Origin of the sequence: Pantoea sp. Acro-807, from assembly GCF_011752675.1 — a bacterium.
GTDB classification, from domain to species: Bacteria; Pseudomonadota; Gammaproteobacteria; order Enterobacterales; family Enterobacteriaceae; genus Pantoea; species Pantoea eucrina.
Genome location: NZ_VWXE01000001.1, coordinates 1,253,492 through 1,308,225 on the forward strand (window position 1 = coordinate 1,253,492; position 54,734 = coordinate 1,308,225).

63 protein-coding genes (2 of these 63 running past the window's edge) are annotated in these 54,734 nt (G+C 53.9%); 34 read left to right on the forward strand and 29 right to left on the reverse strand.

Annotation, left to right across the window (positions count from 1 at the left end; all coding sequences use genetic code 11):
* From efeO to putP, 3 genes are all read right to left on the reverse strand, one after another.
* A protein-coding gene (gene efeO, locus F3J39_RS06035; RefSeq protein WP_108569598.1) for an iron uptake system protein EfeO crosses the window boundary here: on the reverse strand, positions 1-338 show its 5' portion. 778 nt of this gene lie to the left of the window's left edge; the window shows 338 of its 1,116 coding nt (coding positions 1-338); it begins with the start codon at positions 336-338; its stop codon lies off the left edge, out of view.
* A gap of 41 nt (positions 339-379) precedes the next feature.
* Entirely contained in the window at positions 380-1,213 is an 834-nt protein-coding gene (efeU, locus tag F3J39_RS06040) for an iron uptake transporter permease EfeU (RefSeq protein ID WP_039385029.1), read from the reverse strand.
* Positions 1,214-1,470: 257 nt separating this feature from the next.
* Positions 1,471-2,955, reverse strand: coding sequence for a sodium/proline symporter PutP (gene putP, locus F3J39_RS06045; RefSeq protein ID WP_094111037.1), 1,485 nt, complete (start codon positions 2,953-2,955; stop codon positions 1,471-1,473).
* 527 nt (positions 2,956-3,482) lie between these two features.
* Here putP and putA point away from each other — a divergent pair.
* Positions 3,483-7,427 (forward strand): trifunctional transcriptional regulator/proline dehydrogenase/L-glutamate gamma-semialdehyde dehydrogenase, encoded by a 3,945-nt coding sequence (gene putA / locus F3J39_RS06050; RefSeq protein ID WP_108569597.1) that lies wholly within the window; start codon positions 3,483-3,485, stop codon positions 7,425-7,427.
* A gap of 303 nt (positions 7,428-7,730) precedes the next feature.
* Here the strand turns inward: putA and F3J39_RS06055 are convergent, their stop codons facing one another.
* From F3J39_RS06055 to F3J39_RS06095, 9 genes are all read right to left on the reverse strand, one after another.
* The gene (locus F3J39_RS06055) at positions 7,731-8,810 is read right to left on the reverse strand and encodes an acyltransferase family protein (RefSeq protein ID WP_104085121.1); all 1,080 of its coding nucleotides are present in this window, start codon (positions 8,808-8,810) and stop codon (positions 7,731-7,733) included.
* 399 nt (positions 8,811-9,209) lie between these two features.
* Entirely contained in the window at positions 9,210-9,962 is a 753-nt protein-coding gene (gene tcyN, locus F3J39_RS06060) for an L-cystine ABC transporter ATP-binding protein TcyN (protein ID WP_071667940.1), read from the reverse strand.
* Positions 9,959-10,627 carry a cystine ABC transporter permease gene (gene tcyL, locus F3J39_RS06065; protein WP_071667941.1) on the reverse strand — a complete coding sequence of 223 codons (669 nt, stop codon included), beginning with the start codon at positions 10,625-10,627 and terminating at the stop codon, positions 9,959-9,961. Before tcyL ends, tcyN begins: the two co-directional genes overlap by 4 nt.
* Complete coding sequence (tcyJ, locus tag F3J39_RS06070) at positions 10,627-11,427, reverse strand: cystine ABC transporter substrate-binding protein (protein WP_104085122.1); 801 nt, start codon at positions 11,425-11,427, stop codon at positions 10,627-10,629. The genes tcyL and tcyJ overlap by 1 nt, the downstream gene beginning before the upstream one ends.
* 164 nt (positions 11,428-11,591) lie before the next feature.
* Entirely contained in the window at positions 11,592-12,578 is a 987-nt protein-coding gene (locus tag F3J39_RS06075) for a D-cysteine desulfhydrase (RefSeq protein WP_166713940.1), read from the reverse strand.
* A gap of 129 nt (positions 12,579-12,707) precedes the next feature.
* Positions 12,708-13,211: a flagella biosynthesis regulatory protein FliZ gene (gene fliZ / locus F3J39_RS06080; RefSeq protein WP_039385047.1), complete on the reverse strand. Its 504-nt coding sequence runs from the start codon at positions 13,209-13,211 to the stop codon at positions 12,708-12,710.
* A 48-nt stretch (positions 13,212-13,259) separates the two neighbouring features.
* Positions 13,260-13,982 (reverse strand): RNA polymerase sigma factor FliA, encoded by a 723-nt coding sequence (locus F3J39_RS06085; protein ID WP_039385048.1) that lies wholly within the window; start codon positions 13,980-13,982, stop codon positions 13,260-13,262.
* A gap of 140 nt (positions 13,983-14,122) precedes the next feature.
* Entirely contained in the window at positions 14,123-15,094 is a 972-nt protein-coding gene (locus F3J39_RS06090; RefSeq protein ID WP_166713941.1) for an HNH endonuclease signature motif containing protein, read from the reverse strand.
* Positions 15,095-15,247: 153 nt separating this feature from the next.
* The gene (locus F3J39_RS06095; protein ID WP_166713942.1) at positions 15,248-16,513 is read right to left on the reverse strand and encodes a FliC/FljB family flagellin; all 1,266 of its coding nucleotides are present in this window, start codon (positions 16,511-16,513) and stop codon (positions 15,248-15,250) included.
* A gap of 336 nt (positions 16,514-16,849) precedes the next feature.
* On the opposite strand from F3J39_RS06095, the gene fliD reads away from it, so the two are divergent.
* From fliD to fliT, 3 genes are read left to right on the forward strand one after another with little or no spacing between them, the layout of a single operon-like run.
* Entirely contained in the window at positions 16,850-18,271 is a 1,422-nt protein-coding gene (fliD, locus tag F3J39_RS06100) for a flagellar filament capping protein FliD (RefSeq protein ID WP_166713943.1), read from the forward strand.
* Between the two features lie 9 nt (positions 18,272-18,280).
* Positions 18,281-18,661 carry a flagellar export chaperone FliS gene (gene fliS, locus F3J39_RS06105; protein WP_104085127.1) on the forward strand — a complete coding sequence of 127 codons (381 nt, stop codon included), beginning with the start codon at positions 18,281-18,283 and terminating at the stop codon, positions 18,659-18,661.
* A 24-nt stretch (positions 18,662-18,685) separates the two neighbouring features.
* On the forward strand, positions 18,686-19,039 hold the full coding sequence (fliT, locus tag F3J39_RS06110; RefSeq protein ID WP_071667947.1) for a flagella biosynthesis regulatory protein FliT: 354 nt from the start codon (positions 18,686-18,688) through the stop codon (positions 19,037-19,039).
* A 40-nt stretch (positions 19,040-19,079) separates the two neighbouring features.
* Here the strand turns inward: fliT and yedD are convergent, their stop codons facing one another.
* Positions 19,080-19,547: a lipoprotein YedD gene (yedD, locus tag F3J39_RS06115; RefSeq protein ID WP_071667948.1), complete on the reverse strand. Its 468-nt coding sequence runs from the start codon at positions 19,545-19,547 to the stop codon at positions 19,080-19,082.
* Positions 19,548-19,694: 147 nt separating this feature from the next.
* Between yedD and F3J39_RS06120 the strand changes: the two genes are divergently transcribed.
* Both F3J39_RS06120 and F3J39_RS06125 read left to right on the forward strand, forming a co-directional pair.
* Entirely contained in the window at positions 19,695-20,018 is a 324-nt protein-coding gene (locus F3J39_RS06120) for a DUF6388 family protein (protein ID WP_039385062.1), read from the forward strand.
* A gap of 308 nt (positions 20,019-20,326) precedes the next feature.
* Entirely contained in the window at positions 20,327-20,566 is a 240-nt protein-coding gene (locus F3J39_RS06125) for a DinI-like family protein (RefSeq protein WP_039385064.1), read from the forward strand.
* Between the two features lie 19 nt (positions 20,567-20,585).
* Here F3J39_RS06125 and F3J39_RS06130 read toward each other — a convergent pair whose 3' ends face one another.
* From F3J39_RS06130 to F3J39_RS06145, 4 genes are all read right to left on the reverse strand, one after another.
* Positions 20,586-20,852, reverse strand: coding sequence for a hypothetical protein (locus F3J39_RS06130; RefSeq protein ID WP_039385065.1), 267 nt, complete (start codon positions 20,850-20,852; stop codon positions 20,586-20,588).
* Positions 20,853-20,997: 145 nt separating this feature from the next.
* Positions 20,998-21,402, reverse strand: a complete 405-nt coding sequence (locus F3J39_RS06135) for a hypothetical protein (protein ID WP_166713944.1) — start codon at positions 21,400-21,402, stop codon at positions 20,998-21,000.
* 88 nt (positions 21,403-21,490) lie between these two features.
* On the reverse strand, positions 21,491-21,781 hold the full coding sequence (locus tag F3J39_RS06140; RefSeq protein ID WP_052246503.1) for a hypothetical protein: 291 nt from the start codon (positions 21,779-21,781) through the stop codon (positions 21,491-21,493).
* The gene (locus tag F3J39_RS06145) at positions 21,762-22,151 is read right to left on the reverse strand and encodes a hypothetical protein (RefSeq protein ID WP_039385067.1); all 390 of its coding nucleotides are present in this window, start codon (positions 22,149-22,151) and stop codon (positions 21,762-21,764) included. Before F3J39_RS06145 ends, F3J39_RS06140 begins: the two co-directional genes overlap by 20 nt.
* A 140-nt stretch (positions 22,152-22,291) precedes the next feature.
* Between F3J39_RS06145 and F3J39_RS06150 the strand changes: the two genes are divergently transcribed.
* A complete protein-coding gene (locus F3J39_RS06150) occupies positions 22,292-22,948 on the forward strand; it encodes a helix-turn-helix domain-containing protein (RefSeq protein WP_166713945.1) in 657 nt (218 codons plus the stop codon).
* A gap of 17 nt (positions 22,949-22,965) precedes the next feature.
* Here F3J39_RS06150 and F3J39_RS06155 read toward each other — a convergent pair whose 3' ends face one another.
* A complete protein-coding gene (locus tag F3J39_RS06155; protein ID WP_166713946.1) occupies positions 22,966-23,211 on the reverse strand; it encodes a hypothetical protein in 246 nt (81 codons plus the stop codon).
* A 242-nt stretch (positions 23,212-23,453) separates the two neighbouring features.
* On the opposite strand from F3J39_RS06155, the gene F3J39_RS06160 reads away from it, so the two are divergent.
* A complete protein-coding gene (locus F3J39_RS06160) occupies positions 23,454-24,665 on the forward strand; it encodes a diguanylate phosphodiesterase (RefSeq protein ID WP_071667952.1) in 1,212 nt (403 codons plus the stop codon).
* Between the two features lie 31 nt (positions 24,666-24,696).
* Here F3J39_RS06160 and F3J39_RS06165 read toward each other — a convergent pair whose 3' ends face one another.
* Positions 24,697-24,885 carry a hypothetical protein gene (locus F3J39_RS06165; RefSeq protein WP_166713947.1) on the reverse strand — a complete coding sequence of 63 codons (189 nt, stop codon included), beginning with the start codon at positions 24,883-24,885 and terminating at the stop codon, positions 24,697-24,699.
* Positions 24,886-25,863: 978 nt separating this feature from the next.
* Here F3J39_RS06165 and F3J39_RS06170 point away from each other — a divergent pair.
* The 3 genes from F3J39_RS06170 to F3J39_RS06180 all read left to right on the forward strand — a co-directional run bounded on the left by F3J39_RS06170 (position 25,864) and on the right by F3J39_RS06180 (position 26,902).
* A complete protein-coding gene (locus tag F3J39_RS06170; RefSeq protein ID WP_158086436.1) occupies positions 25,864-26,040 on the forward strand; it encodes a hypothetical protein in 177 nt (58 codons plus the stop codon).
* An 84-nt stretch (positions 26,041-26,124) separates the two neighbouring features.
* Positions 26,125-26,298 (forward strand): hypothetical protein, encoded by a 174-nt coding sequence (locus tag F3J39_RS06175; RefSeq protein ID WP_158086435.1) that lies wholly within the window; start codon positions 26,125-26,127, stop codon positions 26,296-26,298.
* Between the two features lie 211 nt (positions 26,299-26,509).
* Entirely contained in the window at positions 26,510-26,902 is a 393-nt protein-coding gene (locus F3J39_RS06180; protein ID WP_094111339.1) for a NirD/YgiW/YdeI family stress tolerance protein, read from the forward strand.
* A gap of 48 nt (positions 26,903-26,950) precedes the next feature.
* Here F3J39_RS06180 and F3J39_RS06185 read toward each other — a convergent pair whose 3' ends face one another.
* On the reverse strand, positions 26,951-27,262 hold the full coding sequence (locus F3J39_RS06185) for a hypothetical protein (protein ID WP_039385086.1): 312 nt from the start codon (positions 27,260-27,262) through the stop codon (positions 26,951-26,953).
* Between the two features lie 394 nt (positions 27,263-27,656).
* Here F3J39_RS06185 and F3J39_RS06190 point away from each other — a divergent pair, with 394 nt between their 5' ends.
* Positions 27,657-27,914: a biofilm development regulator YmgB/AriR family protein gene (locus F3J39_RS06190; RefSeq protein ID WP_065649031.1), complete on the forward strand. Its 258-nt coding sequence runs from the start codon at positions 27,657-27,659 to the stop codon at positions 27,912-27,914.
* Between the two features lie 30 nt (positions 27,915-27,944).
* Here the strand turns inward: F3J39_RS06190 and umuC are convergent, their stop codons facing one another.
* Both umuC and umuD read right to left on the reverse strand, forming a co-directional pair.
* Positions 27,945-29,207, reverse strand: a complete 1,263-nt coding sequence (umuC, locus tag F3J39_RS06195; RefSeq protein ID WP_104085131.1) for a translesion error-prone DNA polymerase V subunit UmuC — start codon at positions 29,205-29,207, stop codon at positions 27,945-27,947.
* Positions 29,208-29,630, reverse strand: coding sequence for a translesion error-prone DNA polymerase V autoproteolytic subunit (gene umuD / locus F3J39_RS06200; RefSeq protein WP_071668089.1), 423 nt, complete (start codon positions 29,628-29,630; stop codon positions 29,208-29,210).
* Positions 29,631-29,913: 283 nt separating this feature from the next.
* Here umuD and F3J39_RS06205 point away from each other — a divergent pair, with 283 nt between their 5' ends.
* Both F3J39_RS06205 and F3J39_RS06210 read left to right on the forward strand, forming a co-directional pair.
* Entirely contained in the window at positions 29,914-30,240 is a 327-nt protein-coding gene (locus tag F3J39_RS06205; protein WP_166713948.1) for a four-helix bundle copper-binding protein, read from the forward strand.
* A gap of 671 nt (positions 30,241-30,911) precedes the next feature.
* The gene (locus F3J39_RS06210; RefSeq protein ID WP_166713949.1) at positions 30,912-32,048 is read left to right on the forward strand and encodes an acyltransferase; all 1,137 of its coding nucleotides are present in this window, start codon (positions 30,912-30,914) and stop codon (positions 32,046-32,048) included.
* A gap of 1,047 nt (positions 32,049-33,095) precedes the next feature.
* On the opposite strand, the gene F3J39_RS06215 is transcribed toward F3J39_RS06210, so the two are convergent.
* The gene (locus F3J39_RS06215; RefSeq protein WP_166713950.1) at positions 33,096-33,911 is read right to left on the reverse strand and encodes an acyltransferase; all 816 of its coding nucleotides are present in this window, start codon (positions 33,909-33,911) and stop codon (positions 33,096-33,098) included.
* Positions 33,912-34,332: 421 nt separating this feature from the next.
* Here F3J39_RS06215 and F3J39_RS18820 point away from each other — a divergent pair, with 421 nt between their 5' ends.
* Complete coding sequence (locus tag F3J39_RS18820; protein WP_233499596.1) at positions 34,333-34,461, forward strand: DNA polymerase III subunit theta; 129 nt, start codon at positions 34,333-34,335, stop codon at positions 34,459-34,461.
* Between the two features lie 444 nt (positions 34,462-34,905).
* The gene (locus F3J39_RS06220) at positions 34,906-35,109 is read left to right on the forward strand and encodes a hypothetical protein (RefSeq protein ID WP_108569580.1); all 204 of its coding nucleotides are present in this window, start codon (positions 34,906-34,908) and stop codon (positions 35,107-35,109) included.
* 491 nt (positions 35,110-35,600) lie between these two features.
* Here F3J39_RS06220 and fliE read toward each other — a convergent pair whose 3' ends face one another.
* Complete coding sequence (gene fliE, locus F3J39_RS06225; protein ID WP_039385118.1) at positions 35,601-35,912, reverse strand: flagellar hook-basal body complex protein FliE; 312 nt, start codon at positions 35,910-35,912, stop codon at positions 35,601-35,603.
* Positions 35,913-36,249: 337 nt separating this feature from the next.
* Between fliE and fliF the strand changes: the two genes are divergently transcribed.
* The 15 genes from fliF to F3J39_RS06300 all read left to right on the forward strand — a co-directional run bounded on the left by fliF (position 36,250) and on the right by F3J39_RS06300 (position 50,129).
* The gene (gene fliF, locus F3J39_RS06230; protein ID WP_104085140.1) at positions 36,250-37,962 is read left to right on the forward strand and encodes a flagellar basal-body MS-ring/collar protein FliF; all 1,713 of its coding nucleotides are present in this window, start codon (positions 36,250-36,252) and stop codon (positions 37,960-37,962) included.
* A complete protein-coding gene (gene fliG, locus F3J39_RS06235) occupies positions 37,959-38,951 on the forward strand; it encodes a flagellar motor switch protein FliG (RefSeq protein ID WP_104085141.1) in 993 nt (330 codons plus the stop codon). Before fliF ends, fliG begins: the two co-directional genes overlap by 4 nt.
* Positions 38,944-39,648, forward strand: coding sequence for a flagellar assembly protein FliH (fliH, locus tag F3J39_RS06240; RefSeq protein WP_039385128.1), 705 nt, complete (start codon positions 38,944-38,946; stop codon positions 39,646-39,648). The genes fliG and fliH overlap by 8 nt, the downstream gene beginning before the upstream one ends.
* Positions 39,648-41,003, forward strand: coding sequence for a flagellar protein export ATPase FliI (fliI, locus tag F3J39_RS06245; RefSeq protein ID WP_039385131.1), 1,356 nt, complete (start codon positions 39,648-39,650; stop codon positions 41,001-41,003). Before fliH ends, fliI begins: the two co-directional genes overlap by 1 nt.
* A gap of 25 nt (positions 41,004-41,028) precedes the next feature.
* Positions 41,029-41,472, forward strand: a complete 444-nt coding sequence (fliJ, locus tag F3J39_RS06250; protein WP_039385135.1) for a flagellar export protein FliJ — start codon at positions 41,029-41,031, stop codon at positions 41,470-41,472.
* The gene (locus tag F3J39_RS06255; RefSeq protein WP_145338984.1) at positions 41,469-42,743 is read left to right on the forward strand and encodes a flagellar hook-length control protein FliK; all 1,275 of its coding nucleotides are present in this window, start codon (positions 41,469-41,471) and stop codon (positions 42,741-42,743) included. The genes fliJ and F3J39_RS06255 overlap by 4 nt, the downstream gene beginning before the upstream one ends.
* A 129-nt stretch (positions 42,744-42,872) precedes the next feature.
* Positions 42,873-43,358 (forward strand): flagellar basal body-associated protein FliL, encoded by a 486-nt coding sequence (fliL, locus tag F3J39_RS06260; RefSeq protein WP_039385141.1) that lies wholly within the window; start codon positions 42,873-42,875, stop codon positions 43,356-43,358.
* A 4-nt stretch (positions 43,359-43,362) separates the two neighbouring features.
* The gene (fliM, locus tag F3J39_RS06265; protein ID WP_039385143.1) at positions 43,363-44,370 is read left to right on the forward strand and encodes a flagellar motor switch protein FliM; all 1,008 of its coding nucleotides are present in this window, start codon (positions 43,363-43,365) and stop codon (positions 44,368-44,370) included.
* Positions 44,363-44,773 (forward strand): flagellar motor switch protein FliN, encoded by a 411-nt coding sequence (fliN, locus tag F3J39_RS06270; RefSeq protein ID WP_039385146.1) that lies wholly within the window; start codon positions 44,363-44,365, stop codon positions 44,771-44,773. The genes fliM and fliN overlap by 8 nt, the downstream gene beginning before the upstream one ends.
* Before the next feature lie 2 nt (positions 44,774-44,775).
* Complete coding sequence (gene fliO, locus F3J39_RS06275; protein ID WP_039385149.1) at positions 44,776-45,168, forward strand: flagellar biosynthetic protein FliO; 393 nt, start codon at positions 44,776-44,778, stop codon at positions 45,166-45,168.
* Positions 45,169-45,170: 2 nt separating this feature from the next.
* Positions 45,171-45,905 (forward strand): flagellar type III secretion system pore protein FliP, encoded by a 735-nt coding sequence (gene fliP, locus F3J39_RS06280; RefSeq protein ID WP_039385989.1) that lies wholly within the window; start codon positions 45,171-45,173, stop codon positions 45,903-45,905.
* Positions 45,906-45,939: 34 nt separating this feature from the next.
* Positions 45,940-46,209 carry a flagellar biosynthesis protein FliQ gene (gene fliQ, locus F3J39_RS06285; protein ID WP_039385151.1) on the forward strand — a complete coding sequence of 90 codons (270 nt, stop codon included), beginning with the start codon at positions 45,940-45,942 and terminating at the stop codon, positions 46,207-46,209.
* Positions 46,209-46,997 (forward strand): flagellar biosynthetic protein FliR, encoded by a 789-nt coding sequence (fliR, locus tag F3J39_RS06290; RefSeq protein ID WP_071667960.1) that lies wholly within the window; start codon positions 46,209-46,211, stop codon positions 46,995-46,997. Before fliQ ends, fliR begins: the two co-directional genes overlap by 1 nt.
* Positions 46,998-47,625: 628 nt before the next feature.
* A complete protein-coding gene (rcsA, locus tag F3J39_RS06295; RefSeq protein ID WP_039385157.1) occupies positions 47,626-48,261 on the forward strand; it encodes a transcriptional regulator RcsA in 636 nt (211 codons plus the stop codon).
* A 161-nt stretch (positions 48,262-48,422) separates the two neighbouring features.
* Positions 48,423-50,129 (forward strand): methyl-accepting chemotaxis protein, encoded by a 1,707-nt coding sequence (locus tag F3J39_RS06300; protein WP_166713951.1) that lies wholly within the window; start codon positions 48,423-48,425, stop codon positions 50,127-50,129.
* A 49-nt stretch (positions 50,130-50,178) separates the two neighbouring features.
* Here the strand turns inward: F3J39_RS06300 and dsrB are convergent, their stop codons facing one another.
* Both dsrB and F3J39_RS06310 read right to left on the reverse strand, forming a co-directional pair.
* Complete coding sequence (gene dsrB / locus F3J39_RS06305; RefSeq protein WP_039385162.1) at positions 50,179-50,373, reverse strand: protein DsrB; 195 nt, start codon at positions 50,371-50,373, stop codon at positions 50,179-50,181.
* Between the two features lie 65 nt (positions 50,374-50,438).
* Positions 50,439-50,597 carry a YqaE/Pmp3 family membrane protein gene (locus F3J39_RS06310; RefSeq protein WP_039385165.1) on the reverse strand — a complete coding sequence of 53 codons (159 nt, stop codon included), beginning with the start codon at positions 50,595-50,597 and terminating at the stop codon, positions 50,439-50,441.
* A 317-nt stretch (positions 50,598-50,914) separates the two neighbouring features.
* Between F3J39_RS06310 and F3J39_RS06315 the strand changes: the two genes are divergently transcribed.
* The 3 genes from F3J39_RS06315 to F3J39_RS06325 all read left to right on the forward strand — a co-directional run bounded on the left by F3J39_RS06315 (position 50,915) and on the right by F3J39_RS06325 (position 53,481).
* Positions 50,915-51,091, forward strand: a complete 177-nt coding sequence (locus F3J39_RS06315; protein ID WP_158086433.1) for a hypothetical protein — start codon at positions 50,915-50,917, stop codon at positions 51,089-51,091.
* A gap of 353 nt (positions 51,092-51,444) precedes the next feature.
* Positions 51,445-52,245 carry a mannosyl-3-phosphoglycerate phosphatase-related protein gene (locus F3J39_RS06320; protein WP_166713952.1) on the forward strand — a complete coding sequence of 267 codons (801 nt, stop codon included), beginning with the start codon at positions 51,445-51,447 and terminating at the stop codon, positions 52,243-52,245.
* Between the two features lie 15 nt (positions 52,246-52,260).
* Positions 52,261-53,481, forward strand: coding sequence for a glycosyl transferase (locus F3J39_RS06325; RefSeq protein WP_039385170.1), 1,221 nt, complete (start codon positions 52,261-52,263; stop codon positions 53,479-53,481).
* Positions 53,482-53,516: 35 nt separating this feature from the next.
* Here the strand turns inward: F3J39_RS06325 and F3J39_RS06330 are convergent, their stop codons facing one another.
* From F3J39_RS06330 to F3J39_RS06335, 3 genes are all read right to left on the reverse strand, one after another.
* A complete protein-coding gene (locus tag F3J39_RS06330) occupies positions 53,517-53,696 on the reverse strand; it encodes a DUF2158 domain-containing protein (protein WP_039385173.1) in 180 nt (59 codons plus the stop codon).
* A gap of 177 nt (positions 53,697-53,873) precedes the next feature.
* Entirely contained in the window at positions 53,874-54,008 is a 135-nt protein-coding gene (locus F3J39_RS18920) for a hypothetical protein (protein ID WP_255402073.1), read from the reverse strand.
* Between the two features lie 91 nt (positions 54,009-54,099).
* Positions 54,100-54,734: the 3' portion of a DUF808 domain-containing protein gene (locus F3J39_RS06335; RefSeq protein WP_039385175.1), read on the reverse strand. 277 nt of this gene lie beyond the right edge of the window; only the last 635 of its 912 coding nucleotides appear in the window; its start codon lies off the right edge, out of view — the gene reads right to left on this strand; it ends in the stop codon at positions 54,100-54,102.

The window sequence follows — 54,734 nt, forward strand, 5'->3', positions numbered from 1 at the left end:
CCGGCCACCGTCAGTTTGCCTTTCGGATTACTCAGCAGGCCGCAGGTCATCTCATACTCACCCGCTTCCAGATTTGCCGTCAGCTTCTGCGTAAAGCCCGGCGCGATATTTTCCCGCTCCTCGACCACCATGACCCCTTTCAGGATCTCCCACTCCAGCGCTTTCTGGCTATGGTTTTTGATAATGAACTGGCTTTTACCCGCCGGCACGTTCATCGTCATGGGCTCACACTGTTTATCCGTAACGGTGACGGTGAACTGCGGGATCTCTGCAGCGGCTGCAGCCCCGGAAAGCAGCAGCGCGACGACAGAGGCGGTAGCGCGTAACGTGGTATTCATGATGGTATCCGTGTTAAAGAGTCAGGTTAAAACAATCGGGATTAGCGCAGGCTGCGTGCGGCAGCCGGAGCAGAAGGCGCCGGGAAAAAAAACAGCAGCAGCGCCGGCACCAGATAGAGCAGCCAGGCTGCAACCTCACTGACGCTGGGCGCTTCCTGATAGCCGAGCAGGCCTTCAAGCAGCGTACCGGCCAGAGAGTGCACAGAGAGCACGCTGCTTATATCAAACGCCGTTGCCTGGAAGTGGTTCCACAATCCCGCCTCATGGAAAGCGCGGATTGCGCCGGCCGCAAGCCCGGCGGCTACAAACAGAATGAACAGGCTGCTCCAGCGGAAAAAATGGGCCAGATTAAGCCGGACGCCGCCGTAGTAGATCAGCGTACCGAGCAGCGCTGCGGTCAGCAGGCCGAGCAGCGCGCCCGCAGGTGGGGCATAGCCCACATCCTGCGTAAAGGCCGCCAGCAGAAAGAACACCGACTCCAGCCCTTCGCGCGCTACGGCGAGAAACACCATAATCACCAGCGGCAGGCCGCTGCCGCCCCGCTTTGCCAGCGCCTGATCCACTGACTTCTCCAGCGTCAGGCGCATGCTGCGCGCAACTTTGCGCATCCAGAACACCATGGTGGTCAGCATCACGACCGCAATCAGCGCTACCACGCCTTCAAACAGCTCCTGCTGCTTCTGCGGAAACTCACCGGTAGTGGCATTGATGGCGATACCCAGTCCCGCGCAGAGCACAATGGCCGCTATCACCCCGCCCCACATCGCCGGGAACCACCGGGTGCGTCCGGTGCGCTTCAGATAGCTGGCGATCAGGCTGACAATCAGCGCCGCTTCCAGACCTTCACGGAGCATAATGAGAAACGGAACAAACATCGTTTGCCTCTTAAGTGTTTAGCAGGGTAAATCTGTCGTAAAAAAACGTAAAGCGCGAACGATATCGATTATCATTATCGCTGCAGAAAAAACAAGTCACTGCGGGAAATTATTTTGCTGCACAGGGGGGAGAAGTCAGGGGATGACTGTTCAGAAAGGTCGGCAGGATTGCGTTGCCTGACGCCTCAACGTAAAAAGGAGGCACATTACTGTGCCTCCTTTTTGATGGCGGTGCCGCAACGCACCGCGCGAATACCTTAATCTGCCTGGTATTCCGCTTCCGCAGCGGCAAAACGCTGCTGCGCGGCGGCGGAAGGTGCTTTGCCCGTCAGGCTGAAGACCACAATCGCGATGCTGGCAAAGATGAAGCCTGGAATGATTTCATACAGCTCAGCGTAACCGTACTGTTTCCACAGCAGCACCGTCGCGGCACCAATTACCATTCCCGCCAGCGCGCCGTTACGCGTCATGCGCTTCCAGCAGACACCAAACAGCACCACCGGACCAAACGCCGCGCCAAAGCCAGCCCATGCATAGCTCACCAGGCCCAGCACCCGGTTATCCGGATTGGATGCCAGGGCAATAGCAATCAGTGCAATCAGCAGCACCATGGCACGTCCGACCCATACCAGCTCCTGCTGGCTGGCATTTTTACGCAGGAAGCCCTTATAGAGATCTTCCGTCAGCGCACTTGAACAGACCAGCAGCTGGCAGCTCAGAGTGGACATGACCGCAGCAAGAATGGCCGAAAGCAGAATACCGGCGATCCACGGGTTAAACAGAATACGCGTCAGCTCAATAAAGATACGTTCTCCATTCTGCGTGACGCCTGCGGCCTGCGCCGGGTTATTCTGGAAGTAGGCGATACCAAAGAAGCCTACGGCAACCGCGCCCGCCAGGCAGAAGATCATCCATGCCATGCCGATGCGACGCGCAGTACGGATGGAGCGATGAGAGTCTGCCGCCATAAAGCGTGCCAGGATATGCGGCTGCCCGAAGTAGCCCAGCCCCCAGCCCAGCAGCGAGATGACCGCGACAAAATTGAGCCCCTTGAGCATATCGAGGTTCTCGATGCTCTTCTCGCGGATCACCGTCAGTGAATCATCAAAGCCGCCTACGGCGATAATGACAATCACCGGCGTCAGGATCAGCGCAAAAATCATCAGCGTCGCCTGCACCGTATCGGTCCAGCTCACGGCCAGGAAGCCGCCTACCAGCGTATAGAGAATGGTGGCCGCAGCACCCGCCCAGAGCGCAGTCTGGTAATCCATACCAAAGGTGCTTTCAAACAGGCGCGCACCGGCTACCACACCCGAGGCGCAGTAAATGGTGAAGAAAATCAGGATAACCACCGCGGAGATCACGCGCAGCAGCTTGCTTTTGTCTTCAAAGCGGCTGGTAAAGAAGTCAGGCAGCGTCAGGGCGTTATCGTGATGCTCGGTCTGTACACGCAGGCGACCCGCCACAATTTTCCAGTTCAGCCAGGCGCCAATCGTCAGGCCGATAGCGATCCAGCTTTCAGAGATGCCGGACAGAAAGATGGCACCAGGCAGGCCCATCAGCAGCCAGCCACTCATATCGGAGGCACCGGCTGAGAGCGCCGTAACAAAACTGCCCAGGCTGCGGCCGCCCAGAATATAATCATCAAAGTTTTTTGTTGACCGGTAAGCGATAAACCCTATCAACACCATCCCAAGGATATAGATAATAAAGGTCACCAGCATTGGTGTACTTATACTCATACTCTCTCCACTTATTATGTAATTGCTTAAGAGAAATTCTTTGCCCGCCCTGCCTCAGCAGCATTAGCCGGGCGTCTCCCTGGCGCGACGTATCACTTACCCTCTTTGTCACGGCAGTCGAATCAGCGCGGCAGCACCGGAACGGGGTGGCCACTGCGCGTTACCGCCGCCAGAGAAGCGAATTTCTCTTAAGGCGCGGTATCCTGCCGCAAAGGTGCGATGTGCACAATGGATTTAACACACCTGTTACCTGGGTTTCACCTCTCTTTCTCATTTCTTTGCTCAAAGGTTGCGCCCGTTCAAACTTTTGGTTGCACCAGAAACGCGGCTTTTTGCGGTTTAGTGAACCCGGTTGCAACTCTGGCGAGATTCTTGCAGCAAGAAACGTGCCGTTTCTTTACAGTTAACAAACAAACGGCTTTCAGGCATGCAACCTGGGTCACATTTAACACGGTTGCACAAAGTTGCAACATGAGTGATAGTGCAGCCCACGCTGATGTTGATTTATTTTTCAAGACGAGGAATTCATGGGAACAACTACCATGGGGGTGAAGCTGGATGAAGCCACCCGCGAGCGCATTAAGCTGGCAGCACAGAAGGTCGATCGCACATCTCACTGGCTGATTAAGCAGGCTATTTTCAATTACTTAACCCAGCTTGAAGCGGGCGAGACCCTGCCGGAAATTCCCCTGCAGGCCAGTGAAACCACGGCAGAAGAGAACCTGCCCGAAGAGAGCCTGCAGCCGTTCCTCGACTTTGCTGAACACATTCTGCCGCAGTCGGTTACCCGCTCCGCAATTACCGCCGCATGGCGCCGGCCCGAGACGGAAGCGGTGCCGATGCTGCTGGAGCAGGCGCGCCTGCCCGCTCCGCTGGCAGAGAAAACCCATCAGCTGGCCTATAGCCTTGCCGACAAGCTGCGGCACCAGAAAGGTGCAACCGGACGCGCCGGAATGGTGCAAAGCCTGCTGCAGGAGTTCTCCCTCTCCTCGCAGGAGGGCGTGGCGCTGATGTGCCTGGCAGAAGCGCTGCTGCGTATTCCGGATAAACCCACCCGCGACGCGCTGATCCGCGACAAAATCAGCAACGGCAACTGGCAGTCGCACCTGGGCCGCAGCTCATCCATGTTTGTTAACGCCGCGACCTGGGGCCTGCTGTTTACCGGACGCCTGGTCTCAACCCATAACGAAGCGAGCATGTCCCGCTCGCTGAACCGTATTATCGGTAAAAGCGGCGAGCCGCTGGTGCGCAAAGGCGTAGATATGGCCATGCGCCTGATGGGCGAGCAGTTCGTTACCGGCGAGACCATCGCTGAGGCGCTGGCCAACGCCCGCAAGCTGGAAGAGAAAGGCTTCCGCTACTCCTACGATATGCTCGGTGAAGCGGCCCTGACCGCCGCCGATGCGAAAGCCTATCTGCTCTCTTATCAGCAGGCGATCCATGCGATTGGTAAAGCCTCCAACGGCCGCGGCATTTATGAAGGCCCGGGCATCTCGATCAAACTCTCTGCGCTGCATCCGCGCTACAGCCGCGCCCAGTACGATCGCGTTATGGAAGAGCTTTATCCGATCCTGAAATCGCTGACGCTGCTGGCGCGTTCATATGACATCGGCATTAATATCGATGCCGAAGAGGCCGATCGCCTTGAGCTGTCGCTGGACCTGCTGGAAAAACTCTGCTTTGAACCTGAGCTGGAAGGCTGGAACGGGATTGGCTTCGTGATTCAGGCTTACCAGAAACGCTGCCCGATGCTGATCGACTCGCTGGTCGATCTGGCACAGCGCAGCCGTCGCCGCCTGATGATCCGTCTGGTGAAAGGCGCCTACTGGGACAGCGAAATCAAGCGCGCGCAGATGGAAGGCCTTGAAGGCTATCCGGTCTATACCCGCAAGGTATATACCGATATCTCCTATCTCGCCTGCGCCCGCAAACTGCTGGCGGTACCGAGCCAGATCTACCCGCAGTTTGCCACGCATAACGCCCACACGCTGGCCGCTATCTATAATCTGGCGGGTAATAACTACTATCCGGGCCAGTATGAGTTCCAGTGCCTGCACGGCATGGGCGAGCCGCTCTATGAACAGGTGGTGGGCAAAGTGGCCGATGGCAAACTCAGCCGTCCCTGCCGTATTTACGCGCCGGTGGGCACGCACGAAACGCTGCTGGCTTACCTGGTACGTCGCCTGCTGGAAAACGGTGCCAACACCTCCTTTGTTAACCGGATCGCCGATAAGAGCCTGCCGATAGATGAGCTGGTTGCTGACCCGGTGGTAGCGGTAGAAAAAATGGGCGCAGCCGAAGGCGCCGTGGGTCTGCCACATCCGAAGATCCCGCTGCCGCGCGATCTCTATGGCGACAAGCGCCCGAACTCCGCGGGTCTCGACCTCGCGAATGAACATCGCCTCGCCTCACTCTCCAGCGCCCTGCTGAACAGCGCCAGCCAGCCATGGGTGGCCCAGCCGATGATCGAGGGCACCCTGGAAACGGGTGTCAGCCAGCCGGTACTGAACCCGGCGGCGCCGGCTGACGTGGTCGGCAGCGTGCGCGAAGCCACCGAAACCGAAGTCTCTGCCGCGCTGGATGCGGCGGTCGGCGCCGGACCGATCTGGTTTGCCACTCCGCCAGCCGAGCGCGCGGCGATCCTCGAGCGTGCCGGTCAGGCGATGGAAGCGCAGATGCAGCAGCTGATTGGTCTGCTGGTGCGCGAAGCGGGCAAAACGTACAACAATGCCATCGCCGAAGTGCGCGAAGCGGTAGACTTCCTCTACTACTACGCCGGTATGGTACGCGATGATTTTGACAACGAAACGCATCGTCCGCTGGGTCCGGTAGTCTGTATCAGCCCGTGGAACTTCCCGCTGGCGATCTTTACCGGCCAGATTGCCGCCGCGCTCGCCGCAGGCAATAGCGTGCTGGCAAAACCGGCCGAGCAGACGCCACTTATCGCGGCGCAGGCGGTGCAGATCCTGCTGGATGCAGGCGTTCCCGCCGGCGTGCTGCAGCTGCTGCCCGGCCAGGGTGAAACCGTGGGCGCACAGCTCACCGGCGATGAGCGCGTGCGCGGCGTTATGTTCACTGGCTCAACCGCCGTGGCAACGCTGCTGCAGCGTAATCTTGCCGGTCGTCTCGATCCGCAGGGGCGCCCGACACCGCTGATCGCAGAAACCGGCGGCATGAACGCCATGATCGTTGACTCCTCTGCCCTCACCGAACAGGTGGTGGTGGATATCGTTGCCTCCGCGTTTGACAGCGCCGGCCAGCGCTGCTCGGCGCTGCGTCTGCTCTGTATTCAGGAAGATGCCGCCGATCACACCATTAAGATGCTGCGCGGCGCGATGGCGGAGTGCCGCATGGGCAACCCGGAGCGTCTTTCAACTGATATCGGTCCGGTTATCGACCAGGAAGCGAAAGCGGGCATCGAGCGTCACATTCAGGCGATGCGCAACAAAGGCTTTACCGTTTATCAGGCGGTGCAGGAGAATGCGCAGGACCGTAAAGAGTGGGAGAGCGGTACCTTTATCAAACCCACGCTGATTGAGCTGGATCAGGTCAGCGATCTCGATAAAGAGATCTTCGGACCGGTGCTGCACGTGGTGCGCTTCTCACGCAGCAGCCTGCCGCAGCTGATTGAGCAGATCAATGCCACCGGCTATGGCCTGACGCTTGGCGTACATACGCGTATTGATGAAACCATCGCTCAGGTTACTGCAAACGCGCACGTCGGCAACCTCTATGTGAACCGTAATATGGTCGGTGCCGTAGTTGGCGTGCAGCCGTTTGGCGGCGAAGGCCTCTCCGGTACCGGCCCGAAAGCGGGTGGCCCGCTCTATCTCTACCGCCTGCTGGCACATCGTCCGGATGGCGCGCTGCGCCTGACCTTCGATCGTCAGGATGCTGAGCAGCCGGTTGACAGCAGCGTGCGTACAACACTGATGGGCGCACACCAGGCGCTGCAGAACTGGGCGCAGGATAAGCCAGCATTGCAGGCGCTGTGCCAGCGCTATGATGAGCTGTCGCAGGCGGGCACGGTGCGTCTGCTGCCGGGTCCGACGGGCGAACGCAACACCTTCAGCCTGCTGCCGCGTGAACGCGTGCTCTGCCTCGCCGACAATGAGCAGGATGCGCTGATCCAGCTGGCTGCGGTTACCAGCGTGGGCAGTCAGGCGCTGTGGCAGGATGATGAGCTGCATCGTGGCCTGCTGAAATCGCTGCCGTCTGCCGTACAGCAGCGCATCCGGCTGGCAAAAGATGCCCTGTCCGGTGAGTTCGATGCGGTGATCTACCACGGTGATGCCGATCAGCTGCGTACGCTGTGTGCCGATATCGCGGCACGCGAGGGCGCTATTGTTTCCGTCCAGGGCTTTGCCCGCGGAGAAACCAATCTGCTGCTGGAGCGGTTGCTGATTGAACGGTCGCTGAGCGTCAACACCGCGGCAGCAGGCGGCAACGCCAGTCTGATGACCATCGGTTAAACCCCCGGTTCATCACAGTAAAGGGCCCCCTGCGGGCCCTTTTTTATTGCGGGTTTGCCAGGGACGCATGAATGCGTCCCCTACGTTTGGCATTGTTATCCCCGTAGGGGCGCCATTAATGGCGCCCGAACATCACCATCGACGCATAAATACCCAGTGACGCATAAATGCGTCCCCTACGTTTGGCATTGTTATCCCCGTAGGGGCGCCATTAATGGCGCCCGAACATCACCATCGGCGCATGAATACCCAGGGACGCATAAATGTGTCCCCTGGGGTTGGCATTGTTGCCTCTGGATTTACCTACGCTGCTTTGCGACGCTTCATGCCGATCAGCGTGGGGAACAGGAACAGCGACTGGCCCAGGCCGCGGTTGGTCAGTGACCAGACCGCTACTGAACAGAGCGAACAGATCCCGACGATTGCCAGCGGATAGAAACAGGCCCACAGCACGGAGAACCACGCCTGCTCAAACAGGTGATGGCGCTGGGCAAACAGAATCGCCGACATCCCGAAAAACTCAATAAAGATGCGGTGAATAACGTAGATTTGCAGCGTATTGCGCCCTACCCAGTTGAAAAAACGCATACTGAAACGCTGGTTAAGCCAGCGGCAGGCCGCCACGCTCACCAGCACGGCGATGACGCACATAAACAGGCTTTTATCCAGGCCCATAATCACGTGAAGTCCCGTCAGCGCGGCCAGTGCCGCCCACGGCAGCAGGTTTTCACGGCGCAGCTCGCTCAGGCGCAGCATCACCGGGCTCCAGAATGCGCCCAGCAGGAAGAACAGGAAATATTGCGCGACGCTCTGCGGCCCCCAGTAGGGAATGATTTTTTCCACCGCCAGATAATTCAGTACCACCGCCACAACCAGCAGCGCGATTTTCTGCTGATGGAAAATTTTTGCACACAGGAAGTAGATCGCCAGACCATACAGATACCAGGAGGTACTCATCGCCATAAACGTCAGCTTGAGAAACTCCAGCAGTGAACCGGCATAGGCCGCATTAAGATTTTGCGAAATGCGTTGCCCGGTGATTTCTGTGGAAATCCCGACAATTGACCACCACTGAATAAAGCCCCACAAAATATAGAGATAGAACAGATTGGTAATACGGCTGGTAAATACCTGTTTCCATGAACGATTCAAAATGCCATTGGTCGCCAGCAGGCCGGAAACAAAAAAGAATGCCGGCATACGTAATGGCGACAGTACCGTATTAAACTGTACCCATATTTCCGCCGGAAACCATCCGGCACTCAAATATTTTATCGTTGTTTCAAATCCCGGTAATACGGTGTGATAGAGCACCACCAGCAAAATACAGGCACCTTTCAGTGTATTTATCCAGCCTATATCATTTTTCCCGTTATCTTTCATCAGGTTGACTCCTAAAGCTGTGTAGGTCTGTAAGAGGTAAACGCATTAATAATCAGTTCGTGAGTTATGGTTATTAAACGATTATTCAACAGCACTGCGGGGAGTGTATCTGGCGAAAGTCCTAAATTGTCTTTGCTGGCCCTGATGTAACAAGACTTTACGTTAATCAAAATGCATTTACATCTGCCTGAAGCGGCACAGAGAGTTATAAACTGTGATTCAGGAAAAATAATCAGTAAGAAAAGCTGCTGTTTAATTAAGAGCAATCTGCAAACAGAGAAGCCAGTTAATAATTTAGCAATAAGACAATTATATGACTATGCACCAAAAGGATAAGAGAAACGCGAAGGGATATGATAGCAGCGAAATAAATAAGGGCCAGCGAACCGGCCCTGAATATTACTGATTAAGAAATTTATCCAGGAATTGTCGGGTACGAGCCTGCTGCGGATTGCTGAACAGGGTTCTGGCCTCCCCCTGCTCCACAATGCGCCCCTGGTCCATGAAGATAGCGCGGTCAGCCACATCACGCGCAAAACTCATCTCATGCGTGACGATCACCATGGTCCGTTTCTCCTGCGCCAGGGCGCGAATGGTGTTCAGCACCTCGCCGACCAGCTCCGGGTCAAGCGCGGACGTCGGCTCATCAAACAGAATCACCTCCGGGCGCATTGCCAGCGCGCGGGCAATTGCCACCCGCTGCTGCTGCCCGCCGGAAAGCCGGCGCGGAAAGCTCGCCTCTTTACCCGTCAGCCCGACCTTCTCCAGCAGCTGACGTGCCCGCGCCTGCGCTTCTGCTTTCGGCTCACCTTTAACGATCACCGGCCCTTCAATAATGTTTTCCAGCACCGAACGATGCGGGAACAGATTGAAGTTCTGAAACACAAACCCGACCTGCTGGCGCAGCTGACGCACCTTCTCTTTCTGTTTGTTAAGACTCAGGCTGGCGTCAATGGTGATGCCGCCTACCGTCACGCTACCCTGATCCGGCACCTCCAGCAGATTGATACTGCGCAGCAGCGTGGTTTTTCCCGAGCCGCTGGGGCCGATAATCGCCACTACCTCTCCGGCAGCCACGTCGAGATCGATGCCGTGCAGCACCGTCTGCCCGTGAAATTTTTTCACCAGCTGGCGGACTTCAATTGCACTCATTTATCCTCCCGATCCTGACGATTAACGTGCGCTTCAAGACGGTTCTGCAGCGCGGAGAGCACGGTCGCCATGATCCAGTAGATCAGCGAGGCGGCCAGATACATGGTAAACACCTCAAGCGTGCGTGAGGTGATTAACTGCGCCTGACGAAACAGCTCCGGCACCTGGATAGTGGCCGCCAGCGAGGTATCCTTGACCAGGCTGATAAAGCTGTTACCGAGCGGCGGCAGCGCAGTCCGCGCCGCCTGCGGCAGGATCACCCGGCGCAGCGTCTGCCACGGGGTCATACCAATGCTGGCCGCCGCTTCCCACTGCCCGCGCTCGATAGAGGCGATAGCACCGCGCAGCGACTCTGACGCATAGGCCGCCGTGTTCAGCGACAGGCCAATCATCGCGGAGGGAATGGGATCGAGTTCAATGCCAAACTGCGGCAGGCCGTAGTAGATCATAAACAGCTGGGCGATCAGCGGCGTGCCGCGGAACACTGAGACATAGATGCGCGCCAGCCAGTTCACCGGCCAGAAGCGCGACAGGCGCATCAGGGCAAGAATAAAGCCCAGCAGCAGGCCAAAGAACATCCCGCCGATGCTGAGCTGCAGCGTAAACAGTGCCCCTTTAAGTAAAAAAGGTGCTGAATCCAGCACCAGATGTACGCTCTCCAGCATTATTTCGTCACGTCCGTGCCAAACCATTTATCAGAGAGTTTTTTCAGCGAGCCATCTTTCTGCATCTCTGCCATCGCCTGATCGATCGCTTTCAGCAGATCGTCGTTACCCTTACGCACCGCCACGCCAGCCTCCAGGCGCGAGAACGCCGGGCCCGCTACGGCCATGGTGTCACCGGTTTTCTTCACCAGATCGAGCGCGGCCAGGCGATCGACCAGAATGGCGTTCAGGCGGCCGGAGCGCAGATCCTGATATTTTGTCGGGTCATCATCATAGGTGCGGATATCGACGCCTTTGACGTTATCACGCAGCCACTGCTCATAGTTGGAGCCGAGGCCCACGCCCACTTTTTTCCCTGCCAGGTCCTCAGGTTTGGTGATGGTGCCGGCGTTTTTCTTCAGCGTCAGCGCCTGCACGCCCGAGATGGTGTACGGCGTGGAGAAGTCATACTTCTTTTTACGCTCATCGGAGATAGTGACCTGATTTATCACCACGTCGATACGTTTTGAATCCAGAGACGCCAGCATACCGTCCCATTTGGTCGGCTTCAGCGCCGCTTTTACGCCGAGATGCTGTGCCAGCTCCTGCGCAAACTCCACCTCAAAGCCGGTCAGTTTGCCGCGCTCATCCTGGAAACTGAACGGCGGATAGGTGCCTTCAAGGCCCACGCGCAGCTCGCCTTTATTTTTAATCTGTGCCAGCAAATCTTCAGCGGCAAAGGTTTTTGCGTTGATGCCTGCGAGCAGCGCCACCGCCATCATTCCCATCGCCAGCGGGCGACGAATCATAGAGAAAGCCATGTTTACCCCGTTATTATCTGTTGTGTGTGTCAGTGCAGGTGCGTCGCGTGACGCACCCTGTAACAGATAGCGTAGTCTTATTATGAACGCCACAGAAATTGCATCTCCGTGGTGACGTTACGCCTGTCTGTGGCAGCGATTATAGAGCGTTTCGTCAGCCTGTCTCATACCGAAGGATGATAAGCAAATAACGCCGGTGCGCCGCCGGTATGTACAAACAGCAGCGGCCCTTCGCGCCGGAAGCGCTTCTGGCTGATACCGTCAATCAGACCGGCCATCGCTTTGCCGGTATAGACCGGATCCAGCATGATACCTTCCAGCCGTGCCAGCAGGCGCACTGCCTCCATGCCCTCTTCGCTGGGTTCGCCATAGCGCGGCGCGTAGTACTCATCCCAGAGCGTGATCGCCGCCTGCGGCTTCAGCTCAAGCTGCTCTGACAGCGCGCTGCGCAGCCGCTCTACCACCGGCAGCTGCGCGGCCACGCTACGTGACACTGTCACGCCAACCAGCTCGCTTTCCGGCAGCAGCTGCTCCAGCCCTACCGCCAGACCGGCATGGGTACCGGCGCTGCCGGATGCCACCACCACCGCCGCGAAATTTACTACGCCCTCGCTCTGATGGGCGATCTCCTGGGCGCACTCTACGTATCCCAGCGCGCCCAGCGCATTCGAGCCGCCGACCGGCACGATATAGGGGCGATACCCCTGCGCTTCGAGACGCTCTGCGTAGTCGCTGAGCTGCTGCGACGGATTATCCAGCGCCGCCACCATCTCCGTCTCCACGTCCATCAGATCAAGCAGCAGGCGGTTGCCGTTGGAGAGATAATTTTCTGCCGTGGTGCCAATCGGGTTTTCCAGCAGCGCCACGCACTTCAGGCCGAGTCGCGCCGCCACTGCGGCCGTCTGGCGTACATGATTGGACTGGATCGCACCGGCGGTCAGCAGCACATCCGCGCCCTGGCGGAGCGCGTCCGCGGCCAGAAACTCCAGCTTGCGCAGCTTGTTGCCGCCCAGCGCGACCGGCGTAACGTCATCGCGTTTAATAAAAATATCGCGGCCAAGGTAATCGGACAGACGCGGCAGATGCTCCAGCGGCGTAGGTGCGCCAAGCAGCTCAAGACGCGGAAACTGGTGCAGAAGATGTAGGGACAATGCAGGCCTCCAGGGCAGTGTGAAGATATCCCTGTAGTGTTGCAGAAGATGCGCTGAGGCGCATCCGGAATTGCGGGGTAGCAGCAGCCCGCTGCGGCACAGATCGCCGCAGCGGACATTAATCATTGATCAGCCGCGCTGCCAGCCGAGGAACTGATCGTATTTACGCAGCGCAATACGGTAGTTGTTATTACCGGCATCGGGCAGATCGTGCTGCAGACACTCATGCCAGCTGTTGCCGGATAGATTTTCTGCCGGGAAATTTCTCGCTTTCAGCATGTCATCAAGTCGACGCAGGCGCACCACATACTCCCGAATCGTACTGTGGTTCATCTCGGTCTGTTCAAACAGATACTGTTTAAACGCCATGATGTCGAAGTAGTTCGGATGGGTATTACAAAAAATATCGCTGCAGAAACGGCATAGCGCTGTCAGTTCGGGCTGCAGCTTCGTCCAGACCTGATCGTCAATCATCTGGTCCATGCGGGCTATCGCCTCTTTATTGATGATCTGGCCACGAAACACCAGCGCCATACGATCTAATACTTTGCCACAGTGTGAACAGTTGCTTTGGCTATGTTTATAGTCTTTAAGATAACGACTTAATGGCCTGACTTTAATTTTGGCTCCCATCGCTGAGTCCCCGGTTTTTTTATTTTTGTTTCCCCAGGACTGAGTCTGTCAGCGCGCTCCCGCTAACCGGGCACGCAGGCGTTTAATCGCCTGACTGTGCAGCTGACTGACGCGGGATTCCCCCACCTCCAGCACCGCGCCAATCTCTTTCAGGTTCAGTTCTTCCTGGTAGTACAGTGTGAGCACGAGCTTTTCGCGTTCGGGCAGCGCCTCGATTGCGTCAATCACGCGTTCACGCAGATTCCCTTCCATCAGCTGATGCAGCGGATTCGCCTCTTCATGGCCCTCTGTCACCAGCTCTGCGCTGTCACCGTGCTCTTCCCGATACTCGTCATAGGAGAAGAGCTGGCTATTGTTGGTATCCAGCAGGATCTGCCGGTACTCCTCCAGCGACACGTTCAGCTGCTGCGCCACCTCCTGCTCCGAGGCTGAGCGGCCGAGCGCCTGCTCCACCTGGTGCATGGCACCGGCTACCTCGCGCGCGTTGCGCCGCACGCTGCGCGGTGCCCAGTCGCGGCTGCGCAGTTCGTCCAGCATGGCGCCGCGAATACGCTGCACGGCGTAGGTGGTAAAGGCGGTGCCCTGCAGCGCGTCGTAGCGCTCCACGGCATTCAGCAGTCCGATGCCCCCAGCCTGCAGCAGATCGTCAAGCTCCACGCTGGCCGGCAGGCGCACCTGCAGACGCAGCGCTTCATGCCGCACGAGGGGAACGTAGCGCTGCCAGAGCGAATGTTTATCCATCACGCCGCCGGCGGTATAGAGATCGTTCACGTTGACTACCCTGCGTTAATTAAGTTATCGGCATGATTATCCAATTCTGTAGCGGTTTCGATTGGCAGAATAGGCGGGCAAAAGCGAGGTTATTTCAAATTAGTGATGGATGGCGGTGGCGGACACCGCCGTTGTGAACGTTATCTGTTGCGCTGCTGCAACCGCTGCCTTGTGGCAGGCGGCACCGCGGGCCACAGCGCGCAGATTTTGCCCGCCAGCGGCTGATAAGCGAAGCCGTTTTCCGCTTCACTCTCCAGCGCCGCGCTGAGCATCACCTGCCCGGTTTCACCATCAATGCTAATCAGTTTATTGCGGAACAGGCGCTGCAGATCGCTGCGTAAAAACAGGCCGTTATCGACGCTGTTATCCGCCAGCAGTCCCGCATCGCTCTCGTCGGTGTTGATATGGCACGCCTCCACCCACGGCCAGCCGTGTGGTTCAGTGAGCGGCGTGCCGGTGATGACGCAGGCGCCGTAGCGCGCTTTCACCGCCGCCAGAAACGCCGCCTGGCTGGCGTGCTGCAGCACGCGGGTTTTCACCCGCCGCCCGACTTCGGTGCCGGGCATCACGGCGGCGGGTGCTGGCTGCTGCGGCGTGCTCAGCACCACGATAAACTGCACCGCGCGCGACAGCGGAAAACAGGGATGCGCCTGCGCGTCAAACAGCTGCCAGTACGCCTCCTCCTCCTGCTGACGCATCAGCACCAGCCGGTAGCCCCGGCTGGTGAGCAGGTTCTGCGCCGCCGCCGAGTGCGGATCGAGCATCGCATAGACCCGGCTCTCGCCCATCACTTTCCAGCGTCCCGCCTGGCTGGTGTCGTCACTGCGGCGAAAATAGAGAAACGCCTGCTGCGTTTTCAGGTAGTGCTCAAAGCGGCGCAGGTAGTTTTTGCGCTCGTTGTCATCGCTGATAAACAGCAGCTCCTCGAGCGGGCTGTTCAGCTCCTGCTGCGCAAACAGCGCGCGGATCACCAGATGGCGATAGCTCGCCGAGGGGCTCAGCAGGCCGCGTGCGGTAAGCGCTTTTTCGCCAGGATGCTGCTGCGCATAGCGCAGCGCAACCTCATCAAACGAGAGCAGCTCACCCGGTAACAGATCGTAGTTGAAGCGCATCGCCCCTCCCTGAGTGGAAAACGTGACCTATAGCGGAATGGTTCTGTAACAGATTATCGGCTGCGCGGCGGCAGGCTGTAGCGGGTGATGCCGCTTTTATACGCAAAAAAAAACCCCGCCGGAGCGGGGTTTTGATGCTTACGCGGTGAGCGATTAGCCCTGCAGCAGAGAGAGAACCTGCTGTGGAACCTGGTTCGCTTTGCCCAGCACGGAGTTACCCGCCTGCTGAACGATCTGCGCTTTAGACATGTTTGACACTTCAGTTGCGTAGTCCGCATCCTGGATACGAGACTGAGCTGAGGTCAGGTTAGTAGTAGTGTTGTTCAGGTTGGTGATAGCAGAGTTCAGACGGTTCTGCACCGCACCCAGGCTTGAACGGAAGGTATCGACAGAGGCGATAGCTTTGTCCAGCAGCGCCAGCGGATCTGCGGTTGCTGCACCAGCAAACTGAGTAGCAGTGTCAATGTTACCTACGTCTTCAGTTGTTGAATTAGTAGGATTGTCTCCGCCGTCTGCGATAGAAGCAGCGGTTAATTCAAAGTTCTTACCCTGAACAGTGACGTAGCCTTTTGCAGCACCAAGACTATCAGCGCCAACCTTGACAAATGCGCCAGTTAAGGAGCCTGAACCATTAGTATCAGTATAAGCTACAGTCGCTTTATTAAGTTCCACATTTCCGGTGGCATCATCTACGGAGACCGCATAATTATCGTTGCCTGAAGAGACAACATAAGTAGCAGTTGATGCACCTGCTGGCGTTTGTACGTTTTTCAGTGACAGCGTGCTGGCATCAACTTTCAACGCTGCTGCTACGTCATCTAATTTAACGCTCTTGAGTGAACCACTTGCGCCAACCTGAGTGATTGCTTCGCTGGTCTTCAGTGCTGATTTATCAACACCAAATCCGCTCAGGCCCAGCGTTGATGAGTCAATTTTTTTCAGGTCGATTGAGATAGTCTGGCCATCGTTCGCGCCAACCTGGATTTTCATGCTGCCATCTTTCGCCAGCACGTTTACGCCGTTGAACTGGGTCTGGCCAGATACGCGGTCAATTTCGTCCAGACGGGATTTAATTTCGTCCTGGATAGATGATTTATCAGAATCGGAGTTAGTGCCGTTCTGCGCCTGCACGGTCAGCTCACGGATACGCTGTAAGTTGTTGTTGATTTCAGACAGCGCGCCTTCAGTGGTCTGCGCGGCTGAGATACCGTCGTTGGCGTTACGGGCTGCCTGAGTCAGGCCTTTGATGTTAGACGTGAAACGGTTAGCGATAGCCTGGCCTGCTGCGTCATCTTTCGCGCTGTTGATACGCAGACCAGATGACAGACGCTCCATTGAAGTAGAGAGAGCAGACTGGTTTTTGTTGATGTTGTTCTGAGTGATCAGCGAGAGGCTGTTAGTGTTAATGACCTGGGCCATGATAAAGTTTCCTGTTTAATCAAGTCTTTCGGTTAAGGTGTGGGCTTCAACCCGTCGGCTTCATCGCCGTCAAAGTTGTTATCGTCTGCCCCTGAACAACCTTTAGATTTTTTTTAGGACCGGGTGAATTTTTTTCGCTTCACCTGCCATGCTTCTGGTTATCGCCAGCCGTTTGCGCTTCTTTAGCCCCGCTTAACTTTTTTTTACCGTCCGAATTACCTCCGTTACGCCCCTCTATTCCGTTTATCACTCACCGGTCATTAATTCTAAACTTTGCCGCGTTGACGCCGATAATTGCGCTATTCACTCTTTGCAGCGACAGGAAAAGGAAACTATATGGCCAGCATCTCTTCCCTCGGCGTCGGCTCAGGCCTGCAGCTTGGCGATATTCTCGATAGCTTAACTAGTGCAGAAAAAGCGAGCTTAAAGCCGATTACCACCCAGCAGAGCGCCTATACCGCAAAGCTCAGCGCCTACGGCACGCTCTCGAGCGCGCTGACCGCGTTCCAGACCGCCAACAGCGCGCTTAACAGCGCCGATGTCTTCAGCGCCACCACCGCAACCAGCAGCAGCACGGCGTTCAGCGCCACGACGTCGGGCAGCGTGGTGGCAGGTAAATACAGTATTAACGTGACGCAGCTGGCGCAGGCGCAGACGCTGACCTCCGCGGCGCAGAGCAGCAACAGCAGCGCGCTCGGCGACAGCGCCGCCAGCCGCACCCTGACCATTAAGCTTGCCGACGGCAGCAGCAAAGATATTGCGCTCACCAGCGACCAGACCTCGCTTACCGGCATGCGCGATGCGATCAATAAAGCGAACGCCGGCGTCTCTGCCAGCATTATTAAGAGCAACGAAGGCGAGTACCGCCTGTCGCTGACCGCGACCAAAACCGGTGAGGCGAACGCCGTCGCGGCGGTCAGCGTCAGCGGCGACGACACGCTGCAGGCAGTGGTCGGCTTTGATGAAAATGATATCGCAGCGAACAACAAGCTCAGCGTCAGCGTCGCGGCGCAGAATGCGCAGCTCACCGTGAACAATATTCCGATTACCAATAGCAGCAACAGCATCAGCGACGCGCTGGAAGGGATCACCCTGAATCTGACCGCGACCACCAGCGGCAACCAGACGCTTACCGTGGCGCAGGACACATCAAAAGCCACCACTGCGGTAACCAACTTTGTTAACGCTTATAACACGCTGCTCGATCAGTTCAGTACGCTGACCAAATATACCGCGGTGGAAAAAGGCGCTGACGCGCAGGACGCCAGCAACGGCGCGCTGGTCGGCGACAGCACCCTGCGCAGCATTCAGACGCAGATTAAGGGGCTGCTGACCAACTCCGCCAGCAGCTCCGCCTATAAAACGCTGGCGCAGATTGGTATTACCTCCGATCCCACCTCCGGCAAGCTCACGCTGGATGACAGCAAGCTGAAAACCGAGCTGGCGAAAGATCCGGACGGCATTAAAGAGATGATTATTGGTGACGGCAAAAAAACCGGCATCACCACGCGCCTCGCTGAAAATCTTACCAGCTGGCTCGCCACGAAAGGTCCGATCCAGACCGCCAAAGATGGCGTCAGCAAAACGCTGAATGAGCTGACGCAGAAATATAACGACATGAATACGCGCATCAATGATCAGATTGCGCGTTATAAAACCCAGTTTACCCAGCTGGATCTCGCCGTCAGCAAGCTCAACAGCACCAGCGACTATCTGACGCAGCAGTTTGAGAGCATGACCAGCAGTTCGAACAAATAAGGAGTGACCATGTACGGGGCAAATGGCACGCAGGCCTATGCAAAAATTGGCGTTGAGAGCGCCGTAATGAGCGCCACTCAGCCGCAGCTGCTGACGCTGCTGTTTGATGGCGCCATCAGCGCCGTGGTGCGCGCGCGTCTGTTTATGCAGGAGGGCAACATTGCGGGCAAAGGCAGCGCCATCTCGAAAGCGATCAATATTATCGAAGCGGGCCTGAAACAGGGTCTGGATGAAGCTTCAGGCGATGAGCTGACGCTGAACCTTATCGGCCTCTATTCTTATATGGTCCGCCGTCTGGTTGAGGCAAACATTCGCAACGACGTGCCAGCGCTGGAAGAGGTTGAAACGCTGCTGCGCAATATCGCTGATGCCTGGAAAGAAGTCGCTTAATCTTAATTCTTAGGACGCTATGTTATGAATACTGCACCGCACCTGATGCTGGCTTATCAGCAGATCCTCACCCTCAGCCACGGCATGCTGCGCCACGCCAGCCGCGGCGAGTGGGACGATTTAATTACTCACGAAATGGATTACGTCAGTGCGGTGGAGCGTCTGGCGCAGAGTACGGAAACCACGCCGCCGTCAGGCCAGCTGCAGGAGCAGCTGCGTCCGGTCCTGCGTCATATTCTGGATAATGAGAGCGAAGTTAAACGCCTGCTGCAGGCGCGGATGGATGAGCTGACACGGCTGGTCAGCCAGTCCTCAGTACAGAAGTCGGTGATGCGCGCTTACGGTCAGCAGGGTGACGTCTGGCTGCCGCAGGCCTGAATACCTGCCCTCTCCCGCCGGGAGAGGGTCTCTTACTGCATTACTGCGCGGTATGCGCCGCAACCGGTTTCATCAGCTCTGGCTCAATATCCTGAATCACCGCCTCATCGGGCCGCTTCGCTACCTCTTCCAGCGCCTGCTGGCACTCCACGGTAGGCTGTTCCACTTTGCGCAGGCGCAGGCCATCATACTGCAGCTCACCGTTTTCCAGCACCAGCGGCATCACGCGCGACTGGCGATTGACGTTGACCCAGTTGTCGCTCAGGCGGGTCAGCTTGCCCGGTTTGGCAATGACGCGCTGCCACTGGCGGCAATCGAGCGTATCGCCGTCGGCGGTGATAATCAGACTGCCCAGCGCCTGGCCGCTGATCAGCTTGCTCTGCGGCCCGACGGTCTGCCAGTTGCCCTGCAGCGCGGCCGGCGCCGGGGTTTTTACCGCATCACTGTAGCTGTTAATCTGCGCACACCCGCTGAGTGCGACGGCGGCCAGCACGATCCACTTTTTCATTTTGATTCCCTGTCCTCGCGTTAATGGCGGCTACGGTATAATTTTTCTCAGGCGTAAGGCAAGCAGTCTGCAGCAAAACCCGGCGCGCCTGACAACGCGGCAGGTTGCAGTTACACTATGCGCCGAGTTAACGACCCGGAACCGAGCATGAAAACCCCTGAAGAGTACTATAGCCTGGCGCGCAGCCTGTTTTTCACCGCCCACCCCACCTTTCAGGCCGCGCTGGATGAGCTGAGCGAAAGCGACGCCCGCGCGGCGAATATGTCACTGCGTGAACTGCGCGACTGGCATGCCGAACGGATTTACGCGGCCTTTATCCGGCAGAAAAAACTGGATGGTATTCTGTTCTCTATTCAGCTCGCCGAGCCGGATAAAGCGGTTGCCGCAGAGGCGATTGAAGCCTATCTGAAGACGCACGCTGAGGCGCTGGGTATGACGTGGGAAGAGTTTTGTATAAAGAATGAGCTATAGCGCTGCACGGCAGCGCGCAAAGTTGTACAACACACAGAAAATAGTTGTACAAAGGATTTTTTTTGTATAAGTTACGCAGCATGACAACCGTCAAGGATTGTCCCTTAACGAATGGTGCGTTTGCGCCACCTCTGGAAGTGGTGCTGGTTTTCCACTTCCAGAGGTTCATTTTTTCCCCGGCTTTTTCCAGCGCTTTTCCTCACTCCGCTGATGCGTACACTTTTTTCCGCCTGCACCGCCCGCACCCCTTGCTACTGTTTTTATTTACAGTAATATAATGCCCTGACCTTATTTGATGGATGGTTCTGATGTTTGTAGAGCTGATTTATGACAAGCGTAATGTCGCTGGCCTGCCCGGCGCGCGCGAGATGATTCAGGCTGAGCTCGAAAAGCGGGTACAGCGCGTGTTTCCGGAGGCTGAAGTGCGGGTAAAACCGATGGAGCGCAACGGAATCGATACCGATTTAAGCAAAAACGATAAAGCGACCGTTGCGCGCATTGTCGAAGAGATGTTTGATGAGGCGGATATGTGGCTGGTGGCCGACTAGGCCACCCTGCCGTGTGCGGTTAGCTCTCCTGCTCAATATGGTTAACCGCAATCTCTAAATCCTGAATAGTCTGATCGATATTCTCCAGCAGTTTGCTCTGCTCATTGATCAGCTGCTCAAATCGCCCCGCATACTCTTTATCTTTGTACTCGCCGGCATCAAACGCCAGCCAGTGTGCAGAGAGCGTTTCAGTATTGGTCTGCGCGTAGTGACGCATCTCTTTAAGCTGTGAGGTAACATCGCGCAGGTACTCAGGTTTGGTTTTAATCGCTTCTGAATCGCTCATGCTATTTTCCTTTTTGCTTGTTTTGCCCGTTAAAATAACGTCTGAGTGATTAAAGATAGTCGATAATAGCGAAGCCGCATTAAGAAAAGTCGGAAGTGGGTTTCAGGCCGGGGCTGACATCCCTGTCAGTACAGATGGCTGCGCATCAGAGGTATTTGCGCGCCAGCGTCATCAGTTCCGCTTTGGCTGCCTCCCCCAGCTGGCTCACGCCGTGTTCAACAAACGTAAACGCCTGCACAAAATCTTTCACCCCGGCCTCCAGCGCCGCTGCGGCCGGTGACGCACTCTCTGCCTGAGAAGGTGCGGCCACCTCTGCCGGCGCAGCATCAGCGCTGGCGGATGCCGTCGTCAGGGGATCGTCTGCCACAGGTTGTGGTGTTGCATCAGCCGGTACGCTCTCCTCTGGTGTCGCGGCCGCCTCTGCGCTCGTCGCCACCTCTTCCGTTACCGCCGGGCTGGCCGGTGCCGTCTCGTTAGCAAAGTTCTCCAGCGGAGAAACATCGTTTGGATCCGCTGCTGCTGCCGGGTTAACGCTCTGTTGTTCGCTCATGGTACTCTCCTTCTTTCGGGTTAACGATCGCCGCTGCCGTAGCCATACCGCGATCTGACGGGTAATACTCATCACTGCCTCCCTGCCGCTAGCTGCTGCGTTTAGCCGGTCTGGCCTTTTCACGCACCACTATTCCGTCAATTTTTAGCTGCAGGTCTGCCAGCTGTTCTGTCAGTTCGGCCACCCGCGCTTCGCGGCGGTCAGAGATTTGCCGGTACTCTTCCCGGATATTTTCGACGCGCTGGTTGGCTTCATTGCTGACGTAGATAAACATCGCGGTCATGGCAATGCATATCAGCGATAACAGCAGCATCATTCCCCCCAGCAGCAGCTGACGCCGGTGATTTCTGATCGTGAATTCACTGTTTATCTGCACCATCACGGTTCTCCTCAAGCGTGGTAATCAGTTGATTGATCTGACTGCGAAATTTATCGCTGTGATCGGTTTCAGTCGTTGCCAGCAAAATGCCCAGCGCATTTTTTATCAGGCGCAGATCGGTCTCCAGCGAAGAGATGCGGCGCAAATTGCGATCGTGGCGAATGCGCAACTCATCATTCTCCTGCCGCATCAGCGCATGACTCTCTTTCAGTAACATCACCTGCTCTTTGTAACTGGTGATAATCTCCCCGCCTGCACGATTGCTGGTTACGATGGTTGCAATGCCGGCCAGCAATGGTTTCCAGAACACCGCTGCTGCACCACCGCCGAGAAGCAGTGCGCCAACGCTGGTGATGAGACTACTCTCCATGCCTTACCTCTCAGTACTGGCAAGGGCTCCGCCCGGAATACACTGACCTCCCCTTGCCAGTCATACGATCAGTGTATTTTAAGTTTACTTTAATCATTTAATTTAAGTATACTTAAGTAAACCTTTCAGGAGTTGTCAAGATGCAAAATCAGGAAACGCCAGGCCAGCGCATTCGCGAACGCCGTAAAATGCTGAAACTGACCCAGCAGCAGCTGGCGGCAGACGTCGGCGTCTCGCACGTAGCTATTTCACAATGGGAAAAAAATGAGACGCTGCCGCGCGGCGAACATCTGCTCCGGCTGGCAGAGCTGCTGCAGTGCCCGGCGGCATGGCTGTTTGATGGTGAGGGGGAACCCTTTGCGGTCGTCAGCAGCCACAGCAGCGTGCGGGCTGTGCCGCTGCTGACGCTGCAGCAGGTTACCGGCTGGCTGGATGAAACCCGCCTGCAGCTGCAGCGGGAAGCCGATCGCTTTCTCTACTGTGACAGCGCGGTAAGCGACAGCGCTGTCGCCGTTCAGCTGGACGATCGTTCCATGCAGCCGGCCTTTCTGCCCGGCGATCTGCTGATATTTGAACCACAGCGCTCTGCAGCGCCCGGTGAGGTGGTGCTGGCGCTGTATGCCGGGCAGGCGCTGGTCAGAACGCTGCGCGTGCGTTCCCCTTCACAGAATGAAGAGAATTTTTTATTACGCCCGGTGAATGAAGATTATCCCGTACTCAGCACGGACAAACATGAGGTGCAGATTATCGGCATACTGGCTGAAATGCGCCGGCACTATCACGCTGGCGGCCAGTAAAACCCCGCACCGGCCCGCTACAGCGTATCGGTCAGGCGATCGATAACGATGCGGCCGGATGCATCCGTCTGGGTAATACGGTAGTTCACATTCCATGAGCGGCGGGTGTTGAATTTGTCGCTCAGCACGACGCTTCCTTTTGCCCTGCCCTGGCTGTCTGTGATCTGCCAGCGGGCAATGGTTTCCCGACCGCTCCGGTCCGCCTGTTTTTCCTGCTCAATAAGACGATCTTCTGCTTCCAGTTTCAGGTAATCACGTAACATTTTATTCCTCCGGCTAAAGCGGCTTAAGATACGCTTTTTGTTAATCCATGCAATCGAAAATATTTATCGTTGATGCAGATTGATTTCGACCGATTGATAAATTGAATTGACCCCTGTTTTGCCGCTACGCTTATCAGATAAATCGGTAAATATTATGCTGATTTAGTCTCTGTGCACTGGACATCCCGGCCTGTTCGACGGTTAATGTAAGAGCTTAAATAACGTTCCGGCAGGACAATTGCATGCTGACCACTATTCTTTACCGCAGCCATCTCGATGAACACGTTCCCGTCAGAGTTCTTGAAGATATCGTGGCCCGCGCAAACACCAAAAATGCGCTGTCGGACATCACCGGCATTCTGTTATTTGACGGCCGGCATTTCTTTCAGCTTCTGGAAGGACCCGATCGCGCTGTCAGACATATCTACGATCGTATTCGCCAGGATGCCCGTCATCATAATCTGGTCGAGCTGATGCATGATTTCGCGCCGGCGCGCCGCTTTGGTAATACCGGTATGGAGCTGTTCGATCTGCGTCAGCATGAGAGAAGCCGCGTGCTGCAGGCCGTACTCGATAAAGGCACCTCGCGTCACCAGCTGACCTACGACGATCGTGCGCTGCAGTTTTTACGCACCTTTGTTGAGGCGCGTGAAAAAGAGAACTATTTTGAAATTCCACCGGCGAACACGTGGGAGTTTGTCGCGGATGAGTCGACGCTGTGTGAGCTGAACGATTTTCAGCACTCGATTCAGGATTGCCGCTTTGCTTTCCAGCCTATTGTTGATCCCTTTTCACGCCGTATTGCTGCCTATGAAGCGCTGATCCGCACGCCTACCGGCGGTGCGCCGGAAGAGTATTTTGCTGCTTTCGGCGGTGATGCTATTTACCGGGCAGATATTCAGTCAAAAAGCCTGGCCTTCAATCTCGCCAGCAAACTTGGCCTGGGGCAGCATACGCTCACCATCAATCTGCTGCCGATGTCGCTGGTCACCGTGCCTGATGCCGTAGATTTCCTGCTCGCAGAGATCCACGCCAGCGGCCTTATTCCTGAACAGATCGTGGTTGAAGTCACGGAGAATGAAATTATTTCGCGCGCTGATGCGTTCACGGCAGAAGTGCGGAAGTTAAAAGCGGCCGGTATCAGTCTGGCGCTGGATGATTTCGGTGCCGGCTTTGCCGGCCTCTCCCTGCTGGCAAAATTTCAGCCTGATAAAATAAAAATCGATCGTGAAATTATCTGCGACGTTCATAAAAGCGGACCAAAACAGGCAATCGTCCACGCGATTATTAAATGCTGCGCCTCACTGGAAATTGCCGTGGTTGCCGAGGGCGTGGAAAAAGCGGAAGAGTGGATGTGGCTTGAGGCAGCCGGTATTAATCAGTTCCAGGGCTACCTGTTTGCGCGACCGGCGCTGAATGGATTCCCGTCAATTGCGTGGCCTGAAATCAGATAGCCTCAGTCTGAAGTGCATCTCTGGCAACAATTCAATGCGCCTGCAGCTGCTTTGCAGGCGCATCAAGCGGCTCGCTCAGAATGACATATTTCATCATTTCAAAGGTGCGCTGCGTCATCGGCACCGCGCTGCAGGGACGAAACCAGCCAAACTGCCGCTGATAGAACCATACCTCCGGATAGCGCTCGCCATCTTTCACCCAGTAATATCCATCTTTCATAAGCCTGCTCGCCTCTGTTGCAGAACTGACATTCACTGCCGCCGTTCGCGACATCGTTAAGTGTAGCAGCTGTCACTCCGGACGGGATATATTGATACTCTGCTCGTCGTCCTGCCAGCTATCTGCAAAATAGATTTAATTTTAAAGCGCAGAGGATAATCTGCTGCGGTAATAGGCTGTTATAAATTACCTTCAACCCTGCAACGTTTTATTCCTGCAGTTCTTCGTAAATTATTACGCTGTTAATTATTTATCTTCATCGCTTATTTACTGGTTCAGCGCCCTGCTCAGGCTGAGCCCGCACGATAACAAGGCGTCTGAGATAGCGTCACGCCTGACCCTCTAACTTATACAGTCATCTTCTATCTGTATAATTTATATTTTGACATTTTATGTGGTCGGATGAGACCCTGTATTTTTATTTTAAACCCATCTGTTTTCAAAAAGCCCGAATTTGTTCTGCCCGTCATGAGCTTACTCTGCGCAGAGCATTCTCTTTTGTATAAAAATAAGACGAAAGGCAATACATTTTTGCTGAGAGAAGCAGGATGCCAGACGCTTCTATACAGCCAGTGCAAACCTGTACAACTTTGAAAAACTGTACAACTTAGCCTGACTTTGTGTAAAGTGTGAAATCGATTTCGGCCGTTAAATTCAGGTCTGCCAGATAACGTTCGCGCTGTTCTGGTGCTGCGTTGCCGTTAATCGGGCAGCCTATGCAAGTGGCCATAAAAGCCGGATGACAGGTTTCTGCTGTGCCGTGCCTGATAAATGAAATTCAGATTCATAATGAACAGGAGCCCGGTTTCGATTAATGCAGATACGTATGTTGCGCAGAGGCAGAGGATATTCGGCGCCTCAAAAGGTAAGTTGTAAAATAAGCGAAGCGGTAAACAAGATTGATTATCGACTTTACCTGATACATCATTTTGCGGAAATTTAAGAAGGCGTGCCTTCATTCATTTCTGGAGAGCACTAATGGAAACGGGTTTTTACTGGGTGGGTAGCAGAACAACTGAGCCAGAAGTATGGTTCTGGGATGCGGGGCGCGGCTTTTACCGGCCGATGGAGCCGATACCTCTCTCTCTGGCGCGCTTTAAATCCGCGGGCTTTGTTCTTCTCAGCGAGAAACTGACGCCTCCTGAAGAGCGCTGACGGCACATTTTTCTGTGCAGAACGGCGCGCAATGCTGTTAAGCGCAGCGCAGCTGGACTATATTCCTCGCAGGAGGATAAGACGATGCAGGAAGGCTATTACTGGGTGGAGTCAGCCACAACGGAACCGGAAGTGTGGTATTACGCGGGAGAGCATAAACGGCAATGGTTTGGGCCAGGCAAAAATGAGCCGCTCGATGCTGATGCATTTGCCAGTTCAGGTTATCGGGTTATCAGTAACCGGCTCTCGCTGACCTGAACGCGCTGAGCATAACCAGACGGCTGCTCAGCGCCATAAAAAAGCCAGCACCCGGTCTGGCTTTTTTATGGCCGCGCAAAAGCAGCCCTATAACGCTTCCCCCTCTGCTGTATACCTTTTGTTCTGCTGCTCTATTAATTTCACTGCGCCCCTGCTCCCTGGCGAAACCTGTGCCAGGCTTAACGGGTCGATTGACTTCAAGGAGAGTGACATGAACAAAACTACATGGGCTGCTGTAATGCTGTGTCTGAGCTTTGGCGCTTACGCTGAAAAAGGGGGATTTGAAGCGGGTGAAACGCCACCGCCGCAGCATAAAGAAGATGCAGGCTATAAAGGATCGGAAGATACCGGTCAGACGCGCGTGTCGCTGATCCGCGATTTCCGTCAGGGCGGGTATGTAACGCTTGAAGGTTACATTATCAAAAAAGTGGGCGATCACAGCTATCAGTTCCGCGACAGCTCAGGCACCGTACGTATCGATGCTCCTGCTGAAACCTTCAAAGGTAAAACCTATGACGCCACGGACAAAATCCGCGTCAGCGGTAAAGTTTATGGCAAAGGCGATAGCGCGCACCTGAAAGTCGCCCGCATTGATGAACCCTGATACCAGGCTGAAAAGTAACTGCCGATCGTCGCGATCGGCAGTGTTTTATCAGGCGCTGATTTGCCGGTAATACTGTACTGCGGTGTTTTTTCTGCTCTTGACCCGGTAACGCGCGTGGTTGATAACCGTGATCCACGAAGGATGAGCCGTATTGCGGCTGCAGCTATCGAGGATCGTCAGCAGCTCACCCCACATTTCGATTTGCACCATTTTATCAACGGCCATCTCCTCTTTCATCGCCTGAATAACTGCATCGACCTGATGTTTTACGTCGCTAAGATCTTCCCCTGTCTGGTGAGCGGCAGCAAGTTTACGGATTGCCAAAGCGTACACGTTGATACTGACCTGTTGTGAGTGCATGCGCACCTCTGTTGATTATTGGTCTGAGCATTAAAAGTAGCCTGACTTGCAGATTTCGCGCTGCGTTTAGCAAAATAAAATGGGCGCATAATCGTTGCCTGCTCCTGCCTGGTGACCAGCTCGTAAAATTTTTCTTTCAGCCCGGCTCGCTTTAAGGCTGCGCGTTTTGCTTCGCCCCCGGCTAACCTGCTGCTTATAAAGGAAATGATCGTTCTAAAAAATAGCGCAACTGTTTTGATGCATATCATCTACACGTACGACCACACAAAAGAGCGGCGAGATAGTTGTACAACTACAGAAATCTTGTATAACTTTATTGCAACGCGGCGGTCATGCATGGCTGCCACTGTCAGACAATAACACAGGCGATTTCCCCTTTTTTGTGAGGCTTAATATGAAACAGCTTGCTACCCCGGAGTCTCAGCTCAGCGACTATTTTAAAACTACCGGTGAACAGTATCTGAGTGAACGCGTCATCATCTCTGAAATCCGACTTGAGCTGACCACGCGCAAAATCCGCGTGACTAACAAAGATATCATTCTGGCACTGATCATGCGGCTTGAGGCGGAACAGGATATTGTGAAGCAGGATATCTACCGCAACGCGCTGGAGATTGTGATCCAGCGTACGCCCGAAGATATGGGCAACTGAAAGCCAGCGCAGGATAGATGAACAGGGACGTTATTTCGCGACCGGCAGATCGCCATAGCGCGTCGTGTAAAACGGAGACAGCATTTCCCGCTTCATCGCCCAGGGTTTCGCGATCCCCTGCCCTGCAAACCACAGCTGCCCCCTGCCTTCCTGGTTTACCTTATCCATCACCTGCATCAGGGCTGCGCTATTTGCACGCGGCTGAAACTCATCAAACAGGTTGAGCTGCGCCACGCCCTGACTGAAAAAATCGCCCAGCATCACGCCCGCTTTCATATATCTCCGGCCATCCAGCCAGATACGATCCAGGGCGTCTGTCGCGACACGGATAATATCCCGGCTGTCGCTGGTCGGGATCGCCAGCCTGCCGAGCGCCTGATTGCCGTAAAATATCTCATCGCTGGCGTGCGGACTGGTACGGATAAACACCGCTATCTGCCGGCAGTACTGGCGCTCTGTTCTCAGCTTCTCTGCGGCCCGCACCGCAAAGTTGCAGACAGCCTCGCGCATATCGCGATAATCAGTGATGCGTGAGCCGAAAGAGCGCGAGCACACTATTTGCTGTTTGCCAGGCGCTAACGCTTCCAGCTCCAGACAAGATTCACCGCGCAGCTCCCTGACCGTGCGCTCCAGAACCACGCTGAAGTGCCTGCGGATAACCCAGGGACTCTGGTCAGCCAGATCTTTAGCCGTCATCACGCCCATGGCGTTCAGCTTTTTACTGAGCCGGCCGCCTACGCCCCACACCTCCTCTACCGGCACCAGCGCCATAAGCTTGCGCTGTCGCTCTGCATCTGAAAGATCCACCACCCCGCCGGTTTTGGTCCACTTTTTGGCCGCATAGTTAGCCAGTTTTGCCAGCGTTTTAGTCTGGGCAATACCCACCCCGGTCAGCAGATGCATTTCCCGGTATATCCGCTGCTGGATCTCTCTGCCATACGCTTCCAGCGACTTATAACGTCCAAAACCGGTCAGGTCCATGAACGCTTCATCGATTGAGTAGATTTCAACAGCGGTTGCCATCTCCTCAAGCGTGGTCATGACCCGGTCACTCATATCGGCATAGAGCGCATAGTTCGAGCTGAACACCCGCACATTGTGCCGCGTCAGTTCATCTTTCATTTTAAAATAGGGCGCGCCCATTTTGATGCCCAGCTTTCTGGCCTCAGCCGACCGGGCGATCACGCAACCATCGTTGTTACTCAGCACCACAACCGGCTCGCCTTTCAAATCTGGCCGGAATATCTTTTCACACGACGCATAGAACGCGTTAACGTCCACCAGCGCAAACATTTACGGGCCTATCGTCTTGATGGCGTGTCTGACCACACCAAAAATCTCAAACTGATCGGCGTCCTCAATCACAATGATCGCGTGAGCCGCATTCATGGGCCTGAGATGCAGGAACGGGCGCAGCATAAGCTGCTTAACCGTAAATTCACCACAGACCGAAGCGACTACCACATCACCGTGTCCGGCTTTGATTGAGCTGTCTACTACCAGCATATCGCCGTCGTTGATGCCCCCTTCAATCATTGAGTCACCGCTGACCTTAATGAAATATGTCGCGCTGGGATGCTGCACCAGCAGCCGGTTCAGGTCGATTCGCTGCTCAACGTAATCCTGAGCCGGTGAAGGAAAACCGCACGGAACGCGGCTGACGTAAAGCGGTAATTCAAGGATGGCGCGGATGTCCGCCGGGTGTAAAAGCTCCATATCCATGGTCTCAAAATGATTACTGTATATAAATACAGTAATAGCAGATCCCGTAAACGATCAAGCAAATACGCCTGATGTTTTTGTAAAGCCTGAGCGGATAAGACAAATTGAGTGAATTACAGGCGTTAATCGATGAATGTTCACGCAGCTGGCTATCTGGCGCGCGAGCAGAATCATAAAATAAGCGTAGTGCTGAAAAAATTATTAACGTATTCACAATTTGCATAATCGAATATTTTTTCCAGGCTTAACAGGTAACCCTGATGACTAAGGAGAAGATATGCCGGATCAATACAAACAGTGCATCGAAGCCTGCTACCTGTGTGCAGCCGCCTGTGATAACTGTGCCGCTTCATGCCTTGAAGAGGAACACCTGGAGATGATGCGCGAGTGCATCCGCATGGATATGCAGTGCGCGAATATCTGTCGTCTCGCGGCACAACTTATGACGCTAGAGAGCGAATTTGCACCCGCGCTCTGCCAGCTTTGTGCAGAGATCTGCCAGAAATGCGGCGATGAGTGCGGTCAGCATCAGCACGATCACTGCCAGGCATGCGCAAAAGCGTGTCATCACTGTGCAGAGCTGTGCCGACAGATGGCCGCGTAATCGCAAAGCCTGAAAACCCGCTTACCGGCGGGTTTTGGGAACATGATATGAAAAACGTTATCTAAAGATGAGGTTAATTAATGCTATACTGAATATTTATAATGATAACAACAAAAGCAAGTAAAGCAGCAATATTACGGACCTCCACTTTCTATTTTCAGCAGTTCGACATAATATGTGCCTTTCCGATAAAATAATTTTTCTTTTGTCCTCTTTAAAATATTTGCATTTTATTGTATTTTATATTATGACGGGTAACTATTAGTTTAAGCGCCATGATGAAACCACTTTCATATTATGATAGCATTAGCACCCTCAACACTTATGCTCACTGGAACATATTTTGTTTGAGTTACTGCAAAAAAACCATAACTAAATTTAAAAATGATTTATATTTTTTCACTAATGCAGTAAATTACTCATACTCCCTTTACTCAGGCTTACTATTTATGCTGAAAAAAAATATCCTGTGCTGCATAATCAATGGCTTTTTTATAAAATTTCTTACATGCAGCTTCTGCTCCGACACTATTAAATTTTCGTTAACAACAAAAAATATTCATTTTATACCTGGCCATATGTATGCTGATTATAATATTATTCCCTTTCCGTCTTTATCATGATAAAAAACTTAACCGGTTCAAATACCAACCTTATAAAAGGCATTTTGAATGTTATATACCTTTAGCATAATAATATCATTTTTTATTTTCTATATTATCTGTCATTTAATAGGAAAATACACATCCCTATCTATAGAAGCTAACTATAACGCCAGGTTTAATAATATAGACGGCCTGCGTGGGATAGCCGCATTTCTTGTATTGACGCATCATTCAATACTGTCTTATCAAAATGCACAGACTGGTAAATGGTCTTTCCCAGGCTTAAATGACATTCATCCTTTATTGCTAACGTATTTTAAAAACTCAGGACCAATTGGAGTTATTTTATTTTTTATGATCACCGCATTTTTATTTACAGATAAAATAACAAGATCACACAGGCTAGATGTAGCCACATTTTACTGGCGGCGTTTTTTGAGGGTTGCACCCTTATATTACTTTAGCATTGTCGTCATACTAGTTGCATCATTATTTTTTACGCTAAACATGCCAATTGATGGAAAAGATGCGTTTAAAAAGTTCTTTGGATGGCTAGCTTTTTATTTTATACCGTACGAGGGATTTACGAAGGAATTCCCGTATAGCAGACTTAATGGCGGAGTTTTTTGGACATTAGCAATTGAATGGAAGTTTTATATACTACTGCCATTATTATCAGTATTTTTTATGAGAAAAAATATTTCTTATGCCTTTATTATTATTATTTTTACTATTGCATTAATGATGTCTAATGAAGGAATCATAAGCAAGATGGATTGTGCTATTATAATCTCTTTCATTTTTGGCTCTGCATCTGCACTTTTAGCCAACAATGATAGAATTTGCAGGTTATTATCCAATTATTTTTTTTCACTCACCTCAATAATAATTATCTTATATTTACTTTTCTATCAGACATCAGTATACACACCATTTTCAGTTATATTGGCTGCACTTCCATTCATTATCACAAGCTGCGGGAATAATTTATTTAGAATATTGACACTACCAAGCTTAAAAGTGGCGGGAATTATAAGCTACAGTGTTTATCTATTGCATGCAATAGTATTTAACTTGGTGAATTATAATTACTGGGAAAACTTAGGCTATGCATGGACAACTATTACCTCAGTAATAATAATAGCTTTACTATGCCCAATCACATACATATACATAGAGCGCCCTTTCTTAGCAAAAAAATAAAAACAACCCACTTAACATTACACCATAAATTAAGCTTAGCATCATCACTTGCTAAGCTTATAATCTGAAGCTTCACAACTATTGGCTTTCAAAGAAAATCTAACATGAGCATCTGTTATTGATTTTTATTTTCATATAACAAGCATATGGCCAACAGGTAAAGTATGAAGCGAACGAAACTGAAGAGCACCTTTAGCTTCTGCGAAGCATAAGCGCCGGAAAAAAATTCGAATCATTTTATCTGGAAAATAAAAAACTGAACTATATTATGCTATCTATGTGCCACGACCAGGAATTTATTCAAATAAAGATATCACCATCAGCATACCAAAAATAAAACCTACATATTCATAACATAACTTAGCAGTTTTTATCATACGAGTTGATTTTAGTTGATTCAGGCTTTATCAAAAGCCTACTACAAAAAAATTTCGCCTCAAAAATAAATATGAGGTGCTTTACGGTATTTTGTTGTGATGTATGTGTGCTATCAAAAAAAAATAATTCATGGCGTCCTGGCATCGTCATAAGCATGTCGCACCTTGCACGTCACTTTCTCCAGCACAATAACATCATTCAGCGGCTTATCTTCTGTCATCTCACTCTCTTCTGTCATTAGGCTGTTGCGATAAATCTTGCCCAGCCCTCAATAGCCTTTGCACTGATATGCAATCCTGTTGCCGGGCTTTATTGCTGCAGCCAAGTCAACCATCAGGAAGTCATCCAGTGAACATTGTCACCGGGATGAGTATAAAGGCTGAGTTGAGGCTGAATCGCGGCTCTATGTAATCCTGCAATAGTGGAGGGAATCCTATCAGAGGCTATCCTTAGGGTTGAACCGTAACAACTTCATGTTCTCGTCCTCCTGCGTTGAGGCATCACGGCATGTGGTTGTATGGCTCCGCATCCAGTAATTCTTTGCTTTAGGCGTGGATTCATTTGAATTTTTAAAACTTAAAATCAAGATAAAAGTTTTTTTGTATACCTAAACTTCATAAATATAAAAGTTAAAAAAAGCCCCATTAAAAACGATAGAGAAAAGTATGCCTATGTTAATTGAATGCTACCAAGCCGACACTCATAGAAATTAACAAGATAAATTGATATATATATAAAAATGTAATGACTCAAGTAAATACCAAAAGAACAATGACTGATTATTGAAATTATTTTATTGCTTTTTTTACTTTCGAAAATCCATCTCATAGCCAATAAAAGACCGATACTAGATATTAATATAAAAACTGACCAACTGTACCAATGAAGACCATTTGACACTTTTCCGGAGTAATAATCAAAAGCCACAAGAACGAGCACTGGTATAAATGCTGTGCATAAATAATAAAATAAATGCAAAGCGGTTTTCTTATACAAAACATTCCTTTCAATTATAAGATAGCCAATGACAAAGAAAATCAGGTGCGGCCCAGTAAAATCGCTTCCCATTCTTTGCAGAGAAGACCAGTCGCCTCCAATAGCTGCTGCAGTGTTTTTGAATTGATTAAATAGAAAGCACAAAATAATAAATAATGTTATTTCATTATTAGTTAGCCTCTCAAGCATTCTTGCTAAAAATGGAGCAATCAAATAAAGTTGAGTTATAGAATAAAGGAACCACAACTGAGATGCAGAACCATAACTCCCGGGGTAAATACCATTATATTTTATTGCGGCAGTTATAATTGATTTAACTAAGCCTTCACCATCAAGTGAAAGCTTCAATGAATTTGTCAAAACAGACCAAAAAACCAGAAAAATTATAAATTGAGGAACGCGCCTCTTATAAAAATCCATTATATTACAATTTGCAATTTTAGGGAGAATCAGCCCCCCGCTTATCATGAAGAATAGAGGCACACCCAAATGATCTATGCTGTAAAAATGCTTCTTAGCATATCACTATCCAGAGCCGAACGCTCATGGGCATGAGTGAAAACAACCAGAATTATCGCCAACGCTCTTGCTGCATCTAACCAAAAAATCCTTTCCACAAAGAGCCTCAATAGAGAATTATGATACAGTTCGTCAATAGTAGCTGTATACATTAAAATCATCTACAAGAATTTCATTGGGAAAAGGCTTTATAAATAAAGTTATTTTAATTAAACATCCATTTTTTGCTTATTAGAATCCTTAGGCCATGATATGCCTGGTACTGTAGATAGTTCATTGGATTCACGATTTTCAATTTAGTTTAGCCATAACTTGAAAGTTATCTTTCCGACATTACTTAATCTACCCTCGCAACCTGCTCAAATCAGCCATATTTGAAAGGGATATGGTCATGGTTGGATTTATGAAGGTAGCAAAGATGGATATAGGTGGATTTAGCTATGTCGCACAATTTGCAGTATGCTGTAAAGAAGAACGCGATAAGGTTAATTTAGATTTGGCCGTATCAGGTGTCATTTAAAAAAATGTATGACCATGCCGGTTATCGCTACGGAAATAAAAGTGCAGCAGTCCGAAGATAGCGAGCGTAAGTATTTTTATGCGTCTGCAGCATTACAGGAACACCACCCTGCAGTTCCTGTGCAGCACTAATCTGGTTTATCACAAAGATGCCGATAACTGATCATGATTTTTGATTTCCTTTCATTGCTGCTTAGAAAGGAAAGTGAGAAAGACAGTTCTTTAACTAAGGATGAAGTTAACAGTATCAGAGATACGCCGGCTATCAGTTTTGATAGAGAAGTTGCCTTGACAATGTCTGAGAGCCGTGGCTACCGTGTTATTAACTCAGAAAATTACTGGTGCAAATGGTTAGACTTCAGAAGCGAGAACTAAAATTTCTTTGTGAAAAGGTGAAATTTTTCGCCAAGGGTTCGGGACCAGCTTATCAGAAAGAGGACGACATATGAACATTACTGTGGTTTTTGAAGATACCGGTGTTGAAGAGCAACATGATTTTGACACTAAACCCTGCGCTGGAGATTTAGTGACATTAACACGAGATGGGAAAGGTAAGGACTATATAGTCATCATCGAGCCTGACCCGGACCACACTCATGATGATGGTCCTGATGGCCATCCAACAAAAGCCACCGTAAGGCCTGCATAGCACTTACTAAGGTTTACCTAACCGCCTACTACGGCGGTTTTTTTACATATACGTTTTGAAGAATCACTATGTGCGGCATTGCAGAAGATGCGCCAGACCTTAAAATCCTCAATACAGAAATAACTTTGGCTAACCGACCGCGCCCAGAACCGCATGATGGAGTGGAGTGAAAAAAACCAAAACCTGATCTATCCCTCAGACGTGGCGGGCAGCAATTAAGCGTGCAGGCCTTCGCCACCATAAAGCATATCAATCCAGGCATACCTTCGCATGCTTGTCATTGTCTGCAGGCGCAAACCCAAATGACGTTACCGCGCAAATGGGCCATTCAGATGCGCAGATGGTCTGCCGGGTTTAGGATACCTGGTTGTCAGAGAACCATACGGATCAGCTATCCCTCGTCAACACGTAAATAAACGATCTTGTGCTGCATACGTGCTCCGCTAAGGCTGCAGTGTAGTATTTATACTTATATTCAGCCGCTTACATCGCTAAACCTGCATATTCATAATATCGCTGTACGCACTCACCAGCTTGTTACGCACCTGGATGCCCATCTGCATAGAGATAGAAGACTTCTGCAGATCGACCATGACGTCGTTGAGCTGCACGCCAGGTTTACCGAGCTCAAAATCCTGCGCCTGCGCGCGGGCGGTGGTCTGGGTTTCGCTGATTTTATCGAGTGCCGCTTTCATGGTGGCACCAAAATCGAGCTGGCTGGAGGAGTGAGTATCCTTGCCGGCCGCCTGCAGTGAGGTCATCTGCAGCTGCTGCAGTACGCCATCTATAGCCTGAATTGACATCTTTATACCTCGCAGAGAAAAGGAAGATTTTTTTTCGACTGCAAAGTTAGCACAGTGTCAATAGGACAAAGGCGCTAAATAGCCCCTAAAACCCCGGCTTATTCAGCCATCGAAGTGATGCAATTCATCAATAATGCCTGCCATAAGATTGGAATTTCATTTTTACCCTAAAGTTTTTGCGCCGCGGTCCGAAGGGGAACGCCCGTGCGGGGAGCTCACTCCGTCAGCTACCGCCGGCACTCTGCAGGCCAGCAGCGCAAATACCGGGTAGACGTATCAGGGAGTCTGTTTTGTTACCACAACTTACCCGGTCAATTATGTCAGGCAGGAATCGGTCATGAATGCGAGTGCAGCCGCTACACAGGAATCAGCAAAGAAAGGCATGTCAGACCTTTTCGCCCGCCTGCGCGCTAATCCGCGAATTCCCTTAATCATCGCCGCGGCCGCAGCCATTGCGGTCGTGCTGGCGCTGGTGCTCTGGGCCAAAGCGCCCGACTACCGCGTGCTCTATAACAACCTCTCTGATGAAGATGGTGGCGCCATTGTCACCCAGCTGACGCAGATGAACATCCCCTACCAGTTCGCCGAAAACGGCGGTGCCCTGATGGTGCCGGCCGATAAAGTGCATGAACTGCGCCTGCGCCTCGCGCAGCAGGGTCTGCCGAAAGGCGGCTCGGTAGGCTTTGAGCTGATGGATAAAGAGAAGTTCGGTATCAGCCAGTTCAGCGAGCAGATCAACTACCAGCGTGCGCTGGAAGGTGAGCTGGCACGCACTATCGAAACGCTGGGTCCGGTCAAGGGCGTACGCGTGCATCTGGCGATGCCGAAACCTACCCTCTTCGTCCGCGAACAGAAAGCGCCGTCGGCTTCAGTGACGCTGACGCTGCAGCCTGGCCGGGCACTGGATGAAGGTCAGATCCAGGCGATTCAGCATATGGTCTCCAGCAGCGTCGCGGGCCTGCCGCCAGGCAACGTCACCGTGGTCGATCAGACTGGTCGCCTGCTGACCCGCTCCGACAGCGAAGGACGCGATCTCAACGACGCCCAGCTGAAATATGCCGCTGAAGTTGAAGCGCGTTATCAGCAGCGTATTGAAGCGATCCTGAACCCGATTGTCGGCCAGGGTAACGTCCATGCACAGGTTACCGCGCAGATTAACTTCGACCGCAGCGAACAGACGGATGAGAAGTATCAGCCAAACGCCAATCCGAACAACTCGGCGGTGCGCTCGCGTCAGACCAGCACCAGCGATCAGAACGGCAGCGCCTATCCGGGTGGCGTGCCTGGTGCGCTCTCTAATCAGCCGGCGCCCGCTAACAACGCACCGGTGACGAATCCACCGCAGCAGAATGCGGCTAATGCCCAGAACAATGCGGCGCAGAATGCCGGTACTACTACCAGCACCGCTGGCCAGAGCAGTGGCCCGAGCAGCTCCAGCCGTAATGATACGGTGAACTATGAGCTCGATCGCTCAATCCGCCACACCAAACTCAACGTTGGCGACGTGCAGCGTCTGTCGGTCGCCGTGGTCGTGAACTACCGCGATGACGGTAAAGGCAAAGCGGTCGCGCTGAACGATCAGCAGATCAAACAGATTGAAGATTTAACCCGCGAAGCGATGGGCTATTCACAGACGCGCGGCGACAGCATCAATGTGGTGAACTCGGTCTTCAATACCACCGAGCCTGCGGGTGGCGATCTGCCGTTCTGGCAGCAGCAGTCGTTCTTCGATCAGCTGATGAATGCCGGTCGCTGGCTGCTGGTGGCGCTGGTCGCCTTTATCCTCTACCGCAAGCTGGTGCGTCCGCAGCTGCTGCGCAAACGCGAAGCGGAACAGGCCGCTGCAGAAGCCGTTGCCGCCCGCGCCGCTGCGCAGGAAGAGCAAGCCGCTTACAGCGTGCAGATTAATAAAGATGAGCTGGATCAGGAGCGGAAGTCTTCTAACCGCATGAGTGCCGAAGTGATGAGCCAGCGCATCCGCGATATGTCTGAAAACGATCCGCGCGTCGTGGCGCTGGTTATCCGTGAATGGATGAGTAACGAACTATGAGTCTGACCGGTACAGAAAAAAGCGCCATCCTGATGATGACTATCGGCGAAGAGCGCGCAGCTGAAGTGTTCAAACACCTGAACCAGCGCGAAGTGCAGCACCTCAGCGCGGCGATGGCCAACATGAAGCAGATATCGCACAAGCAGCTGACGGAAGTCCTGCGCGAATTCGAGGCCGACGCTGAGCAGTTTGCGGCGCTGAGCCTGAACTCCAACGATTACCTGCGCTCGGTACTGGTCAAAGCGCTGGGCGAGGAGCGTGCCTCCAGCCTGCTGGAAGATATTCTGGAAACGCGCGAAACCACCAGCGGTATGGAGACGCTCAACTTTATGGAGCCGCAGGCGGCCGCCGATCTTATCCGCGACGAACATCCGCAGATTATCGCCACTATCCTGGTGCACCTGAAGCGTGGTCAGGCGGCCGATATTCTGGCGCTGTTTGATGAACGCCTGCGTCACGATGTGATGCTGCGTATCGCCACCTTTGGCGGCGTTCAGCCAGCGGCGCTGGCGGAGCTGACCGAAGTGCTGAACAGCCTGCTGGATGGCACCAACCTCAAGCGCGCGAAGATGGGCGGCGTGAGAACCGCGGCCGAGATTATCAACCTGATGAAAACGCAGCAGGAAGAGGCGGTCATCGAAGCCGTACGCGACTTCGACGGCGAGCTGGCGCAGAAAATCATCGACGAGATGTTCCTGTTCGAGAACCTGGTGGAAGTGGACGACCGCAGCATCCAGCGTCTGCTGCAGGAAGTGGAGTCCGAGCAGCTGCTGATTGCGCTGAAAGGTTCCGAGCAGCCGCTGCGCGAGAAGTTCCTCAAGAACATGTCTGCGCGTGCAGCCGATATTCTGCGCGACGACCTGGCCAACCGCGGTCCGGTACGTATGTCTGCGGTAGAGAACGAACAGAAAGCGATTCTGCTGGTAGTGCGCCGTCTGGCAGAAGCGGGCGAAATGGTCATCGGTGGCGGCGAGGAAACCTATGTCTGATGCATTTTCTGCCCGTCCGTGGCAGCGCTGGCTGCCTGACGATCTGGCTGCGCCGCTGAGCAGCGTGCCCGACCTGCCGCCTGCTGAACATGACGCTGACGCCGTGGCGTTCAGCGAAGAGGATGAGCAGCGGCAGCAGCTGGAGCGGATGCAGCAGCAGATGCGCAAAGATGCGCAGACGCAGGGCTACAGCGAAGGCTATCAGAAAGGATTTGCGGAGGCGCAGCAGAATGGCTACGACGCCGGCTTTCAGCAGGGTCTGGCTGACGCACAGCAGCAGCAGGCGCCGCTGCAGGCGCGCATGCAGCAGCTGGTGACGGAGTTCCACCATACGCTGGAAGCGCTGGATAGCGTCATCGCCTCACGGCTGATGCAGCTGGCGCTGGAGGCCGCCCGTACCGTTATCGGTCAGGCGACGCAGGTGGATGGCAGCGCCCTGCTGCGGCAAATCCAGCAGCTGATCCAGCAGGAGCCGATGTTCAGCGGCAAACCGCAGCTGCGCGTGCATCCGGACGATCTGCAGCGCGTGGAGCAGACGCTCGGCCCCACGCTGGATCTGCATGGCTGGCGGCTGCTGGCTGACAGCACGCTGCACCCCGGCGGCTGCAAGCTCAGCGCTGAGGATGGCGATCTCGACGCCAGCGTGGCCACCCGCTGGCAGGAGCTGTGCCGCCTGGCGGCACCGGGAGCACTCTGATGACGTCTCGCCTGTCGCGCTGGCTTGGCGCACTCGACTCTTTTGAACAGCGTATCAGCCAGGTGCAGTCCGTACGGCGCTATGGGCGCCTGACGCGGGCCACCGGCCTGGTGCTGGAAGCGACCGGGCTGCAGCTGCCGCTGGGCGCAACCTGCATTATCGAACGCCATGATAATGGCCATATCACTGAAGTAGAGAGTGAAGTGGTGGGTTTTAACGGACAAAAGCTGTTTCTGATGCCGCTGGAAGAAGTTGACGGCATTTTACCCGGCGCTCGCGTCTATGCGCGAATGAACGGCGATCACAGCGGCAAACAGCTGCTGCTGGGACCGGAGCTGCTGGGTCGCGTGCTGGACGGCAGCGGCAAGCCGCTGGATGGACTGCCCGCACCGGAAACCGGCTATCGCGCACCGCTGATCACCCCGCACTTTAACCCGCTGCAGCGCACGCCTATCCATGACGTGCTCGACACCGGGGTGCGTGCCATTAACGCCCTGCTGACGGTGGGACGCGGTCAGCGTATGGGCCTGTTTGCCGGTTCCGGCGTGGGCAAATCGGTGCTGCTCGGCATGATGGCGCGCTATACCAAAGCCGATGTCATTGTGGTTGGCCTGATTGGCGAGCGCGGCCGCGAAGTTAAAGAGTTTATCGAAAACATTCTGGGTGCCGAAGGCCGCGCCCGCTCGGTGGTGATCGCCGCGCCGGCCGATGTCTCTCCGCTGCTGCGCATGCAGGGTGCCGCCTACGCCACGCGCATTGCGGAGGATTTCCGCGATCGCGGCCAGCACGTGCTGCTGATCATGGACTCGCTGACGCGCTATGCGATGGCGCAGCGTGAAATTGCGCTGGCCATTGGTGAGCCACCGGCAACCAAAGGCTATCCCCCTTCCGTATTCGCCAAGCTGCCGGCGCTGGTGGAACGGGCGGGTAACGGCATCGACGGCGGCGGTTCAATCACGGCGTTTTACACCGTACTGACCGAGGGTGACGACCAGCAGGATCCGATCGCTGACTCCGCGCGCGCCATTCTGGACGGCCACATCGTTCTGTCGCGCCGGCTGGCGGAAGCGGGCCACTACCCGGCAATCGATATCGAAGCGTCAATCAGTCGCGTAATGACGTCGCTGATTGATGAAACGCATTACGCCCGGGTGCGGCAGTTTAAGCAGCTGCTGTCGAGCTATCAGCGTAACCGCGATCTGGTGAGCGTCGGCGCCTATGCCGCCGGCAGCGATCCGATGCTGGATCGGGCCATTACGCTCTATCCGCAGATGGAAGCGTTTCTGCATCAGGGAATTTTTGAACGCAGTGAATACGATGACGCCTGCCTGCACCTGCAGACGCTGTTTGGTTAACGTGGTTATCAGACGAGGCTAGCCGATGAAAACCGCCAGTGCAATTGACACCCTGCGCGACCTGGCCGAACAGGATCTGGATGACGCTGTGCTCCATCTGGGCAACATGCGGCGCGGCCAGCAGCAGGCCAATGAGCAGCTCAGCATGCTGCTGGACTATCTGGATGAGTATCGCAACAAGCTCAATCAGGATATGTCCGGCGGTATTACCAGCATGCGCTGGAGTAACTATCACCAGTTTATCCAGACGCTGGAAAAAGCGATTGACCAGCATCGCCAGCAGCTGAGCCAGTGGGATCAGCGTACTGAACAGGCGCTGGGCAGCTGGCGGGAAAAGCACAAGAAACTCAATGCCTATCAGATGCTGATTACCCGCGCTGAGGAGAGTGCATTGCGTCAGGAAAACCGTCTCGATCAGAAACGAATGGATGAATTTGCCCAACGGGCCGCACTGAGGAAAAGCGAATGACTACGCTGCAAGCCCTGCTTACGCATACTGCAAAAGTCGCTAAAACAGCTGCCGCAACTGATGCAGCGCCAGAGAGCCAGGCAACGGGTGACGGCCTGCCGTCCCACTTTATCACCGAGCTGGGAAATCAGCTGCTGGCGCTGGCTAAACAGCAGGGAAAACTGCAGCCGGGTGAAACCCGTGACGCAGGCGACGTTGCCGGTAATGACGATAAAGCGTCACTGAGTAACCTGCTGCAGGCACTGGACAAACCAGACGCTTTAAATGCACTTTTCCAGCCGGCGGGATCTAAAGCCGGGCTTAAATCCGCCGATGATAGTGATGAACATGCCGTAACGCCGTTAAGCGCCAGCGACTTACAGAATGTGCAGGCGCTGTTTGCCATGCTGCCGGCGATGGTGGAAAACCGGCCGCTGCTGGCTTCGGCCACGCCGCCACAGGCAGCAACTGATGCAGCCGCAGGCACGCCGCTGAACGCGGCGCTGAGCGGTGCGCTGCTGACGGGCACCGAACCGGCTACTGAGCAGGCGGAGACGGCGACACCACACATCCGCAGTCAGGATACGTCAGCGCTTACCACGCGCGCTGATGGCCTGGCCGCCGGCAGCCACGGCAGCACGGCGCCCGCCAGCAGCGCTGCACTGACGCTGGATGAGAGTTTCCGGCAGATGCTGGGGGGACTCAGTAAAAGCGATGAGCGGCAGGCGCTGTCAGCCGGGCAGGAACAGCCAGCAGCCCATCTCAGCGCTATGTTCAGCAGCAGCGCGCCGGTTAATACCGCCAGCGCCAGCCTGCAGGGCACCCCGTCAACGCCGATGCTGAATGCGCAGCTTGGCAGTCAGGAGTGGCAGCAGGCGCTGGGGCAGCAGATTGTGATGTTCAGCCGCAACGGGCAGCAGAATGCTGAACTGCGGCTGCATCCGGAGGATTTAGGCGCGCTGCAGATCAGCCTCACCATGGATAAGGACCAGGCGCAGCTGACGCTGGTCTCAGGCCACAGCCATGTCAGGGCGGCGCTGGAAGCTGCCCTGCCGCAGCTGCGCAGTGCCCTGGCGGAGAGCGGCATCAACCTGGGCCAGAGCCAGGTGAGCAGCGACGCATTTGCCCAGAGCCAGCAGCAGCACGCCGGACAGCAGGAGAATCAGCGCGATGGTCAGTATGGCCGCTTTACTCAGGCGCTGGAGAGTGACAGTGAGATAACGCCTGTGGCCGTTCCGGCGGCCCTGCAGGCGCGCGCCGCCGGCAGCGGTGGCGTCGATATTTTTGCCTGACAGCAGCTAAACGCTGAAGGTAAGCGTAAAACCCGCGTCTTTTCTTCCCATTGTTTGACTTAAGACGCGGGATAATCTGTTCAGGCAAGCCGAGAGGCTTGCCCATAATTCACAGGAAGTACTGCAAACATGTCTGATAACGCGAAAGCAAAAGGCCGCAAACGTTCATTACTGATTCCGGTGTTACTGATTGTAACGCTGGCCGCTTGCAGCGTAGCAGGCTATGCAGTCTGGCGAATGATGAATAAACACGAGGGTGACAAACCGGAAGCCGCGAAAGTTGAGCCACCGCCCGCCCCCGTCTTTTTTGCAATGGATACGTTTACGGTTAACCTGGTCAATCCTGACAACGATCCCGATCGCGTGCTGTACGTAGGCTTTACCCTGCGTCTGCCGGATGAGGATACCCGTCGCCGGTTGAACGATTACCTGCCGGAAGTGCGCAGCCGTCTGCTGCTGCTGCTGTCGCGTCAGAACGCGGCGCAGCTGGCAACCGAACAGGGCAAACAGGCCCTGGTCGGACAGATTAAACAGGTGATGGCGCCGCCGCTGGTAACCGGACAACCTGCACAGGTGGTCAGTGATGTGCTGTTTACCGCCTTCATTTTGAGGTGATTTAATGGGCGATAGCATTCTCTCCCAGGCTGAAATTGACGCGCTGCTTAACGGCGACAGTGACAGCGCGGAAGTAGAGAAAATTTCCACCGGGAGCGATGGCGACATTCGCCCTTACGACCCCAATACCCAGCGTCGTGTGGTACGTGAGCGGCTGCAGGCGCTGGAGATCATCAATGAACGTTTTGCGCGCCATTTTCGTATGGCGCTGTTTAACCTGCTGCGCCGCAGCCCGGATATCAGCGTAGGGGCGATAAAAATTCAGCCCTACCACGAGTTTGCCCGCAATCTGCCGGTGCCAACCAACCTGAACCTGATCCATCTGCAGCCGCTGCGCGGCACGGCGCTGGTCGTGTTCTCGCCAAGCCTGGTGTTTATCGCCGTGGATAACCTGTTTGGTGGCGACGGGCGCTTTCCGACCAAAGTTGAGGGGCGCGAGTTTACCCATACTGAACAGCGCGTGATCCGCCGCATGCTGAAGCTGGCGCTGGATGGCTACAGCGACGCGTGGAAAGCGATCTACCCGCTGGAAGTGGAGTATGTCCGTTCAGAGATGCAGGTGAAGTTTACCAACATCACCACCTCACCTAACGATATTGTCGTTAACACCCCTTTTCAGGTGGAGATTGGCAACCTGGTCGGTGAGTTTAACATCTGTATTCCGTTTTCCATGATTGAGCCGCTGCGCGAGCTGCTGGTCAATCCACCGCTGGAGAACTCCCGCCAGGAGGATACGCACTGGCGCGACAATCTGGTGAAGCAGGTGCAGCACTCTGAGCTGGAGCTGATTGCACATTTTGCCGAAACCTCAATGCGCCTGTCGCGCATTTTGCAGCTTAAACCCGGCGATGTACTGCCAATTGAAAAGCCGGATCGCATCATTGCCCATGTGGATGGCGTTCCGGTGCTGACCAGCCAGTACGGCATGCTGAATGGCCAGTATGCGCTGCGCGTTGAACATCTGATTAACCCGATTTTGAATTCGCTGAATGAGGAACAGCCCAATGAGTGACAGCAAAAACCCGTCCGACGATATCTCCGCGGACGATCTGTGGGCTGAAGCAATGAACGAGCAGACCAGCAGCGGCAGCGCACCGGCCGCCAGTGAAAACGTGTTTAAAGCGTTTGAGAGTGCTGGCGCCAGCGGTGCCATGCAGGATATCGATCTGATCATGGATATCCCGGTCAAACTCACCGTTGAACTGGGCCGTACCAAAATGACAATCAAAGAGCTGCTGCGTCTGACGCAGGGTTCTGTGGTGTCGCTGGATGGTCTCGCCGGTGAACCGCTGGATATTCTGATCAACGGCTATCTGATTGCGCAGGGTGAAGTCGTGGTCGTGAATGATAAATATGGCGTGCGTATCACCGATATCATTACCCCTTCTGAACGCATGCGTCGTCTGAGCCGCTGATCATGCAAAACAGCGCACAAACCCTGCAGCCAGCGCACGCGCAGCCGGTGGTCTCCACCGGCTCCGTAGTGAGTCAGGTCGGCACTATGCTGGCGGTGATTGTTCTGCTGATTCTGGCCTGCGGCTGGCTAGCGAAGCGCATGGGCTTTGCGCCAAAAACGGTTAATGCACAGGCGCTGAAAGTCAGCGCCAGCGTACAGGTCGGGCGTCAGGAGCGGGTGGTGATCGTTGAAACCGCCGATGCGCGCCTGGTGCTGGGGGTAACAGCGCAGCAGATCACCCATCTGCACTCGCTGCCGCCGCTGCCGCCTGAAGAACACCCGCAGGCTCAGCCTGTACCGCAGGATTTTCGTCAGATCCTCCACAACCTGGTTAAACGTCCCGGAAAACCTTAATGATGCGTCGATTACTCTCTCTGCTGCCGCTGCTGATGCTGCTGGCACCGGCTGCGCACGCGCAGTTGCCTGGTCTGGTCAGCCAGCCGCTGGCTAATGGCGGGCAGAGCTGGTCGCTGCCGGTACAGACGCTGGTGTTTATCACCTCGCTGACCTTTATACCGGCCGTACTGCTGATGATGACCAGCTTTACACGCATCATTATTGTATTTGGCCTGCTGCGTAACGCGCTGGGTACCCCTTCGGCCCCGCCTAATCAGGTGATGCTCGGCCTGGCGCTGTTCCTGACCTTTTTCATCATGGCGCCCACGTTCGATAAAATCTACGCGGATGCCTACCTTCCCTTCAGTCAGGACAAAATCAGTATGGAAGTGGCGCTGGATAAAGGTGCCCAGCCGCTGCGTGAGTTTATGCTGCGCCAGACGCGCGAAGCCGATCTGGCCCTGTTTGCCCGCCTGGCCAATACCGCGCCTATCGACGGCCCGGAAGCGGTACCGATGCGTATTCTGCTGCCGGCGTACGTGACCAGCGAGCTGAAAACCGCATTCCAGATTGGCTTTACGGTCTTTATCCCTTTTCTGATTATCGACCTGGTGGTCGCCAGTGTACTGATGGCATTAGGTATGATGATGGTACCGCCGGCGACGATTGCGCTGCCGTTTAAGCTGATGCTGTTTGTGCTGGTCGACGGCTGGCAGCTGCTAGTGGGGTCGCTGGCCCAAAGCTTTTATTCCTGACCCTTCATTAATCTTTCCCTGACAGGAGCACAGTATGACCCCGGAATCGGTAATGGTAATGGGCCAGGAGGCGATGCGCGTCGCGCTGATGATGGCGGCTCCGCTACTGCTGGTCGCGATGGTAAGCGGGCTTATCATCAGTATTCTGCAGGCGGCAACGCAGATTAACGAACAGACGCTCTCTTTTATTCCCAAGATTCTGGCGGTGGCGGCTACCGGCGTAATCGCAGGACCGTGGATGCTGAATCTGATGCTGGATTACATTCGCACTCTGTTCAGCAACCTGCCTTATATCATTGGCTGATGGTTACCCTCGACAGCAGTCAGCTTATCCACTGGGTGGCGCAGTTTTTCTGGCCGATGGCGCGCCTGCTGGCGCTGTTTGCCAGCGCGCCGGTGCTGAACGAGCGCAATATACCCAAGCGGGTAAAGGTGGCGCTTGCGTTTGTGATCACCTGGATTTTGCTGCCGCTGTTGCCACCGGTCGACGTTACCCTGTTCTCACCTGCCGGTTTCTGGATGCTGATCCAGCAGCTGCTGATTGGTGCCGGTATCGGTCTGACCATGCAACTGGCGTTTTCAGCCGTAAAGCTGGCGGGTGAAATCATTGGTTTACAGATGGGATTATCTTTCGCTACGCTGCTGGACCCGAACACGCGGGTTAACATGCCGCTGCTGGCGCGTTTTCTCGATATGCTGGCGATGCTGCTGTTTCTGACCTTTAACGGACATCTGTGGCTGATCTCACTGCTGGCAGACAGTTTTCAGACCTTGCCCGTCAGTGCAGAGCCGCTGAGTGCTGATGCCTTTATGGGACTGGTCAAAGGTGCCGGGCTAATTTTCCTTAATGGCATGATGTTAGCGCTGCCCTTAATCATTTTACTCCTCACGCTAAACCTGGCACTGGGTTTGTTAAACCGTGTTTCACCTCAACTGTCGGTTTTCGCTATCGGCTTTCCTGTGACCTTAACGGTCGGTATCCTCTCTATGGGTATGCTGATGCCGCTTCTTGCCCCATTCTGCGAACATCTGTTCAGCGAAGTCTTTGATTTACTCGCCCGATTTGTCTCAGAACTTTCCCCTGCACGTTAGTTAACGATACTGTTACCATTCTGAAGTGATAGTTAAGCAGTCAAAATCATTCCGTATACTTTTCAAACCATTTTTTTCAGAAATCAACTGAGGAAAATCTGATAAATCGATATTTATCGTGAAAAACATTCTTATTAAACGGTCCGTGGAGTATTTTAGTCAGACGATTCTTAAGGTGGTTTCCCTGACGAATCGGTTGGCAAAATGCTCAAGGGTATGTTTTTAAACAAAAAAAATTTAAAAGCGATTTTTCTTGTCTAATTTCCCTTTTTCCGGCATTGTCAACACTCGCTGAAGCGTCACACTTTCGCGAAACAAATGTTTTTAAGATTTGTCCTATCAGAATTGCCTGTAACATGCGCGATAGTGACACAGCTCTCAAAAACAGGGCGGAAGGTATACTTAAAGCAAATTCCTGGTGATTCCCGCTATCGCCGGGGAAAGAATGACGTGGATGGAACACAAAAAACTTCGCAGAACGGGTCAGGGAAGAGTCATGATGGCGCAGGGATATAATTTGCCAGACTGCAAAGCAGAATAAAAAAGTGTCTTTGAAAATTTCTCTCGTACCGCAAACGCGTATTCATCGTTGATTTAAACGGATAACAAATTGGTGAGGGTCGCTATAATGCCAACGATTATTATGGATTCATGTAACTACACACGCCTGGGACTGTCGGACTATATGTCGGCAAAAGGAGTTAAAAAGAAAAACATTACTGCAGCCACGGATATCGAACAGCTACAACAAAAATGCGAGCAATTAAAACCTGGCGTAGTATTTATTAACGAAGATTGCTTTATTCACGAAGCCGATTCCAGCGATCGCATTCGTGCTATTATCACACAGCACCCGGATACTCTTTTCTTTATCTTTATGGCGATCTCAAATATCCATTTTGAGGAATATCTCTACGTTCGTAAGAACCTGATTATTACATCAAAATCGATCAAGACATCGACTCTGGATTCACTGCTGGGTACTTACCTGCAAAAGAAACTCAATGCGTCACCGCGTATTTCCGCCGGGATGGATATTCATCCACTGACGCTGAGCCAGACCGAATCAAATATGCTGAAAATGTGGATGTCAGGCCATGACACCATTCAGATTTCAGACAAAATGCAGATTAAGGCGAAAACCGTTTCGTCACATAAAGGCAATATTAAGCGTAAAATCAAAACGCATAATAAACAGGTTATCTATCATGTAGTACGTCTGACAGATAATGTAACCTCCGGCATTTATGTTAACGTGCGATAAGCTGTCTGCTACATAATTTATGCTGCCACAGGGCTGGTCTAATGACCAGCCCTGTTGTTTTTTAACGCTTTTGCGATCGCGATCCCATATTCTCACCTAAGCCTTTCCCCTGCCCTGCCGATGTTTGCTTTCAGAACCCTTACCACTATGAGAGCAAGGAAATGAAAACAGCATCGATCGATGTAGATAATAAGCTCAGCCTCTGGCAAAACCTGCGCCTGATGCCGCTATTCAGCGTGATATTCGGCGGCATTCTGCTGCTTTTTGCCCTGTGTATTGGTCTCGCCAGCTATTTTCTCATTCAGAGTAATAATTCGCTGAACGATGCCACCGAAGAGATTCAGGTGCGCATGGGCATTTCCAACAGCTCTAACCATCTGCGCACTGCCCGCCTTAATATACTGCAGGCGGGCGCGGCAACGCGTATTGGCGAGATGGATAGCTATCGCGCCGATCTGGCGCGGACAGAAACGCGCATTAAACAGGCGCGTGAAGGATTTACGCTTTATATGGCGCGCGATGTTAAAACGCCCGCCGATCTGGCCCTGGATGCGCCGCTGACCGCCAGCTTCAATCAATATATCGATAAAGGCGTGAAGCCGATGATTGAGTCAGCGCGTCAGGGTAGCTTCGAAGGCATTGTGGCACAGGAGACCGATGTCACCCGTAAACTGGATGACGCCTATAACGCGCTGCTGCTGAAGGCCATTAAAATCCGTACCGAGCGGGCCGAGGCGATTAACGCCGGGGCAGCTCACCAGGCGCGCCTCGGCTTTATCGCCATGGCAGCGGCGTTTGCGGCTGCATTAGTGCTGGTCGGGCTGACCTTTATTTTTCTGCGGCGGATCATTATTAATCCTCTGCGCCAGTCGGTCGTCCGCATTGAGCGAATTGCCCGGGGTGATTTGACCGCCGCCGATGTGCCGTGCGGGCGTAACGAAATCGGCATGCTGTTGCATAATCTGCAGCTGATGCAGGGGGCGCTGGTACGCACCGTGGGCAGCGTGCGCGAAGGGGCGGAGGCTATTTATCAGGGAACCAGCGAAATCTCCGCCGGGAACACCGACCTCTCTTCCCGCACCGAGCAGCAGGCATCAGCACTGGAACAGACCGCGGCCAGTATGGAGCAGCTCACCGCGACGGTGAAGCAGAATGCGGAAAATGCCCATCACGCCAGTCAGCTGGCGGCTGACGCCTCTGACAAAGCGCGCAACGGTGGCGATCTGGTCAGCGGCGTAGTGAAAACCATGAACAACATCTCCGGCAGCTCGAAAAAAATTGCTGAAATCACCAACGTGATTAACAGCATCGCTTTTCAGACAAATATTCTGGCGCTGAACGCTGCGGTAGAAGCTGCCCGGGCGGGAGAACAGGGCCGCGGTTTCGCCGTTGTCGCCAGCGAAGTACGCAGCCTGGCACAGCGCAGCGCTCAGGCGGCGAAAGAGATCGAAACGCTGATTGCCGAGTCGGTCGCGCTGATTGGTGACGGATCGCATCAGGTGGGCGAAGCGGGAACCACCATGAGTGACATCGTTGAAGCCGTACGGCGCGTTACCGATATTATGGCAGAGATCGCCGCAGCCTCAGATGAGCAGAGCCGCGGTATCCAGCAGGTCAGCCTGGCGGTGACGGAGATGGATAACGTGACGCAGCAAAACGCCTCGCTGGTTGAAGAAGCCTCTTCTGCAGCGGCCTCGCTGGAAGATCAGGCGGGTAAACTGACGCAGGCGGTAGCGGCATTCCGCCTCAGCGACAGCGCTTACGCCACAACGAAAGTTGCGGCGCCGGTCAACGCGGCGCCAGCGGCTCAGCGCACGGTGCGTCCGGCACTGGCGGTATCAGGCAGCGATAACTGGGAGACCTTCTGACAGCACGCGCCCCGCTGAAGCGTCAGACGGGGCGCGCGGTTTGGTTTGCTCAGCCGGTGCTTTCAGGCTCAACAAATACGCCTTCGGCGTGGTCGCTTTCGTTAAAAAACCAGATGCCCAGCGGATAATCCTCCAGCGCCACCAGATACATGGTCCCTTCGTTAAACGGCTCCACCGCCAGCAGTTTACCTGCGCGGCGCGGGCCGCCGTCTGTTTTCACCGTTACGCGTTCACCTGCCTGCATTGCGACCTCTCAGCGACTGTTTTGCGCCAGTGTACCGTAAACAGGCGGCGAAATAGTGATCGCGATCAGCGACGGGCGATAACCCAGACAGCGTGGACGATGCCGGGAATATAGCCACACAGCGTCAGCAGAATGTTCAGCCAGAACGCTCCGCCAAAACCTACCTGCATGAATACGCCCAGCGGTGGCAGCAAAATAGCGATAATAATGCGCAGCAAATCCATACTAACTCCTTGTTATCAATAATAATCAAACAGCGTTAAGCATAGCTGCTTCTGGTAAAAACAGGAGCGACGTCAGGTAAAGAACTGTCAAAAGCCGCTTTTTCACTCTCTTAACGTTTTGCAGCGAGAACTCTGACGGAGAAAACGCCTATCATCATTTCGCTGCATCAACCCCAAAGAAGCAGCCAACCTAAAAGTAACAAGGATTTTTGCCCGCGCAGCGCGGGCTTTTTTTTGCCTGTCGCGCTGCGCGCGTATGCGCGTATGCGCGTGCCGCACTATACTCAAGACTCACCCTGGCTTTACGGAGTCCCCGTATGCGTGCAGAAGAAACCCGCCCTCGCTCCCTTCCGGCAGGCAATCCGGAACAGGAAAAAGAGCGCGACCCGGAGTGGTTTGATTCATCGGGTAAAACCGTGGATCAGGCGCGCTGCCTTTCTGAACAGTGCGAAGTGGATATTCACGATTGCAGCTTTTGCGAAGCGAATCGCTGAGAGTGATTTAAAAAAAAACCCGGCTCAGGCCGGGTTAAATTTATCAATGGATTCGTTACACCAGGAAACGGTAATGCCGTTTCAGATTACGCTCACTGTGTATGAAGGCAACCGGCATTTGTGCATATAAAGTGCAGAAATATGCATATCTTCTGGCGTTAAACCGGCCAGAGAGCCGCGCCGTCTGCGCTTCACCCTGCACACTTCACGCACCGGCAGCCGGCGTCGCGCTGCCTTTTAAGATTATTCCTGGTTGTCGCGTTCGGTAAGCCGGAAAAACGTGTAATCGTCATAACGCTATTATACTGATTACTCTCTGCTTTACTCACCTCTGTGGTGTAAGGAGTATGACGATGATTGATCCCGATTCCCCCCTGCTGGTGGTAACCGACCTGGACGGCTCGCTGCTGGATCACCACGATTACAACTGGGAAGCTGCCCGCCCGTGGCTGGACTATTTTGCCGCACGCCAGATCCCGGTAGTGCTCTGCTCCAGTAAAACCGCTGCAGAGATTATCCCGCTGCAGAAGCGCCTGGGTTTAGGCGGAGCGCCGTTTATCGCTGAAAATGGTGCCCGCATCAGCTTTGGCGACGACGTTACGGTTAATGATGAGCCAGGCGCTGACTATCTGGCGCTGTGCGACACGCTGGCCGCGCTGAAAACGGAATTTCGCTTTACCGGTTTTCACGATCTCAGTGACAGCGACGTGGCGAGCTTTACCGGTCTGGCGCTGAGTGACGCCCGGCTAAGCCGCCTGCGGGACGCCTCGGAGGTGATTTTGTGGCGCGACGAGAGCGATAAGCTGGAGGCATTTCGCGCCGCGCTGGCCCGGCATCAGCTTGCGCTGACGCAGGGCGGACGCTTCTGGCACGTGATGCCGGAAAACTGCGGCAAAGGTATCGCGCTGACGCAGCTGCAGCAGCAGCTGATGCAGCAGGATGGCGTAAGCCGGATAACGCTGGGTCTGGGTGACGGCCCCAATGATATCCCGATGCTGGAGCAGGCGAACTACGCGGTCATTATCAAAGGTTTCAGCAAGTCGCCGGTTACACTCAGCCGTACCGATAGCGACCATATCTATCGCACAGCGCAAACCGGACCGGAAGGCTGGAGCGAAGGCATAGAACACTTTCTGGCCCCCCATAAGCCGTAATCAGAGGATGAGACGATGAGTGATTTTTATCAGAATGGCGTGATTACGAATTTCCATAACCTCACCCATCGCCGCGTGGAGTCGCTGGAAAAAGAGATGGTGCAGTTTGCCCGCCGGCGCAAGATGGGCCTGATCCTGCCCTCGCTGTTCTCCGAGCTGGAGGGCCCGGCGCTGGATAATATTGTTAATGAACTGGCGCAGGTGCCCTATCTGGAAGAGATTGTGATTGGTCTCGATCGCGCCGATCGCGATCAGTTTCTGTTTGCCCGCGACTTCTTCTCACGCCTGCCCCAGCGGCACCGCATTCTGTGGAATGACGGGCCGCGCCTGAAAGCGATTGATGCAGAGCTGGATAAAGAGGGTCTCTCACCCAGCCAGCCGGGCAAAGGACGCAACGTCTGGTTCTGTACCGGTTACACCCTGGCGTCCGATCGCACCCAGTGCGTGGCGCTGCACGACTGCGACATTGTGACCTATGAGCGCGGCATGCTGGCGCGTCTGCTCTATCCGCTGGCCAACCCGGCGTTTCAGTATGAGTTTTGCAAAGGGTTTTATGCGCGCGTCGCGGATGGCAAGCTCAATGGCCGCGTCGGCCGTCTGCTGGTCGGACCGATGCTGCGTTCGCTGCAGCAGGTGTATGGCCACTCCGAGTATCTCGACTACCTCAGCAGCTTTCGCTATCCCCTCTCCGGCGAGTTTGCCATGCGCACCCATGTGCTTAACGGCATTAAGATCCCTGGCGACTGGGGGCTGGAGATCGGCGTGCTGTCTGAGATCTATCGCAACTATACGACCCGACAGAGCTGTCAGGTCGAGATCGCCGATCACTATGACCACAAGCATCAGCCGCTGGCCGAAGAGGATGGTACCGGGGGGCTGAAGCGCATGAGCAGCGATATTGTCCAGTCGCTGCTGCGCAAGCTGGCGACCATGGGCGTGCCGCTGACCAGCGATTCGTTTCGCGTGCTGAAGGCGACTTATTACCGTAACGCGCTGGATATGATGGAGATCTACCGGCATGAAGCAACCATGAACGGCCTGTCGTTCGATCAGCACAAAGAGGAAGCGGCGGTGGAGATGTTTACCCAGGCCATTCTCGACGCCGGTCAGTCGTTTATTGAACGCCCCAACGATAAGCCCTTTATTCCGAGCTGGAGTCGCGTTCAGTCGGCGTTTCCGGATATTCTGCAGCGGATTTATCAGGCGGTGGAAGAAGATAACGAGGGAAAAGTGTAACGGGATACGGGACGGCGAAACCGTCCCGATCAGATTCAGCTGGCGAGCCGGGATTCCGTAGTCATGTGACTCAGTTCATCACTATGGAATGCCTCACGGCGCACGCTATAGCCATCATACCAACGACACTCAACCATTCCGCTGGCATAGCCGGTTACCACCATCGTGGGTCCGCCCTGTTTGTGCTGAACTTCATCACTCACTGCAAAGGTCATACCGCGCCCTCCCTTTTACCGTTGATTGAACGCTTAAAGGTATAGCAGCCGGACAGACAATTTGCCTATAGGATAATGTTATTAGTGTGATAAAAGAGGAATAAGCAGTGCAAAATCTGGTTTATAAACAAAGCCGGTAATGTTTATTACCGGCTTTGAAATTTTTAGCTGCGACCGTCAGATTTTGCAGCCTTCGCACTCAGCATCATCACTGAGTTCAGCCGGCACTTCGCTGGCTTTTTCCGCCGCTTTCGCTTCAGCCTGTTCCAGCTGGGCATCGATATCAAATTCAAACATATCGTCGTTCATCATCACTCTCCTGAAAATTAGTGTGCCGCGCGTTATATCGCATTGCCAGAGATAAGCGGTAAGCGGCTTGTGCGCCGCTCGCCGCGCTGGCCTGTTATGCCGACTTACCGCGAACTTTAGCGATCAGGTTAACCACCAGCAGCACAATCGCGCCGACAATAAACCCAAGCACCAGATTGGCCCCGTTACTCAGCAGGCCGGAAACCAGACCGTTAAAGCCGCTGCTGTATTCGCTGATAGCGTGATGCAGCGGCGTGATACCATGCACAATAATGCCGCCGCCCACCAGAAACATCGCCAGCGTGCCGACGACGGTAAGAATTTTCATCAGCCACGGCGCCATCGCCAGCAGAAAACCGCCCACCGCCTGCGCCAGTGAAGAGGACTTTTCCCGCAGCCAGTAGCCGAGGTCATCGATTTTCACAATCATCGCCACAATGCCATAGACACCGATGGTCACCAGAATGGCGATACCGGCGAGGATCAGCACCTGATTAAGCAGCGGCGCCTCTGACACGATGCCCAGCGTAATCGCCACGATCTCCGCTGAAAGAATAAAGTCAGTGCGTACCGCACCTTTGACCTTGCTCTTTTCATACGCGCGCGGATCCTGCTGTGCCAGGCTGTCGAGCCGCTGCTGACGCGCTTCCGGGCTCTTTTCCTCTTTATCGTGCTGCAGGCTGTGTAACACCTTTTCCACCCCTTCATAGCAGAGGTAGGCGCCCCCCA

Coding starts and splice junctions, on each gene's coding strand:
- efeU (WP_039385029.1), bottom strand. CDS start 1,213: ATGTTTGTTCCGTTTCTCATTATGCTCCGTGAAGGTCTGGAAGCGGCG.
- putP (WP_094111037.1), bottom strand. CDS start 2,955: ATGAGTATAAGTACACCAATGCTGGTGACCTTTATTATCTATATCCTT.
- putA (WP_108569597.1), top strand. CDS start 3,483: ATGGGAACAACTACCATGGGGGTGAAGCTGGATGAAGCCACCCGCGAG.
- F3J39_RS06055 (WP_104085121.1), bottom strand. CDS start 8,810: ATGAAAGATAACGGGAAAAATGATATAGGCTGGATAAATACACTGAAA.
- tcyN (WP_071667940.1), bottom strand. CDS start 9,962: ATGAGTGCAATTGAAGTCCGCCAGCTGGTGAAAAAATTTCACGGGCAG.
- tcyL (WP_071667941.1), bottom strand. CDS start 10,627: ATGCTGGAGAGCGTACATCTGGTGCTGGATTCAGCACCTTTTTTACTT.
- tcyJ (WP_104085122.1), bottom strand. CDS start 11,427: ATGGCTTTCTCTATGATTCGTCGCCCGCTGGCGATGGGAATGATGGCG.
- fliZ (WP_039385047.1), bottom strand. CDS start 13,211: ATGGGAGCCAAAATTAAAGTCAGGCCATTAAGTCGTTATCTTAAAGAC.
- F3J39_RS06090 (WP_166713941.1), bottom strand. CDS start 15,094: ATGCGCTTCAACTACGATCTGTTACCGGGTGAGCTGCTCTCGTTTGAT.
- F3J39_RS06095 (WP_166713942.1), bottom strand. CDS start 16,513: ATGGCCCAGGTCATTAACACTAACAGCCTCTCGCTGATCACTCAGAAC.
- fliD (WP_166713943.1), top strand. CDS start 16,850: ATGGCCAGCATCTCTTCCCTCGGCGTCGGCTCAGGCCTGCAGCTTGGC.
- fliS (WP_104085127.1), top strand. CDS start 18,281: ATGTACGGGGCAAATGGCACGCAGGCCTATGCAAAAATTGGCGTTGAG.
- fliT (WP_071667947.1), top strand. CDS start 18,686: ATGAATACTGCACCGCACCTGATGCTGGCTTATCAGCAGATCCTCACC.
- yedD (WP_071667948.1), bottom strand. CDS start 19,547: ATGAAAAAGTGGATCGTGCTGGCCGCCGTCGCACTCAGCGGGTGTGCG.
- F3J39_RS06120 (WP_039385062.1), top strand. CDS start 19,695: ATGAAAACCCCTGAAGAGTACTATAGCCTGGCGCGCAGCCTGTTTTTC.
- F3J39_RS06125 (WP_039385064.1), top strand. CDS start 20,327: ATGTTTGTAGAGCTGATTTATGACAAGCGTAATGTCGCTGGCCTGCCC.
- F3J39_RS06130 (WP_039385065.1), bottom strand. CDS start 20,852: ATGAGCGATTCAGAAGCGATTAAAACCAAACCTGAGTACCTGCGCGAT.
- F3J39_RS06135 (WP_166713944.1), bottom strand. CDS start 21,402: ATGAGCGAACAACAGAGCGTTAACCCGGCAGCAGCAGCGGATCCAAAC.
- F3J39_RS06140 (WP_052246503.1), bottom strand. CDS start 21,781: ATGGTGCAGATAAACAGTGAATTCACGATCAGAAATCACCGGCGTCAG.
- F3J39_RS06145 (WP_039385067.1), bottom strand. CDS start 22,151: ATGGAGAGTAGTCTCATCACCAGCGTTGGCGCACTGCTTCTCGGCGGT.
- F3J39_RS06150 (WP_166713945.1), top strand. CDS start 22,292: ATGCAAAATCAGGAAACGCCAGGCCAGCGCATTCGCGAACGCCGTAAA.
- F3J39_RS06155 (WP_166713946.1), bottom strand. CDS start 23,211: ATGTTACGTGATTACCTGAAACTGGAAGCAGAAGATCGTCTTATTGAG.
- F3J39_RS06160 (WP_071667952.1), top strand. CDS start 23,454: ATGCTGACCACTATTCTTTACCGCAGCCATCTCGATGAACACGTTCCC.
- F3J39_RS06165 (WP_166713947.1), bottom strand. CDS start 24,885: ATGAAAGATGGATATTACTGGGTGAAAGATGGCGAGCGCTATCCGGAG.
- F3J39_RS06170 (WP_158086436.1), top strand. CDS start 25,864: ATGGAAACGGGTTTTTACTGGGTGGGTAGCAGAACAACTGAGCCAGAA.
- F3J39_RS06175 (WP_158086435.1), top strand. CDS start 26,125: ATGCAGGAAGGCTATTACTGGGTGGAGTCAGCCACAACGGAACCGGAA.
- F3J39_RS06180 (WP_094111339.1), top strand. CDS start 26,510: ATGAACAAAACTACATGGGCTGCTGTAATGCTGTGTCTGAGCTTTGGC.
- F3J39_RS06185 (WP_039385086.1), bottom strand. CDS start 27,262: ATGCACTCACAACAGGTCAGTATCAACGTGTACGCTTTGGCAATCCGT.
- F3J39_RS06190 (WP_065649031.1), top strand. CDS start 27,657: ATGAAACAGCTTGCTACCCCGGAGTCTCAGCTCAGCGACTATTTTAAA.
- umuC (WP_104085131.1), bottom strand. CDS start 29,207: ATGTTTGCGCTGGTGGACGTTAACGCGTTCTATGCGTCGTGTGAAAAG.
- umuD (WP_071668089.1), bottom strand. CDS start 29,630: ATGGAGCTTTTACACCCGGCGGACATCCGCGCCATCCTTGAATTACCG.
- F3J39_RS06205 (WP_166713948.1), top strand. CDS start 29,914: ATGCCGGATCAATACAAACAGTGCATCGAAGCCTGCTACCTGTGTGCA.
- F3J39_RS06210 (WP_166713949.1), top strand. CDS start 30,912: ATGTTATATACCTTTAGCATAATAATATCATTTTTTATTTTCTATATT.
- F3J39_RS18820 (WP_233499596.1), top strand. CDS start 34,333: ATGGTTGGATTTATGAAGGTAGCAAAGATGGATATAGGTGGATTTAGC.
- F3J39_RS06220 (WP_108569580.1), top strand. CDS start 34,906: ATGAACATTACTGTGGTTTTTGAAGATACCGGTGTTGAAGAGCAACAT.
- fliE (WP_039385118.1), bottom strand. CDS start 35,912: ATGTCAATTCAGGCTATAGATGGCGTACTGCAGCAGCTGCAGATGACC.
- fliF (WP_104085140.1), top strand. CDS start 36,250: ATGAATGCGAGTGCAGCCGCTACACAGGAATCAGCAAAGAAAGGCATG.
- fliG (WP_104085141.1), top strand. CDS start 37,959: ATGAGTCTGACCGGTACAGAAAAAAGCGCCATCCTGATGATGACTATC.
- fliH (WP_039385128.1), top strand. CDS start 38,944: ATGTCTGATGCATTTTCTGCCCGTCCGTGGCAGCGCTGGCTGCCTGAC.
- fliI (WP_039385131.1), top strand. CDS start 39,648: ATGACGTCTCGCCTGTCGCGCTGGCTTGGCGCACTCGACTCTTTTGAA.
- fliJ (WP_039385135.1), top strand. CDS start 41,029: ATGAAAACCGCCAGTGCAATTGACACCCTGCGCGACCTGGCCGAACAG.
- F3J39_RS06255 (WP_145338984.1), top strand. CDS start 41,469: ATGACTACGCTGCAAGCCCTGCTTACGCATACTGCAAAAGTCGCTAAA.
- fliL (WP_039385141.1), top strand. CDS start 42,873: ATGTCTGATAACGCGAAAGCAAAAGGCCGCAAACGTTCATTACTGATT.
- fliM (WP_039385143.1), top strand. CDS start 43,363: ATGGGCGATAGCATTCTCTCCCAGGCTGAAATTGACGCGCTGCTTAAC.
- fliN (WP_039385146.1), top strand. CDS start 44,363: ATGAGTGACAGCAAAAACCCGTCCGACGATATCTCCGCGGACGATCTG.
- fliO (WP_039385149.1), top strand. CDS start 44,776: ATGCAAAACAGCGCACAAACCCTGCAGCCAGCGCACGCGCAGCCGGTG.
- fliP (WP_039385989.1), top strand. CDS start 45,171: ATGCGTCGATTACTCTCTCTGCTGCCGCTGCTGATGCTGCTGGCACCG.
- fliQ (WP_039385151.1), top strand. CDS start 45,940: ATGACCCCGGAATCGGTAATGGTAATGGGCCAGGAGGCGATGCGCGTC.
- fliR (WP_071667960.1), top strand. CDS start 46,209: ATGGTTACCCTCGACAGCAGTCAGCTTATCCACTGGGTGGCGCAGTTT.
- rcsA (WP_039385157.1), top strand. CDS start 47,626: ATGCCAACGATTATTATGGATTCATGTAACTACACACGCCTGGGACTG.
- F3J39_RS06300 (WP_166713951.1), top strand. CDS start 48,423: ATGAAAACAGCATCGATCGATGTAGATAATAAGCTCAGCCTCTGGCAA.
- dsrB (WP_039385162.1), bottom strand. CDS start 50,373: ATGCAGGCAGGTGAACGCGTAACGGTGAAAACAGACGGCGGCCCGCGC.
- F3J39_RS06310 (WP_039385165.1), bottom strand. CDS start 50,597: ATGGATTTGCTGCGCATTATTATCGCTATTTTGCTGCCACCGCTGGGC.
- F3J39_RS06315 (WP_158086433.1), top strand. CDS start 50,915: ATGCGTGCAGAAGAAACCCGCCCTCGCTCCCTTCCGGCAGGCAATCCG.
- F3J39_RS06320 (WP_166713952.1), top strand. CDS start 51,445: ATGATTGATCCCGATTCCCCCCTGCTGGTGGTAACCGACCTGGACGGC.
- F3J39_RS06325 (WP_039385170.1), top strand. CDS start 52,261: ATGAGTGATTTTTATCAGAATGGCGTGATTACGAATTTCCATAACCTC.
- F3J39_RS06330 (WP_039385173.1), bottom strand. CDS start 53,696: ATGACCTTTGCAGTGAGTGATGAAGTTCAGCACAAACAGGGCGGACCC.
- F3J39_RS18920 (WP_255402073.1), bottom strand. CDS start 54,008: ATGATGAACGACGATATGTTTGAATTTGATATCGATGCCCAGCTGGAA.